Annotated in this window: 37 protein-coding genes and 1 tRNA gene; 31 read left to right on the top strand and 7 right to left on the bottom strand. The window is 46.2% G+C overall.

The window, feature by feature from the left end; translation table 11 throughout:
• The first annotated feature begins 279 nt into the window (after positions 1 to 279).
• From ACHAL6_RS12985 to ACHAL6_RS12910, 16 genes are all read left to right on the top strand, one after another.
• Entirely contained in the window at positions 280 to 900 is a 621-nt protein-coding gene (locus ACHAL6_RS12985; protein ID WP_395271102.1) for a DUF4004 family protein, read from the top strand.
• Positions 901 to 914: 14 nt separating this feature from the next.
• Positions 915 to 1,634, top strand: coding sequence for a polymer-forming cytoskeletal protein (locus ACHAL6_RS12980; RefSeq protein ID WP_395271101.1), 720 nt, complete (start codon positions 915 to 917; stop codon positions 1,632 to 1,634).
• Between the two features lie 9 nt (positions 1,635 to 1,643).
• The gene (locus tag ACHAL6_RS12975) at positions 1,644 to 1,835 is read left to right on the top strand and encodes a hypothetical protein (protein ID WP_395271100.1); all 192 of its coding nucleotides are present in this window, start codon (positions 1,644 to 1,646) and stop codon (positions 1,833 to 1,835) included.
• Positions 1,836 to 1,890: 55 nt separating this feature from the next.
• Complete coding sequence (locus ACHAL6_RS12970) at positions 1,891 to 2,082, top strand: hypothetical protein (RefSeq protein WP_395271100.1); 192 nt, start codon at positions 1,891 to 1,893, stop codon at positions 2,080 to 2,082.
• 56 nt (positions 2,083 to 2,138) lie between these two features.
• Positions 2,139 to 2,330: a hypothetical protein gene (locus ACHAL6_RS12965; RefSeq protein ID WP_395271099.1), complete on the top strand. Its 192-nt coding sequence runs from the start codon at positions 2,139 to 2,141 to the stop codon at positions 2,328 to 2,330.
• 55 nt (positions 2,331 to 2,385) lie between these two features.
• Positions 2,386 to 2,577 carry a hypothetical protein gene (locus tag ACHAL6_RS12960; protein ID WP_395271098.1) on the top strand — a complete coding sequence of 64 codons (192 nt, stop codon included), beginning with the start codon at positions 2,386 to 2,388 and terminating at the stop codon, positions 2,575 to 2,577.
• 83 nt (positions 2,578 to 2,660) lie between these two features.
• Positions 2,661 to 3,380: a hypothetical protein gene (locus ACHAL6_RS12955; protein WP_395271097.1), complete on the top strand. Its 720-nt coding sequence runs from the start codon at positions 2,661 to 2,663 to the stop codon at positions 3,378 to 3,380.
• A gap of 235 nt (positions 3,381 to 3,615) precedes the next feature.
• Positions 3,616 to 4,497, top strand: coding sequence for an AIM24 family protein (locus ACHAL6_RS12950; RefSeq protein ID WP_395271096.1), 882 nt, complete (start codon positions 3,616 to 3,618; stop codon positions 4,495 to 4,497).
• Between the two features lie 124 nt (positions 4,498 to 4,621).
• Entirely contained in the window at positions 4,622 to 5,965 is a 1,344-nt protein-coding gene (gene glmM / locus ACHAL6_RS12945) for a phosphoglucosamine mutase (protein WP_395271095.1), read from the top strand.
• Between the two features lie 160 nt (positions 5,966 to 6,125).
• Positions 6,126 to 6,665: a hypothetical protein gene (locus ACHAL6_RS12940; RefSeq protein WP_395271094.1), complete on the top strand. Its 540-nt coding sequence runs from the start codon at positions 6,126 to 6,128 to the stop codon at positions 6,663 to 6,665.
• 105 nt (positions 6,666 to 6,770) lie between these two features.
• The gene (locus tag ACHAL6_RS12935; protein WP_395271093.1) at positions 6,771 to 7,244 is read left to right on the top strand and encodes a GNAT family N-acetyltransferase; all 474 of its coding nucleotides are present in this window, start codon (positions 6,771 to 6,773) and stop codon (positions 7,242 to 7,244) included.
• A 154-nt stretch (positions 7,245 to 7,398) separates the two neighbouring features.
• Complete coding sequence (locus ACHAL6_RS12930; protein WP_395271092.1) at positions 7,399 to 7,818, top strand: SRPBCC family protein; 420 nt, start codon at positions 7,399 to 7,401, stop codon at positions 7,816 to 7,818.
• A 322-nt stretch (positions 7,819 to 8,140) separates the two neighbouring features.
• Entirely contained in the window at positions 8,141 to 9,286 is a 1,146-nt protein-coding gene (locus ACHAL6_RS12925; protein ID WP_395271091.1) for an exonuclease SbcCD subunit D, read from the top strand.
• Positions 9,276 to 12,374 (top strand): AAA family ATPase, encoded by a 3,099-nt coding sequence (locus ACHAL6_RS12920; protein ID WP_395271090.1) that lies wholly within the window; start codon positions 9,276 to 9,278, stop codon positions 12,372 to 12,374. Before ACHAL6_RS12925 ends, ACHAL6_RS12920 begins: the two co-directional genes overlap by 11 nt.
• Positions 12,375 to 12,420: 46 nt before the next feature.
• Entirely contained in the window at positions 12,421 to 13,335 is a 915-nt protein-coding gene (locus ACHAL6_RS12915; RefSeq protein WP_395271089.1) for an aldo/keto reductase, read from the top strand.
• Between the two features lie 87 nt (positions 13,336 to 13,422).
• Positions 13,423 to 13,513 (top strand) — tRNA-Ser (locus tag ACHAL6_RS12910).
• A gap of 118 nt (positions 13,514 to 13,631) precedes the next feature.
• Here ACHAL6_RS12910 and ACHAL6_RS12905 read toward each other — a convergent pair.
• Positions 13,632 to 14,327, bottom strand: coding sequence for a Crp/Fnr family transcriptional regulator (locus tag ACHAL6_RS12905; protein ID WP_395271088.1), 696 nt, complete (start codon positions 14,325 to 14,327; stop codon positions 13,632 to 13,634).
• 168 nt (positions 14,328 to 14,495) lie between these two features.
• Here ACHAL6_RS12905 and ACHAL6_RS12900 point away from each other — a divergent pair, with 168 nt between their 5' ends.
• The 3 genes from ACHAL6_RS12900 (at position 14,496) to ACHAL6_RS12890 (ending at position 17,611) form a co-directional block, all read left to right on the top strand.
• Positions 14,496 to 15,908 (top strand): YfcC family protein, encoded by a 1,413-nt coding sequence (locus tag ACHAL6_RS12900; protein ID WP_395271087.1) that lies wholly within the window; start codon positions 14,496 to 14,498, stop codon positions 15,906 to 15,908.
• A gap of 11 nt (positions 15,909 to 15,919) precedes the next feature.
• A complete protein-coding gene (locus tag ACHAL6_RS12895) occupies positions 15,920 to 17,098 on the top strand; it encodes a M20 family metallopeptidase (protein ID WP_395271086.1) in 1,179 nt (392 codons plus the stop codon).
• Positions 17,099 to 17,329: 231 nt separating this feature from the next.
• Positions 17,330 to 17,611 carry a hypothetical protein gene (locus ACHAL6_RS12890; RefSeq protein WP_395271085.1) on the top strand — a complete coding sequence of 94 codons (282 nt, stop codon included), beginning with the start codon at positions 17,330 to 17,332 and terminating at the stop codon, positions 17,609 to 17,611.
• Positions 17,612 to 17,837: 226 nt separating this feature from the next.
• On the opposite strand, the gene ACHAL6_RS12885 is transcribed toward ACHAL6_RS12890, so the two are convergent.
• The 3 genes from ACHAL6_RS12885 to ACHAL6_RS12875 form a co-directional block, all read right to left on the bottom strand.
• Positions 17,838 to 19,211 carry an MATE family efflux transporter gene (locus ACHAL6_RS12885; RefSeq protein ID WP_395271084.1) on the bottom strand — a complete coding sequence of 458 codons (1,374 nt, stop codon included), beginning with the start codon at positions 19,209 to 19,211 and terminating at the stop codon, positions 17,838 to 17,840.
• Positions 19,212 to 19,661: 450 nt separating this feature from the next.
• A complete protein-coding gene (locus tag ACHAL6_RS12880) occupies positions 19,662 to 22,457 on the bottom strand; it encodes an immunoglobulin-like domain-containing protein (protein ID WP_395271083.1) in 2,796 nt (931 codons plus the stop codon).
• A 544-nt stretch (positions 22,458 to 23,001) separates the two neighbouring features.
• Positions 23,002 to 23,877: an aldo/keto reductase gene (locus ACHAL6_RS12875; RefSeq protein WP_395271082.1), complete on the bottom strand. Its 876-nt coding sequence runs from the start codon at positions 23,875 to 23,877 to the stop codon at positions 23,002 to 23,004.
• Between the two features lie 338 nt (positions 23,878 to 24,215).
• On the opposite strand from ACHAL6_RS12875, the gene ACHAL6_RS12870 reads away from it, so the two are divergent.
• The 9 genes from ACHAL6_RS12870 (at position 24,216) to ACHAL6_RS12830 (ending at position 33,098) form a co-directional block, all read left to right on the top strand.
• On the top strand, positions 24,216 to 25,409 hold the full coding sequence (locus tag ACHAL6_RS12870; RefSeq protein WP_395271081.1) for a glycine betaine/L-proline ABC transporter ATP-binding protein: 1,194 nt from the start codon (positions 24,216 to 24,218) through the stop codon (positions 25,407 to 25,409).
• Positions 25,402 to 26,241: an ABC transporter permease gene (locus ACHAL6_RS12865; RefSeq protein ID WP_395271080.1), complete on the top strand. Its 840-nt coding sequence runs from the start codon at positions 25,402 to 25,404 to the stop codon at positions 26,239 to 26,241. Before ACHAL6_RS12870 ends, ACHAL6_RS12865 begins: the two co-directional genes overlap by 8 nt.
• Before the next feature lie 57 nt (positions 26,242 to 26,298).
• Positions 26,299 to 27,204, top strand: a complete 906-nt coding sequence (locus ACHAL6_RS12860; protein WP_395271079.1) for a glycine betaine ABC transporter substrate-binding protein — start codon at positions 26,299 to 26,301, stop codon at positions 27,202 to 27,204.
• A 249-nt stretch (positions 27,205 to 27,453) separates the two neighbouring features.
• Entirely contained in the window at positions 27,454 to 28,245 is a 792-nt protein-coding gene (locus ACHAL6_RS12855; RefSeq protein WP_395271078.1) for a DUF4412 domain-containing protein, read from the top strand.
• 290 nt (positions 28,246 to 28,535) lie between these two features.
• Entirely contained in the window at positions 28,536 to 29,408 is an 873-nt protein-coding gene (locus tag ACHAL6_RS12850; RefSeq protein ID WP_395271077.1) for an ROK family protein, read from the top strand.
• A gap of 153 nt (positions 29,409 to 29,561) precedes the next feature.
• Entirely contained in the window at positions 29,562 to 30,530 is a 969-nt protein-coding gene (locus ACHAL6_RS12845; RefSeq protein WP_395271076.1) for a hypothetical protein, read from the top strand.
• Between the two features lie 12 nt (positions 30,531 to 30,542).
• Complete coding sequence (locus ACHAL6_RS12840; protein WP_395271075.1) at positions 30,543 to 30,779, top strand: helix-turn-helix domain-containing protein; 237 nt, start codon at positions 30,543 to 30,545, stop codon at positions 30,777 to 30,779.
• A complete protein-coding gene (locus ACHAL6_RS12835) occupies positions 30,766 to 31,710 on the top strand; it encodes a hypothetical protein (protein ID WP_395271074.1) in 945 nt (314 codons plus the stop codon). The genes ACHAL6_RS12840 and ACHAL6_RS12835 overlap by 14 nt, the downstream gene beginning before the upstream one ends.
• A gap of 494 nt (positions 31,711 to 32,204) precedes the next feature.
• On the top strand, positions 32,205 to 33,098 hold the full coding sequence (locus tag ACHAL6_RS12830) for an SGNH/GDSL hydrolase family protein (RefSeq protein ID WP_395271073.1): 894 nt from the start codon (positions 32,205 to 32,207) through the stop codon (positions 33,096 to 33,098).
• 505 nt (positions 33,099 to 33,603) lie between these two features.
• Here the strand turns inward: ACHAL6_RS12830 and ACHAL6_RS12825 are convergent.
• Complete coding sequence (locus tag ACHAL6_RS12825) at positions 33,604 to 34,458, bottom strand: SDR family NAD(P)-dependent oxidoreductase (RefSeq protein WP_395271072.1); 855 nt, start codon at positions 34,456 to 34,458, stop codon at positions 33,604 to 33,606.
• Positions 34,459 to 34,476: 18 nt separating this feature from the next.
• On the bottom strand, positions 34,477 to 36,420 hold the full coding sequence (locus tag ACHAL6_RS12820) for an FAD-dependent oxidoreductase (RefSeq protein ID WP_395271071.1): 1,944 nt from the start codon (positions 36,418 to 36,420) through the stop codon (positions 34,477 to 34,479).
• A gap of 279 nt (positions 36,421 to 36,699) precedes the next feature.
• Between ACHAL6_RS12820 and ACHAL6_RS12815 the strand changes: the two genes are divergently transcribed.
• Entirely contained in the window at positions 36,700 to 38,289 is a 1,590-nt protein-coding gene (locus ACHAL6_RS12815) for a PucR family transcriptional regulator (protein WP_395271070.1), read from the top strand.
• 72 nt (positions 38,290 to 38,361) lie between these two features.
• Here the strand turns inward: ACHAL6_RS12815 and ACHAL6_RS12810 are convergent, their stop codons facing one another.
• Positions 38,362 to 39,570: an MFS transporter gene (locus tag ACHAL6_RS12810; protein ID WP_395271069.1), complete on the bottom strand. Its 1,209-nt coding sequence runs from the start codon at positions 39,568 to 39,570 to the stop codon at positions 38,362 to 38,364.
• A gap of 246 nt (positions 39,571 to 39,816) precedes the next feature.
• Between ACHAL6_RS12810 and ACHAL6_RS12805 the strand changes: the two genes are divergently transcribed.
• Both ACHAL6_RS12805 and ACHAL6_RS12800 read left to right on the top strand, forming a co-directional pair.
• Positions 39,817 to 40,575, top strand: a complete 759-nt coding sequence (locus ACHAL6_RS12805) for a 3-oxoacyl-ACP reductase (protein WP_395271068.1) — start codon at positions 39,817 to 39,819, stop codon at positions 40,573 to 40,575.
• A 143-nt stretch (positions 40,576 to 40,718) separates the two neighbouring features.
• Complete coding sequence (locus ACHAL6_RS12800; RefSeq protein ID WP_395271103.1) at positions 40,719 to 41,195, top strand: YbaK/EbsC family protein; 477 nt, start codon at positions 40,719 to 40,721, stop codon at positions 41,193 to 41,195.
• Positions 41,196 to 41,268 lie beyond the last annotated feature (73 nt).

The following is a 41,268-nucleotide window of genomic DNA, read 5'->3' as shown; positions in this document are numbered from 1 at the left end:
TTGACCTCAATCAAAAAGAGAGCAGATGCAGGTTTTATGATGAGGTCTGTTACGCTGCATCTTTTCAGGAAGAATCAGCACAGGAGAAGAATAGGGGTTTGTTACGTTGATGATTTTAAAGTTAAATGAGCTAAAACATCAAATATAATCAGCTGATACGCCTTGATACCGTGTGATATTTGTGATCTGATAATAATTCATGAAAATTCCAGTTTATTTCATGTACCCTCTTTACAACGTAACAATGTTATGTTACACTCTCATCAAGAGGTGAGCAATATGGAAGAACTAATTTCCAAGAAAGATTTACTGGTTGAAATGAATATATCCTACGGACAGCTCTATAGATGGAAAAGAAAGAAACTGATCCCAGAAGAGTGGTTCATGAAGAAATCAACCTACACGGGACAGGAAACCTTCTTTCCCAGAGAAAAGATCAAGGACCGGATCCATCAGATTCTCAACATGAAAGACGGAGCTTCCCTGGATGATCTGGCAGACAAGTTTTCATCAGACATTCCGGAATCCATGGTGAGAAGACGAGAAGAGCTTCTGAGCCTTCAGATTCTGAATAAAGAGATCATCAATCTGTATGAGGAAATCTTTAAGGGAAAGGAAGAGTACAGTTTCGAAGATATCCTGTACATGTATATCTCCGAAGATCTGCTTAACCAGGGACATCTGAGTATCGAAGATATGTCGAGGATCCTCAGGATGCTCAGCGACAATTATGAGACCATCAAGGATAAGGATCCCAGCCTTTCTGTATACCGCAAATTCGGCGTAAGCGTTTCCCTGTTGCATAAGAATGGGGAAATCTTCTATTCCGACCAGACACCGATTGTAGACAACTACAGCATCAGAAGTGCTGTAGAGAAGCTGAAACTGAAAATCATCTAATTTGGAGGAGAATCATGGAAAAAAGAGATCTGAAAATATCAGGAGCATCTGTATCCACAGGTGGAGAGTATAGAGACGTAAGAGTATCCGGTGCAAGTAAAATCACATCAGACATCATCTGTGAGACCATGAGCATCTCAGGAGCCATCACAGTAGATGGAAGCGTGAAAGCAGGAAGCTGCAAAGTATCCGGCGCATGCAAGATCAACGGAAACGTTGAGGCGGACACGATAAAGATTTCAGGCGGGTCCACCATCAAGGGTTCCCTCACCGGTAAGGAAATATCCCTTTCCGGAGGAATCAAGGTAGGGGAATCCATCAGAAGCACAAACCTGAAGCTTGCTGGTGAAATCAAAGTGGACGGAGATATGGAGTGCGAGGATTTCAGACTGGATGGCGGCATCACATCAGGCGGAGTCGTGAACTGCGAAACCTGTGAACTGAATCTGGCGACTCGTTCTGAGGTAAGTGAGCTGGTTGGTGCGAAGATTACAGTAAGAGAAGGAAACAGTTACACCGGAGGACTTATAAAGACCATTTTCGGAAAGGGAAAAGGTACCCTGAAAGTGAATGTCATCGAAGGCGATGAGATTTATCTTGAAAACACCACCTGCGAAAGAGTAAGCGGACAGCGCGTAATTCTGGGACCCGGATGCCGAATCGGAACTGTGGAATACAGTGAGGAGCTCAGCATAGACCCGGATTCCACCGTGAAAGAGAAAATCGAAAGATAAGGAGTAGAAATGAAAAAATACAATATCCATTTCATCAATCATAAGGGACATCTCATCCACATGGATGAAACAGAAGGCATTTCCTGGAAGATGAAGAACCTTCTGAATGGAAGAGACTATAACCTGGATTATGCTTCTGACAATATCTGTAAAGTCCAGCAGGATGCCATGAGAGAATGGATCATGAAAATGAGATGGTAATCCATTCCATCTGAATACTGCTGAAGATCTGGAAATCGAAAGGTAAGGAGTAAAAATGAAAAAATACAATATCCATTTCATCAATCACAAGGGACATCTCATCCACATGGATGAAACAGAAGGCATTTCCTGGAAAATGAAGAACCTTCTGAACGGAAGAGACTATAACCTGGATTATGCTTCTGACAATATCTGTAAAGTTCAGCAGGATGCCATGAGAGAATGGATCATGAAAATGAGATGGTAAGTCCAGTCCATGGGGGTACTGCTGAAGGATAAAACCTGAAAGCAAGGAGAAGAAGAATGAAAAAATATAACATGTTTTACATCAATGATCGTGGACAGCTGGTGCATCCGGAAGAGGCTTTACGAAAATCCTGGAAGATGAAACCGCTGCCCGAAGAAAAAGAGTACAGGATGGACGAGGACACCGGAGACTTCTACAGGAAACAGAGAAGAGCACTGAGCATATGGGCTATGAAAATGAAGTGGTGAAGACCCGGAATGTTACCTTCTGCGAAGTGATGAAATCACTTGAAAGGAAGAAATAATGAAAAAATACAATATGCATCATATCAACGACAAAGGACAGGTTGTGCATCCGGAAGAGACAGAAGGCATCTCCTGGAAGATGAAAAATCTTCTGAACGGCAGAAATGGCGATCTGGATTATGCTTCTGATAATATCTACAAAGCGCAGCAGGATGCCATGAGGGAATGGATGATAAAAATGAGATGGTGATCTCTTTAAAGATCCGCTGAAACAGAATAAATCTAAGGGGGCTATCAGAAAAGATAGCCCTACAGCTCGAAGGGAGTGGAATCATGAATAAGAATAATATCAAGAGTGTAGGAGACATCCATCTGGAGGCAGGAGACTATGGAGATATTTCCTGCGCGGGTGATCTCAGGTTCAGTGGCAGCGTTTCTGCAGAGAACGTGAAAGCTGCAGGGGATCTCGTTGCAGAGAAGGATGTCAGAGCCGTGAAGATTTCCGTCTATGGAGATGGAAAGTTCAAGGGGAATCTCGAAGCGGATGAAATCAGCGTCTACGGAGACGGGAATTTTCTTCAACGTGTGAAGGGCAGGGAAATCAAGATCTACGGTTCCATGAAGGGCACCGTGGTGGAGGGTGAGGAAATCACCATCAACGGAGAACTGGAGAAGGTCGATGAAATCAGCGCGGAAGAGCTCACCTTAAATGGAGAATTTCATGTGACAACCTCCATGAATCTGGGCTACGGGAAATTCAATCTTGGCGGGAAATCCGAGGCCAAAGAGATTTTCTGTGAGAAGCTGGAAGTCCATAATGGGATGGAATCCTTCCATGGAATCTTATCCGGACTGATTTCCAAAGGAAAAGGCGGTACACTGAAGGTGGGGGTCATCGAAGGGGATGAGATCCATCTGGAAAATACAGCAGCGGATGTGGTCAGAGGAAAAATCGTCAAGATCGGCAAAGGATCGAGAATCGGAAAAGTGGAGTACAGTGATACCCTGGAAATCTTCGATGATGGCGTTGTGGACCTGAAAGAAGAGTTCTAGTCCTGCACCCCATGCTCCATGGCATAAGAACAGTCCATGGATTGTCATTCTTACAAGGATGCGCTTTGCGCATCCTTCTTCCTTTTGCGGCGTATTGGAAAATATCTGTAGATAGCTTCAGAATATCGGTAAGTGAAAAGAGCGGTTTTTCTGACAGCATAAAGCCCTTGATGGTATAATGATACATAGAATTGGAACATTGAAAAGCTAAAAAAATGAAGGTGGTGAATCCCTGTTGAAAACCAATATCAGTATGAACAACACCCTGACAAAACTCAGTGAATTCAAGAATGTATCCACGTTTCAGGTGCTGGAGTATGATGATCTGAAAGGCGGTACCGATGTGAAGACAGCCTTCATGCTGTCCTACATGCGAGAAGCCAATATCAAGCTGAGACAGCTGAGAATCGTCTTAAGTGGCGGTGGCGTGTACACGGAGGCCAATGCCCTGAGTTTCATGAGAGGACCCATTGAAGTATCCACCAATACAGGCGGACTCTTCAGTCTGTCCAAGAAGTTCGTATCCTCCAAGATCTCAGGGGAACCTGTGATCAAGCCCCACTTCAAAGGGGTGGGAGAGATTCTTCTGGAACCTTCCTTCGGTCATTATGCCCTTCTGGAGCTGGAAGAGGAGGAGATCATCATCGACGATTCCCTGTTTTTTGCAGCAGAAGACGGCATCGAAATCGGCGTCAGCTCCATGAAGACCGTCAGCAGTGCGCTCTTCGGAACAGAAGGTCTCTTTCAGACGAAGCTGAAAGGGTCCGGTATAGTGGTCCTTGAAATTCCCGTGCCGGAAACGGAAATCTTCAAGTATTCCCTGGTGGATGATGTGCTGAAGATTGACGGGAACTTCTCGGTTCTTCGAACAGCAGGCATCCAGTTCACTGTGGAGAAGACCACGAAGACCCTCATCGGTTCCGGGTTCAGCGGAGAAGGACTGCTCAATGTCTTCCGGGGAACTGGAGAAGTATGGCTCATGCCTACCAGGGTGGTCTACGACAGGATACTGAGCGAAGGACTGAGCTTTGGCGTCGGCGGTATGGACAACATGATGGGAGACACCTGGAAGAAGCATCCGAAAGAAAAAGACCCGGAAAAGAAGGACGAGAAATGAGTACGGATATCCTATTTCACGATGAATTAACAGAAGTGATTTGGTATATCCGGCCATGTGTTATATAATATTATCGTTATGCGAATGAATTGAAGAAATGAGTAAATAGTAAGGATGGTAAATTATGAGTAGAATGTTCGGAACAGATGGAGTGAGAGGAATCGCAAACAGCGAACTGACTCCTGAACTGGCTTTTCAGCTTGGGAAAGCGGGAGCGCTGGTATTAACAAAGGGAACCCATAAGCCTAAAATCCTGGTGGCGAAGGACACCAGAATCTCCGGAGACCTTCTGGAGAGCGCCATGGTTTCCGGTATGCTCAGCGTAGGCGCTGAAGCGGTGCTTCTGGGCGTCGTGCCTACACCGGCTGTGGCGTATCTTGTGCGTGAATATGGAGCGGATGCGGGGGTCATGATTTCAGCCTCCCACAATCCCGTTGAATTCAACGGAATCAAGTTCTTCAACAGAGAGGGATTCAAGCTCAGCGATGCACTGGAAGATGAAATTCAGAAGATCATCGAAGAGGATTTTGACGGCATTCCCGTTCTCATAGGTGGAGACATCGGCCATGTGAGTCATGCGGAAAATGCTACAAGAGACTATGTGGAGTTTGCGGCAAAGACCCTGGAAGGGGATCTTACGGGCATGAAAATCGCCCTGGACTGTGCCAATGGCGCAAGCTATAAGTCCGCTGTGGATACCTTCGAGAAGCTGGGTGCAGAGGTTCATGTCATTCATAATGAGCCCAACGGAATCAACATCAATGAACACTGCGGGTCCACCCATCCCGAGGACCTCATGAAGTTTGTGGTGGAGAACCAGTGCGATCTGGGTCTGGCCTTTGATGGGGATTCAGACAGATGTCTGGCTGTGGATGAGAAGGGAAATCTTGTCAACGGGGATTTCATCATCCTTGTGGCAGGGCTGCATCTCAAGGAAATGGGAAAACTGAAGGATGACACCATTGTGGTCACCGTCATGAGTAACCTGGGACTGATGCTGGCAGCCAAGGAGCTGGGACTCAATGTTGCCATCACCGCTGTGGGAGACCGTTATGTGCTGGAGAACATCATGGAGAATGACTACTCCATCGGAGGAGAACAGTCCGGTCATGTGATCTTCAAGGATTTCAACACCACAGGGGATGGAATCGTAACAGGGGTTCAGCTGGCAGGGATTGTGAAAAGCAGAGGAAAGAGCCTCAGCGAGCTGGCGTCCATCATGAAGGAGCTGCCACAGGTTCTTGTGAATGTGAAGATTCCCAATGAGATGAAGAAGATCCACGAAACCGACGAGGAAGTGAAGAGCCTCATCCGTTCAGTAGAAGAGAAACTGGAAGGCAAGGGCAGAGTGCTCATCAGACCATCGGGTACCGAGCCGCTGGTGAGAATCATGCTTGAAGGGGAAGACCTGGAGGAAATCACCGAAGCTGCCGAAAACATCGCAGATCTCATCAAGAGCAGATTATAGACAAAGACAAGTATGGATGGAGAACGACATCATCTTTTCATGGTGTGGTTCTCCTTTCCTGAGCAATGATTTATTTTTTTATACCGAAATGTTATTTTTTCGCAATCTCTTAAAGGGTTGTATATGTTTAAATTAAGTAAGAAAACAAGGAGGTGAAGCCATGAAGAAAATCGCATTGATACTCTTATCTCTCTTTCTTCTGACTGCCTGTGCAAAAGAAGAATCAGCGGGTGATGCCGTCATGCTGGAGAGGGCAAGAACGCCGGTTACGGCTGAGGCGCCTATGGAAGCGCCCATGACCGAAATCATGAATTTCAGAACCTCAGACGGTCTGGACATGATCAGTGAGAATCGCATCATCCGGACCTATGAGGAGTTCAGAAAATATGACGCGGATTATACGATTCTGGAGAATCCCTTCTTCATTGATGAACTGAGTCTGACCAAGCTTCAGAAAGTGGATGAAGCCTATTTTGAAAGACAGGGATTTGTGGCTGTGATCCTCGTTGAGAGCTCCGGTTCCAACAGCGTGGTGGGAGAAAATCTTGTGATCAAGGACAACATGGCGGAAGCGTTCATCAACAGAACGGAAGCGGAAATCGGCACCATGGATATCGCCACAAGACATGTCCTCTTCACTGTGAGTCAGGAAGAGCTGAAAAATGTGGATGAGGTCAAAGTGACCAGCAGTCTGAAATAGGAAACAGGTGAAAGACGCTGCAGAGGATCGCATGAATCTTCTGCAGTTTTTTCGTATACGGATATGGGAAAATGCTATGATGAAGAGAAAAGAGGGGGATTTGACATGGAACTTAGAAAAGTGGATGAGAAAAACATCTGGAAAATCGTTGGCCTCAGTGTGAGAGAGGACCAGAAGAACTTCGTGGCCACCAATACGCAGAGTATTCTACAGGCCTACACCACCATCACCAGCGGCGGGGTGGCGCTGCCGTTCGGCATCTATGAGGAGGACGAACTGGTGGGCTTTGTCATGTTCGGCTTTGACGGATACGAGGAAGGGGACCCGGATTACATCAAAGGAAGCTACGGCATCTGGCGCTTCATGATTGATGAACATTTTCAGGGAAAAGGATATGGCAGAAAGGCGCTGGAGATTTCCCTGAACTATCTGAGAAGCTTTCCCTGCGGGGAAGCGAAGCACTGCTGGCTTTCCTACGAACCGGAAAATACCGTGGCAAAGAAGCTATACACTTCCGCAGGATTTAAAGAGACCGGCGATGTCATCGGAGGAGAAGTCATTTCCCTGCTGACACTGTAAGTACTGAAACCGGTGGGGAAAATATCAGGTCATCGGACCGAGTCTTGTTCCTTCAAATTTCTGCTTTCACATAATGTTTTCACTCAGCTCATTATATTGACAAAAAACAGCAATATAATTGGGGGAGTATAGAACCTGAAAGGAGGAGCAGAGCATGGAACAAACAAACGTAAAAATTCAGACAGCTGTAGGGGTGCCGATAGAGAAGGTGTGGACCTACTGGACCAGCCCGGAACATATTGTGAAGTGGAACAGCGCATCGGATGACTGGCACAGTCCCCGGGCAGAGAACGATCTGAGAGAAAAGGGAAAATTCTCGTACCGCATGGAATCCAAAGACGGTAAGGAAGGCTTCGACTTCACCGGAACCTATGATGAGGTCGTACCTTTTGAGCGCATCGCCTATACGCTGGATGATGGCAGAAAGGTTCTCACCACCTTCACGGAGAAAGAGGGCAAAACGGAGATCGTCAGTGTATTTGAAGCGGAGAACACATTTCCCGTGGAGATGCAGAAGGCTGGATGGCAGGCGATTCTGGACCGCTTCAAGGCCTATGCGGAGAGCCTCGGATAAGTTGTCTCAGAAGGAGATTCCGGAAAGAATTTGATAAAGGAGAAAGAAGTGAGCGATGCCCGCAGGCAGCCCTTAAGGCAGAAGCACTTCAGCAGATGATGCAGCCTCTATGCATGAGGCTGTTTTTTTGTGGGTTATAAATACAGTATGAGGATCAGGGAAGTACAGTGCCTTCACAAAGAGAAATCTGAAACATAAGTTCTCATTTTATGGGGTTTTGGTTTATAATGGAAGGGAAAGAGAAATTCTGTCCATAAAACGGGATAGTGAATATGAAATAATGGTAATCAATAAGTCTATAAAAAGAGGAGGATTCAGCCGGATGAATGAAATCAGACTGATGCATGTGGCGGATGTGCACCTGGGGTCAGAGGTTGCCACGGTGCCAGAAAAACAGGAAGCCAGAAAGAAAGAGCTTCTGAGAACCTTTCGTAGAATCACGCAGCTGTGCAAAGAAGAAAAGATGGATCTGCTGCTGATTGCAGGAGATCTTTTTGAAGGAGCCAATGTGGATCCTCAGATCGTGGCGTCGGTGAAAACCTATCTGGCAGAAGTGCCTGCAAGGGTCTTCATCTCTCCGGGGAATCATGACTATGTGGCCATGGATTCCCCTTATGCAGAAGAAGACTGGCCGGACAATGTGACGATTTTCAGAGGAAAGATGGAGAGAGTGGTTCTTCCAGATCTGAAGACTGCAGTCTATGGGGCGGGATTTGAAAGCACCTATGTAAGAAAGTCCCTTTTCGATAAAGCGTTGCCTGTAGATAAGGAATACCTGAATCTCTGCGTTGTCCATGGAGATCTGGTGTCGGAGAACCAGGGAAGCGACTACCACGGCATAACGCCTTCTGTCTTATCGGGAAGCGGCATGGATTATGTGGCGCTGGGGCATATTCATCTGAGATCCCCCATAGAGAAGGCAGGAAGCACCTGGTATGCCTATCCGGGATGTCCCGAAGGCAGAGGATTCGATGAACTGGGAGAAAAGGGCGTCTATATGGGCACTATAAGCAGGGAGAAGATGGACCTTCAATTCAGACCGCTCAGCCAGAGAATGTATCTCATGGAGGAGATGGACCTTTCCGAGGTTCAGAATGAAATCGAGGCGGAGAAGAAGATTCTCGCGCTACTGAAGGATCGCTACGGAGAGTCCTACGAGAAGCACTTCTATCGAATCAGGGTGAAAGGCACCATGAATAGAGACCAGAAGATTCCCTGGAAGAATGTGGAGCTGGCGCTGAAAGAGGAGCTCTACTTCGTAAAGCTTGTGGATGAAACAAGAATGGCTGTGGACTATGAGGAGATGGCCCGGGAAAAATCCCTCAGGGGATATTTCGTGCAGGAGCTTCTCCTGCAGAGAAAAGAGGCAGAGAAAAGCGGGGATGAAAAGGCCAGAGCAAGGATCGACAAAGCACTGGACTATGGCATGAAAGCATTTGAAGGGCAGGTGGGACTTGGTGATTATTAAGAGCGTAAAACTTGACAATTTCGGAAAATTCGAAGGCTACGAACTGGAACTGGGACCCCAGCTGAACGTGATCTATGGCGATAACGAGGACGGAAAAAGCACCATCATGGCGTTCATCCTCATGATGTTCTATGGTCATGGAGGAAGATCCACGGATCTTACGAAAAATCCCAGGAGAAAATACAGACCCTGGAACGGAAAAGAAATGAGAGGCAGGATCTTCTTTGAACATGAGGGGAAGAACTACCGTCTGGAAAGAACCTTTGGCAGCAGTAATACCACCGATGAGGTGACATTATGGAACGAGGATACTTCCGAAAAGGTGAAGCTTTCCTCCAAATCGGGTCCCGGAGAAGACTTTTTCGGTGTGGGAGAAGAGGCTTTTTCAAGAAGCGTCTTCATCGGACAGGGCGGAACGCTTCTAGGCACTTCCACAAAGAAGGATGAGATTACGGAGAAGCTTTTAAACCTTGTGACCACAGGCAGTGAAGAAGTGAATTATGAGGAAGCGAAGAATCTTCTCCAGAGTCAGGAGGAGACCCTGGTTTCGAAAAGCAGGAAGAACGGACTTCTTGTAAGAGCCGGGCAGCTTCTGGAAGATCTTTCCGAAGAGAAGCGCCAGGCCAGAATCGATGAAGAAGATAAGGCATCTTATCAGAAGAAGGTGGAGGAGAAGGAGGCCCAGTTTCAGAAAGAGGTGGACAAGAAAAAGTCTCTTGATGCGCGCTATGAAGGCTTTTCCCTCTTCGCCAACCTGAAAGAATATCAGGACGCCATAAGCAGGGAGAAGAGAAGAGCTGCGCTTATGGAGGCCCTGGAAGAAACAAAGGAGAAGCTGACCACACCCTTCGGGGACATCGATGGAGCGTTTGTCGTGAAGGGGGAGGAGAAGCGAAAAGCCTATGAGGGACTTCTCTCCGAGGGCAGATATCTGAAAGAGGAGCTTCAGGAATCCGAAGAGCTTCTTGCAAAGCTGACGGAGACTGTGCCTCTGGCGGTATCGGATGAAACCTTCAGGAATGCCTTCCGCATCGATAAGGAAAAAAGAATTGTAAGTGGCGTTCTTTCCGAAAACAGAGACCTTCTGCGCCAGCGCAGAGATGTCTATGAAAAAGAGAAGGAGAGAAAAACCCTCCGGAAAGAGTTTAACGAAGCGAAAAGAAACTTCCAGCTGGAAGATCTGGAACTGTCGAATCTCCAAAAGGATTACGATGCGATTGAGGAAGATTTTGCGGATAAGCGGGAAGCCATGGAGGAACTCACGAAGGAGAAATCAGGTCTAACCAGTAAGGTGGAGAACAAGTCTTCTCATCTGCTGGAGAAGGAAGAGGATCTCCGTACGCTTCAGAAGGAACAGGAAGAGAGAATAAGAGATGCGAGAGAGCAGCTGGAGAAGGCCAGAAAACCGCAGATCTATACAGAAGAGATTCCTGGCGGCAGAGAACTGAGAAAACCTGTGCTTGGCGCTACCATCCTTCTTACAGTCCTTGTGGTCCTTCTTGGGATCCTGGTGGATGAGCTGATCTTTACCGGGCTTCTTGTATCAGCAGTCCTCTTCGTTCTTTCCTTCAAGAAGACGGAGAAGAGAATCGTTCAGAGGGAAAGCATCAATGAGGTGCTCATAAAAGACAGCGAAGAGAGACTGGAGAAAGCCAAAGGAGAATCCATCAGAAAATATGCGGCAGAAGAGGCTGATATCAGGAAACTGAAATCGGAGCTGGAGGAAACAGGCAGAGAGATCAGCCGCCTGGAGGAAAGACTGGCTGCCCTGCAGCCAGGATTCGAGGAAGTGAAGAAGACGCGCACGGAGCTGCGTGAAAAGCTGGACGAGAAGAAGACCCAGGTCACGAGACTCTTTGGCCTCATGGAAGCCTCGGAGACAGCGCTCAAGAGAGCTTCAGCTCTTCTGAAGGACGATGAGGAGCAGGTGAGTGAAGAGGAAATCATGGAGCTGGAAAGAAAGATCAGCCAGCAGGAGGAAAAGCTTCAGGCCCTGAAGAAGGAGCTGGAGGCAATTCTTGAGGCTCACAGCTGTGAGGATCTGGATGCTTTTTCCGGAAAGTATTATGCTTACAAGAACCATCGTGAGCGTCTGGAAAGAAAATCCGAGGAAGTGGAAAACAGCAAAAGAGGCTTCGGGGAATATCTGGAAAAACGCAATGACTCCGAAGAGGAGATCCGGAAACATTTCAGAATCTACAAGGAGCTGGAGACTGTGGAGGAAGCGGATGACATCCTGCGCGCCCTGAGTGAAGTGCTGGCGGAGAAGGAGAGACTGACCCTTCAGCTGGAATCAGCCGAGGAGCATCGAAAGGACATGGAGAGAAGATCCAGCATCCATGAACTGGAAGAGAAGCTCTCTGCAGAGAAGGAGAAGGTGGATGCGCTTTCTCTGGCGGAAGAAACAGACTTCACCGATGAAGAGGAGAAGTCGAGAATCAGAAAGGCGTTGGAGGAACAAGAAGGTATCATCCAGGAGATCCGTGAGGAGATCATCTTCCTGCAGTCCGAAGTGCGGGAAAAATACAGGAGGAAGAAAAACATCAGTCAGATCGAGAATGAGATGGAAGAAGCACGCGCGGAATATGAGGAGATGGAAAGTGACCATGAAGCGCTGAAACTTGCCAGAGAAACCCTCATGGCTTCCTTCAGCAGAATGCAGAGCTCCTTTGGTCCCAGGGTCAATGAAAAGACCCAGAAGATCTTCCAGAGACTCACCGGCGGGAAGTATGAGGAGGTCATGGTGTCTAGGGATCTTGCCATCTCTTTCCAGGACCAGGATTCGAAGAAGATGTATGACTGGGCTTTCCTAAGCGGGGGAACCATCGATCAGGCCTATCTTTCTTTGAGACTCGCCATATCGGATCTGATCATTCAGGAAGAGAAGAGAAGACCCTTATTCCTGGACGATGTGTTCACCCAGTATGATGACAAGAGGGCCAGAGAAGGCCTTCAGTTTCTCCATGAATTCAGCGGAGACCGGGAGGTGCCGGTCCAGAGCGTTCTTTTCACCTGCCATGAGCGAATCCTCAGCTGGGCAGAGAAGCTTCCGGATACGACCATCACAAAGCTGAGCGCTTTTGACTGAAGCTATGGTAAAATAGAAAGAAAAGAAGGAAATGAGGGATGAGAGAATGAGTGATATCTACAACGATTTTCAGCTGAACCCGGTGGGGCTTGGCACCAATGCGGTGGGCAATCCCGGATACAATCCCATCAGCGATGAGGAATCCCATAATATGATTCTGACGGCGCTGGACCTGGGAGTGAACTTTTTCGATACAGCCTATTACTATGGCATGGGTGGTTCCGAGGAAGTCATCGGTGATGTGCTGAAGAAATGCAATGCAAGAAACAAGATCCTTCTTGCAACAAAAGGTGCGCATAGAATGGAAAAGGGAGAGATTGTGGTGGACAACCATCCGGACTTTCTGGTGGATGAGGTCTATAAGTCTCTGAAACGGCTCAAGACCGATTATATCGACATCTACTACATCCACTTCCCTGATGAGAAGACACCGAAGTACGAGGCTGTAGGAGCGCTCCAGAAGCTGAGGGAAAAAGGCATCATCCGTGAAATCGGCGTGTCCAATTTCTCTCTGGAACAGATCGAGGAAGCCAACAGAGACGGATACATCGATGTGGTTCAGGATGAGTACAATCTTCTGGTCAGAGACAAGGAAGAGAAGTTCATTCCGTATCTGAGAAAAAACAACATCGCTTTTATCCCGTATTTTCCTCTTGCTGCAGGCCTTCTGACAGGAAAATACACCCTGGAAACGGAGATTCCGGAAAGAAGAAGAAAGAATCCGAATTTCTCCACCAAATACGAGGAGAACCTGAGAAAGATCGATCTCCTGAGGAGAATGGCAAAAGAAAAGGACTGTGAAGTCTATCAGCTGGTACTGGCCTGGTATCTGGAAACGGACTTCATTGATGCAGTGATTCCAGGAGCGAAGCATGCGGATCAGATCAGAGCCAATCAGAAGACAAGAAAGGTGAAGATCTCAGAGACGGAATTCCAAGAAATCAGTACTATTTTCAGATAGACACAAAAAAGTGCAGTCTTATGTCTGGTAAGATTGCACTTCTCTCTTGTCAAAATACCCTAAAAAAAGGTATACTAGTTCTGTTGTGGAGAGATGTCCGAGAGGTCGAAGGTGAAAGTCTCGAAAACTTTTGTACGCTAACCGCGTACCGAGGGTTCGAATCCCTCTCTCTCCGCCAGAAATGAAAAGCAGCTTCCCTTGTGATGAGGGGAGCTGCTTTTCTTCATGCTGAGCATGAAAATATTTGCCTATCTGAGGTTCGGATTAACTATAAAGATAAGATTACTGGTAAAGTCCTATAAAAGCTTATGATTAATCTGGATTTTCTGATTTAGTACACGCAGTTCGCCAGTCTTGCACAAAGCAGTAATTACTTTACTCACGGTAACCCTATTCATGCCAAGAATAGAAGCCATGTCCTGATGAGAATATTTATGCTTTAGATTGTGCCATTGAGAATCCATCTTGTCAGGATTTTTCTGAGAGGATGCAATGAGAAGCTGAAGTATACGATCGCGTGCAGACATGAAAGTCATATTATTGATTTCATTCACCAAAACACTTCTTTTAATGGTACAACTCTTGATCAGAGATTGAAGAAAGTCAGTTTCTTTGGATAAGATCTCATATGCAGGCCGATCAATCAAATAAACAATGCATTCCTCTTCAGCATACGTAGTATTTTTTGCAGTGGATGTCAGTCTGTTATTGATGAAAAGACCTTCCCGCAAAAACCATCCATTGCTTAAAATGTATAATACTTTTTCGTATCCGAAAGAATCATTCATAACAACTTTGATTTTTCCTGAATAGAGAAATTTAATGGAGTCTATCTGGTCACCTGGAGTGGTGATTATAGTGCCTTTTTTATAGCTCTGCTTTTTGCCATGCTTCATAATAGAATCAATAATTTCCGGATTATCACATGCAGGATAATCCATTATTAATGATTTGCAATTTGAATCCAAATCGTACTTGCCATTATTATTCATCTAAGTTTATCCTCCATGCTTGCTTAATTATATATTATTCTATCACTATTTATGATAAATTGAAGATTATATTTTCATATTTTGTAGTTTTAACTACAATGAAATCAAATTAACTGATAGAAAAGGGGAAATAGTGAGAAAATAAAGAAAAATAAAGGGGGGCCCAATATGCAGAAAACATTCAAATCATTGAGAGGGAAGTTCAAGTTCCCACATACTCTTGTTGTCATTGCAATTATCATTTTTTTCGCAGCACTTCTTACCTGGATTATTCCTGCAGGAGAATATGCCAGGATCACTGATGAGGTGACAGGGAAAACCGTCGTAGATCCCAGTACATACACTAATGTTGAATCGACTCCTGTCAATATTTTTCTGATTCCTTTTTACCTTGTACAAGGACTGATAACCAGAGCAGAGCTGATAGCAACAATCCTTCTATCTGGAGGTGCTTTTCATATTCTGACGAAGAGTGGCGCGATTCATTCCTCTATAGCGAAAGTAGCAAGAAAATTTTCTAATAAGAAAGGGATATTCGTATTTATACTGACGCTGGTCTTTGCACTCATCACTACCGTGAAGAGCGTTAACACATTCATAGCATTTGCACCCATAACGGTTATGATTGCACTTGCTATGGGACTAGATTCCATAGTAGGGGTTGGGGTCATTCTGATTGGTGGTGCAGTAGGATTTTCCACTGGCACACTCAATGTCAGCACAACTTTATTGGCTCAGGAACTGGGTGGATTGCCTCTATATTCGGGTATTGAATATAGAGCCATATCTCTGGTAGTTTTCTTCATCGTTTCTGTCATATATCTGATCCGATATTCCAACAAGATACAGGCGAATCCTGAGCTCAGTCCTATGTATGATTTGGACAAGGAAAGAGAAGAAGGCGTTGCAGATTTGGATTCATTCGGCGAAATGAATACAAGAAAGTGGCTGGTATTGTTAACACTTCTGGGAACACTGGTGGTTATAGTTTACGGTGGTATTAATCTAGGGTGGAAAATCAGTCATAATGGAGCAGCATTCATTTGGTTAGGACTCATATCAGGAATGATTATGGGATATTCTCCGAGTACAATAGCGAAATATTTTGTTGAAGGTGCAAAAAAAATGATTGGTGCAGCCCTAATACTGGGTACAGCAACAGCTGTTTCTCAGGTTATGGGAGATGGAAAGATTCTAGATCCGATTGTTTATGGACTGAACAGTATTCTGGTGACGGTACCAGCATTTCTTCAAGGTTCCTTTATGTATGTTTCTAATATTGTAATCAATGCCCTGATCACATCAGGAAGCGGACAGGCCGCAGTTGTTATGCCGATATTACTTCCAGTTGCGGATATGATTGGAATGACCAGGCAAACAGCAATACTGGCATTTAACTTTGGTGACGGATTCTGTAATTATATTCTACCAACTTCTACAGCGCTGATGGGCATTTTAGGTGTTGCGAATATTCCATATGATAGATGGATGAAATTTATGTGGAAACTGTTTCTTATATGGGTTGTAGTGGGAAGTGTTTTAGTTACAATAGCTCAATACATCAAATTAGGACCATTTTAACGGAGGAATTTATGAAAGAAAAATTATACGACTACATTGACAGTATAGAGAAAGATCTTAATGGAATGGCAGAATTTATTTTTAATCATCCTGAACTTTCCTTTAATGAAATTCAATCCGCAAACTATATCTGTGATTTTCTGGAGGATAACGGTTTTCAGGTAGAACGTGGTGTAGGCGGCCTTGAAACATCATTTCGAGCAGTATACAAAAATCTGGATGGTGGTCCATCAATCGGACTATTAACAGAATATGATGCATTAGAAGGGATCGGCCATGCATGCGGACATCATTTGCAACCATCCTCAATAATTGGAGCTGCGTTAGCAGTGAAGAATTTATATACTGATAAGCCATTCAGGCTTATAGTTTATGGAACACCAGCGGAAGAAGGTGGTGGAGGAAAAATCATAATGCTTAAGAACGGAGCATTTAAAGATATCGATGTTGCAATAATGATGCATGGGGGACCGGAGACAACAACAGATGTCAAATCTCTGGCTTCAACAAACTTTGAAGTGACTTTTCATGGTAAAAGTGCCCATGCTGCATTAAAACCAGAGCAGGGCAGAAGCTCTCTTGATGCTGTACTGCTCATGTTTAACGGGATTGAATTTATGCGAGAGCATGTACCCGACGATGTCAGAATGCACTACACAATAAAAGAAGTGGGTGGCCCCGCAAATGTGGTACCTAAAAAATCAGTGGCAACTGTGAGTCTAAGATCATATAATCGCACACAACTTGATGATGTGATTTTACGTGCTGAAAATATATTCAAGGGAGCAGCACTCATGACTGGAACAAACTGCGAGTATAAAATTGTAAGAGCATACAATAACAAGATTCCGGTTCTGTCACTAAATGAACTGTTGCTTCAAAATGCAGAAGCAATCAATGCACCCAATATTACACCTCCCAGACAGAAGACAGGTTCTACAGATTTTGGAAATGTTATGTTTGAATTACCTGGGTCATGCATAAGAGTAGCTTTTGTTCCCCCTGGAACATCATCTCATTCCCAGACATTCATTGATTATGCGTTATCTGAAGAAGCCTATGCTGCAATAAAATATGGTGCGAAAATCATAGCAGGATCAGTGGTAGACATGATTGAGAATGAAGAGATTCTAAAGAATATTCAGAATGAGTTCAAAGAAAATAAGGAAAAAGCAAAATCACTAGTTTAAAATATCCAGATTTTAGTATGACGGAGGAGATAGATGCTATTGCATGATGTCTCCTCTTTTTTGCGATTTTTAAAGTCAGTCGGACAATCTATTGCAGGTCAGAGCGAGAGTCACTTGCAGTAATCTTTTTATTTAGATTCCTAGGTAACTTCCCCAATAATATAGTGATATAATATAGTCATAATTCAAAATGAATCGGTTGCCTAGAATATTATAAAAAGGAAGTGCAATATGAATAGAAATGGTCGAATCATGCTTAGTGGAGCTCTCGTTCTGATTGCCATGGCTTTGTATATCATAGGAATCATAATACTGCCAGAGACTATTGGTCTCCAGATTCAGATGGATGGGTCCATGGGAAACAACGCCAGTAAATATGTGGGGCTTCTGATTCCCTTTGCTCTGACTGCCGGAGGCGCTATCTATTACTACATGAAAGAAGAAGGGAAGTCACTCTTTGTTTCTTTCATTGGTATTGCTGTTTTTGGTGTCACATTTATCATGAATCTCTAGCATATAAATATCAGAGGAACATTCTATCAGGTAGTTTCATCCACATCCTAAAAAGGGGAAAAAGCAGTATTTTCTGAGAAAAATGCTGCTTTTTCAATTGCATCAAAATATTGTATTTTCGATTCATATGAGGTTTCTGAGACTCAGGCGGCAGGTCACTCGTTTGCTCTTTTTCTTCCGTATTATGGCAGTGATTGTGAATACATAGCTGAGGTAACACAAAGCATCATAACACGCCTGCCTCGGACGATTGCTCTGTTGCGTCATCCACCAGAGAATTCACCCATTTATCGCTTCTGGTTCGAGACAGACCAAAGAAGATACGAAGGATTTCATGGGCTCCTGCGGAGAAATAGATCACTGGGAAGGGGGCGGAGATTGACAGCAGGTAGAACGTGATCGGAATACTGAAAGCCCATACAGTCAGCGTATCCAGCCAGAGTACATAGGTGGTATCTCCGCCCACTCGAAGGATGCCGACATTGTTGACATAGTTCTGGTGCTTGAAGGCGGAGAGCCCGGCAAAGATGAAGAGAAGGGTCCTTGCAAGCTCTTCCACCTCCGGAGTGATGTTGTACAGCATAAGCAGTCTCGGGCTGAAGAGCAGAATGAGTGAAGCGGTCAAAGCCGAGAGCTTCAGCGTAAGAAGCAGGAATTTCCCTGCATATTCCTTTGCCTTCTCAAAGGATTTCTTCCCCAGCTCATGACCGATCATCACAGAGGAAGCGTCACTGATGCCCGTATAGACGCAGACAAAGATGAACACAAGTGGGTCAACGAGGGCAACAGCTGCAGTTTCATTGGTGCCCACCTGAGTGAAGATATAGAAGAAGGTGATGTCGCCTAGGGTCCAGGTGAGATGATTGAAAATGGAGGGCAGGGTAAGCGCAAAGTATTTTCGGGAGAACCCGAATTTCTTCTCTACCCCGTAGGTTTTTCTTCCGACGAGCTTTTCCTTGTAGAGGAGCTGAAGAAGAAGAAGGGTCTGAATCAGCCGCGCGAAAAGAGTGGCATAGGCTGCGCCCTTTATACCAAGCTCCGGAAACCCCAGTGCTCCATAGATGAGCACCCAGTTGAAAAATGTGTTCACGATGAGTGCTGTGATGCTGTAGGCAGTGGGTTTATGCACAATCCCCATGGTTTTCAGGATCACACCGAAAAGCATGCTCCACCCTGTCAGAAGATAGGTGAAAGCGATGATTCTCACATAGGAGACAGCGGAATCGATGACGATGGGATCGCTGGAGAAGATGCCCAGAATCTCCTTAGTGAAGAAAAGTGTCACTGCGCCGAAGAAAAGCGAGAACAGCGTCACATAGATAAAGACCAGGTCAAGAGTCCTCTTCACGCCATCTTTGTCCTTTCTGCCGAAATACTGGGCAGAGAAGATGGACGCCCCACTGACAAAGCCTGCGAGGGTAATGATGAGAAACTGAGAGTACTTATTGGCGATGCCCACTGCGGCAATGGCAGTGACACCAAGCCCGCCCACCATAAGAGAATCCACCATGTTGAGTCCTGAGGTGATGAGCAGCTGCAGGGTGACGGGCAGGGCGAAGTAGAGCATTTTTTTATAGAAGGAAGTGTTGCTATCTTTCATGAAGACCTCCAGAATTTAGTCAAATTTCATTTTTGGGAAACCGGTTGATATGTATCGTCCTGACGATACAGACGATCTGGTCATGGGCGATTCCGAGTAGATCCTATCGCCTAAAAATGATCCGGTGTTCTTCATTCATTGTAGCAAAAATGCAGGAGAAAATCTCCTATAAAGCAGAAATAAGAGCGCATAAGCTCATTCATGACCGGAACAGGAAATCTTCCTGCTGAGCGGATATGGCTGAGTGAAGTAGAGATATTCATACAGTCGTGTAAGAAAAAGCAGCATCCCTGAATCATTATCAGAGATGCTGCAATTTTTTGGATTATGACAGAAATCGAAACCGGTTTACTCCCTTAATGGTTACGGATCTATGGTTTGCTCAGTATTAGCGTACTGAAAAGATCCGCGGGTGTCACCTGATCAGGATGTTCGAGACTTCTGATCTGTTCATGGGTCAGAAGCAGGTTCATTGGAGCTTTTATCACCCAGGGATATCGTTTCCTGAAAGGTGGGATCCTCGATGGTAAGGGGAGTATGGTTTTCTTCTGGATTCAAAGGAAGCTCCTTTAGCTCCTTTTCCTCTTTCTTATCCTGTCCTTTATTCAGCTTGGTCTCAGTAAGAACCAGATCTTTCAGAACAGGCTCTTCATGGTTTTTCTTGACCTTCTTCAGTTCAGGATCATTTGAGGAGGGCTCTTCCAGAGCAGATGACTCCTTCTTCTCCTGGTCTTTCTCGGATTCAGGTTCTTCCAGGGTCTCTTTCTGCAGTGAGGGCTCCTCTATCTTCTGCTGATCCTTGTGAAGGATATCAGGCTTCTCATGGTGTGGTTCTGTTGAAACTGCTTCTTCTTCCATCTTCATAGTGTCCTTCTGATCTTCAGAAGATGAGAGAATCGGTTCCTCCGCGATGTCTTTCGGTTTCTCCGGTTTCGGCTTATTCATATTTGGCCCGCTTGGCGTCTTTGGAAGCTCAACAGCCAGAACATTGGACAGACCCAGTTCTGGATTCTCCATCATGATATACACAATCTGTGTTTTCCCAGGGTCCAGATCATTAAGAGTGATGCTGTTTCGTCCTGCAACACCGGTTAGTATATTCTCAGTAGATGAGAGATCAGGTGGCGCAGCCTCCGCATCCTGTACCACGTAGTGGATAGAACCTTCCACTGTGGATTTGAACTGCACTTCTCCCTTTTGGGCAGTGTATCGGAAGCCTGTACCATTGTAAATGTATGGAAGTATCGTTGTGAAGAGCTGATTCTCTTCATTCATAGAGATGGCATAGGTGAATCCTGGCAGAATGTCACTGGATGTGATAATCCCCATGATCTCAAATACGGGTTCTCCATCAGCGTATATGCCGATGCCTACTTCTGCACCTGCTGGAATCATTACGGGTGAAGTAAGGAAAGCCATCTGACCACTTTCATCTGTATCGATCTGAATGAGACTGCCTTCATAGATCAGATTGAAGGACATGACAGGTTCCTTCATGACTTCAACACTGGCGGTATTTGTGGTGGTTTTTCCCTGAGAATTTGTAACACTGTAGGTGACGAAATAGGTGCCGATCTTTCTTATTTTGACTGTGTTTTTCACAACCTCGATTTGTCCGGTGAGGTCACCGTCTAACTGGTCCCATGCATAGACGTAGTCCAGAGGATTGTAATCTGAATTCAGATAGGCGATATGATCGTATACTTCCAGCTCTGGGTAGGACCTGTCGATGACGGTGGCATAGCAGAGTGCTTCGGCATAGTTTCCATCGGAATCATAGACCATAAGGGTGACGGGATAGGTTCCAGCTGTGGAGACATCCACAGCACTGATGTCCCAGGTGACTGCCCCTGAAAGATCTCCATCTTCCAGATCATAGGCTTCAAAATGGATCCATTCCAGGTTCAGTTCACTGTTGAGATCCACGGAAAAGTCATAAGCTTTGAGAACAGGATCAGAGGTGTCCAGAACGTAGATCATCACCTGGGCCCAGGCTGTAATGCCCAGGGAGTTTGTGACGCTGTACTCCACGTAGTATTCTCCGGGGATGGAAGTATCCAGATAAAGCTGTTCTATGACAATCTGGTCCGTCAGATCGCCGTCTTTAGCATCGGAGGCGGTGACGCCCAGCTTCGGGTCGAATTCGGCGTTTAGGGGAAGATAATAGACTCTGCTGTCAAGTTGGAAACTTGGATAGTTCTCATAGGACCAGTCCACCTGGACCTTCATAGTTCCTTCTGCTGTATTTCCGTCAGAATCGGTGACATTAAAAGTCACTACATACGAACCGGCAGTGGAGGTGTCCACTGGATTATCCACCACTTCAATCCGGTCCGTGATGTTGCCCTCTTCCACATCATAAGCGAAGGCGTAGTCAAGAGGATCAAATTCATATCCGGTTTCAAGATAGGCATCCTGGGTGACGATGACTGGAGAGGAGCTCATATCGACAACGATGATCCGCCTGTCACCATATCCATCCAGACCCAGTGAGTTCTGCACCCGGTATTGTGCCCAGTAGATACCGATTGTATTGGGATCCAGTTCAGAGTATTCGAGGATGATGCTTCCCGTCAGGTCTCCGTCCGTCAGATCCGTGGCGGTCACACCTTCCATCAGGTCATACTCTTCGCCAAGGGGGATGAATAGATCTTCTGCAGTGATGACAGGATAATACTCTCTTGGCCAGAACACGTACACCTCTCTCGTGGCTTCAGCGATGTTTCCATCGGTGTCTGTGACACGAAGATCCACGGTGTAGTTTCCAGCCATGGAAGTGTCCACATTGCTGGATACGACTTCAATCTCATCGGTGAGCAGTCCATCCTTCAGATCATAGGCGGAGACATTTCCGAGAGGGTCAAATGGCTGTCCCAGCTCCACTTCGCCAAAAGGTGCATAGATCATAGGTGTTTCCACATCCAGGACGATGAGCGGCCGAACAAGGTAAGCGACATTGTGGTCCGAATCTTCCACATAGTAGTAGATTTCATAGGCACCGGATACGGTGGTGTCGAATGTGCCGTAATATTCCAATCGCTGAAAAAGTGCCGCTTCTGAATCCACATCATCGGTGATGGTGATACCCTCCAGAGGATCGTATGTTCCTCCCACAGGAATCACTATGGCCTCCCCGGATAGAACAGGGCCGGTTCCCACCTGTGCAAGAACCGGTGTGAACGCACCAAAGCTGAAGATGAATGTCACAAAGAATAGAATCGGATAAAGATACTTTCGATGGTTCATAGTATTCATTCCTTTCAGAAACAAATATGCAGCATGATTCAGTACTTTAATGAAAAAGCACTGTTCTGTTTCAGAACACCAACTGCAGAGAGGAACGCGTATTGCATCTTTACTAGATTGTCTGAACTGATTCTATGAACTGAATGACATGATCGCCTCCATTCCTGTGGATATTTCCATGCATACCTGAGCGCTTCGGTGAGGTTTCATCTTGCTTTCTGCCACAGGAGCTTTCAGAGTATGCTTCTGATTCCATTGAAGCACCAATTTCATAAAATACCATGGTTTTCTGATGCCAGAATGGTTAATTATCTATTAACAAAGGGAGGTGGACCGACAGAATAAAGGAGCCTTCCTTCTCTGAGGAAAGCTCCTTTTCAATGGATCGATGCATATCCTTTTACCTGAACGGATTTTTCTCCATCTGTAGAGGTGATGCTTCTACCTGAGCACTGCCTGGACCAATGAACCGGTCTGGTGCGATGCATACGATAAAAGTCAATGATGAGCTGCTGATTATTTCATCAATCCTCTAATACGGGAATCACAGGTTATCATCCAGCTCATCCAGCTTCTGAGGGGGACGTTCATTCACGTTATCTCTTGGCGAGAAATCCGGATGAGACCAGGATTTCAGGTAGTTCATCTCTTTTTCGGTGAGAGAAAAATCAAGAACATCGATGTTTTCCAGCATTCTGGATCTGTGGACGGTTTTCGTCAGAGGAAGGGCACCCAGCTCCAGTACGAATCGAAGCAGCACCTGCGCAGGCGTCTTCCCATGGTTTCTCAAGATTTCTCTGAAGGTCTCCTCTTCGCCTAGTGCATGCAAGGGGGAAAGGGGGGAGTATCCTTCCAGAAGAATCCCGTTTTCTCTGCAGAAGGCCATATCTTCTTCAAGCAGCACGCCAGGGTGAATGAGAATCTGATTCACCATGGGCTTTATTTTCGCGTTTTCCAGGAGATTCTCAAGATGCTCTCTGGAGAAGTTGCTGACGCCTATGGCTTTCAGTTTTCCTTCTTCATAGAGCTTTTCGAAAGCTCTCCAGGTATCCAGGTTATCGTCTTTCCAGTCGCTTTTATGCCCTTTCACCACCGGCCAGTGGATGAGATACAGGTCCAGATAATCGGTGCCCAGATCTTTCAGGGTCGTTTCCACTTCTTTCAAGACATTGTCGTATCCGTGGGCAGCGTTTCTCAGTTTGCTGGTGAGAAAGATCTCTTCCCGAGGGACTCCGCTTTCTCTGATTCCCTTTCCTACCAGAGCTTCATTGGCGTAGGCTCTGGCACAGTCTATGTGCCTGAATCCAACGTCTAAGGCATCCTTCACACCATTTATGCATTCATTGGGATCTTCATTCTGCCAGGTGCCGTATCCGATCACTGGAATTTCAAAACCATTGGATAGATTATATGTATTCATTCTGAAACCTCCCTTTTCATCTGATTATAGCATAACCTGTAATGCAATTTCCTTCTGCAGAGGGTTCTTTACCTAACTGTAAGTGACAACTTCATAAAATATTGAGATTTGCCGCATAAATGAGAATAGAGGCGTATAGGGGAGCATATATGATATGGTTTAGTCTGAGAAAGTATCACCAATCTATGAAATGGTATACATTATTTGACGAAACAAGATTAGTATTATATAATTAATAACTGGAATATTGTTATATTATATAAGTTTAGAGCTTTATATATCATTAAGGCTCTTTTTTATTTCACTGTAATAAGTATCGAAAAAAGGTAGGTGGTCAAATGAAGAAAATTGAAGTAAGAGATCTGACAAAGATCTTCGGCAAACACCCCAAGCAGGGCGTTCGTCTGCTGAAGGAAGGAAAGTCCAAAGATGAAATTCTGAAAGATACCGGCATGACCGTCGGGGTCAATAGAGTATCCTTTGATGTGGAAGCGGGAGAAGTCTTCGTCATCATGGGACTGTCAGGAAGTGGTAAATCTACGCTGATCCGTCTGGTGAACAGACTCATCGAGCCTAGTAACGGTACCATTCTCATCGACGGGGAGGATATCTCCAAGATGGACAAGAAACAGCTCATGGAAACAAGAAGAAAGAAACTGGGCATGGTGTTCCAGAATTTCGGACTCTTTCCCCACAGAACCATACAGGAAAACACCGGGTATGGACTGGAAGTCCAGAAGAAGGACAAAAGCGTCATTGCGGAGAAATCCAGACAGGCGCTGGAACTGGTTGGCCTGAAGGGCTATGAAGACCAGTATCCCAATCAGCTCTCCGGTGGTATGCAGCAGAGAGTCGGCCTTGCAAGAGCATTGGCCAACGACCCGGATATCCTTCTCATGGATGAGGCGTTTTCCGCACTGGATCCTCTTATCCGAAAAGGAATGCAGGATGAACTTCTGGACCTGCAGCAGAAAATGCAGAAGACCATCCTTTTCATCACCCATGATCTGGATGAAGCACTGAAGATCGGAGACCGGATTGCCCTCATGAAAGATGGGGTCATCGTTCAGATCGGAACGCCCGAGGAAATCATGACAAATCCGGCAGATGACTATGTGGAGAAGTTCGTGGAAGACGTGGACAGATCCAAGGTATTCACAGCAGGAAACGTCATGATCCGTCCCGAAACCATCCAGCTTGGCAAAGCAGGACCCAGAGTTGCGCTGCAGAGAATGAAGCAGGCAGGCATCTCCAGTGTCTACGTGACAAAAAATACCAATGAGCTCTATGGCATCGTCACAGCGGAAGCTGCAGCGGAGGCCATCAAAAACGGAGTGAAGGATCTGAATGAGATTGTAGATACGAATGTACCTACCGTTTCAGAGGATGTGGCTCTCATCGATCTGTTCGATAAGATCCACAATACACAGATCCCCATGGCTGTCACAGAGGATGGAGTCCTTAAGGGAATCATCGTCAGAGGCGCAGTTCTAGCAGCATTATCCAGAAACGAGGTGAAATCAGATGAATAACATACCACAGATTCCATTAGTGGAATGGACCGATACCATGGTCAGTTACCTGAGGCAGAATGCCCAGTGGATCTTTGAACCCATCAGTGAGTTTCTGGATACCTTCGTGGGTTATATCAGCGATGCACTGCTGTTTCTCCCACCATGGGTACTGATTCTTGTTCTGGTTGGCCTCACGGTCTATTTCACGAAGAAGATATGGGGACTGCCCGTATTTATTCTTTTCGGACTGCTTCTCATCTGGAACCTGGATTTCTGGGAAGGCACCATGATGACCCTGTCTCTGATTCTGGCGGCAAGTCTTGTGGCCATTGTCATCGGGATTCCTGTTGGCATCTGGATGGCGAAGAATTCCACCGTGGAAAGCATCGTGAAGCCGATTCTTGACTTCATGCAGACCATGCCGGCCTTTGTCTATCTGATTCCGGCCGTGTCGTTCTTCGGTATCGGAATGGTCCCAGGCATCATCGCCTCGGTGATCTTCGCCATGCCACCGGTGGTCAGGCTCACAAACCTGGGCATCCGGGAAGTGTCCAAAGAGCTCATTGAAGCAGCGGACGCCTTCGGTTCCACCGGAGCCCAGAAGCTCTTCAAGGTGCAGATTCCACTGGCCAAGAACACCATCATGCAGGGCGTGAACCAGACCATCATGCTGGCACTGTCCATGGTGGTCATCGCTTCCATGATCGGAGCGGAGGGTCTTGGAACAGAAGTCTACAGAGCCATCGGTAGAAACCAGGCAGGAATGGGCTTTGCGTCCGGACTTGCCATCGTTATCCTAGCGATCATTCTGGATCGACTGATCCAGGCCATGAACCGCACGAAGCACTAGGTTAGAAGTAACCTGTCATCAGGCAGGTTTTCACATACACAAGGAGGAATACAACATATGTTAAACAAGAAGTACAAGAAACTCATCACCGCATCCATAGCAGCCATGGCGATTTTCGTCGCAGGGTGTTCAGGAGCAGCAGAAGGGGAAGACCCTGCATCAGGAGAGACTTCTCTTGGCGAGCAGCTGGACTACACCATCACAGGAATCGATGCCGGTGCCGGTGTCGTAAGGTCTGCTGAAGAAGCTGTGGAAGCCTACGGCCTTGAGTACACGGTTCAGACCAGTTCGGGAGCAGCCATGACACAGGCACTTTCTGATGCCATTGCTAATGAAGAACCGATCATCGTGACCGGATGGAATCCGCACTGGAAATTCTCCAAGTATGATCTGAAGTATCTGGAAGATCCTAAGGGTGTCTTCGGAGAAGCAGAAAACATCAACACCATCGCAAGACTGGGACTGGAAGCGGATATGCCAGAAGCCTATCAGGTGCTGGACAACTTCTACTGGGAAGGCTCTGACATGGAAGATGTCATGGTGCAGATCAACGAAGGTGGAGAACCTGAAGAAGTTGCAAGAGAATGGGTGGACAACAATCAGGATAAGGTTTCCGTATGGACAGAAGGCGTAGAAGCTGTAGATGGACAGGAAATCAATCTGGCCTATGTGGCCTGGGACACTGAAATCGCGTCCACCAATGTCATCGGAACTGTTTTAGGAGACCTTGGTTATGATGTGACACTGACTCAGGTGGAAAACGGACCTATGTGGGAAGCGGTAGCTTCAGCGAAGACAGATGCCATCGTGGCAGCATGGCTTCCTGGAACTCATGGAGATCACTATGAGAAGTTTGAAGCGGAAATCGATGACCTGGGACCAAACCTTGAAGGTGCGGCCATCGGCCTCATCGTACCAGCGTATATGGACATTGATTCCATAGAAGATCTCATCGAAGACTAATAGAATCAGACTGCTGTGGAGGCGTTCCCTTGAAGGGGACGCCTCTTTGTGCACAGAAAAAAAGGAAGCGCAGATGCTGAAAAGCCATGGGCTTTAACAGTTATTTCATTTTTCATCCTCATGATGGTGGTATAATAGGCATAACCATAGAGCGATAGGATTTCGTGACTCGCGCATTGCAAAGACCAGCAGCCTCATTCTCTTTACTTGCCATTACAAGAACTTTCGATCTGATTTGGAGTGATGAAGATGATCAAAACTGGAAGAAGAAAGAACAAGTGGATTCTCATCGGTGTACTGCTTCTGATGGGCGCATTCCTGTTCTGGGGATGCGGAGGAAATGGTGATGCGGAAGAGCCCCAGGGAGAGCAGCCTTCTCAGGGAGAAGAAGTGACACCTGAGCCAGAAGAAGAGACGCCTGTAGAGGAGCCGGAAGAAGCCGAGGAGCCGGAAGCGGAGAATGAAATCAGTGAGGAGGAACTCGCAGATCTATTCACCGGTGGAAGGGAAATGGATGAGTTCTATTATGAGATGAAAGTCACCGGCATGGGAGAAGAAGACTATACCACGAAGATGTACATGAAAAGCGGACTCATGCGTATGGAAAGTGAAATCATGGGGCAGAGCGCTATGATGATCTATACGGAGGATGCATTCTATACTCTGGACCCTCAGTCAAAGACAGCCATCAAAATGCCGATGGAAATGGATGAAGAGGAAGAAAGAGATGTCCCCACCCTGGAGGATTTCACGGATGATGTGGATGAGAGCAGCATGAATTATCTGGGCAAGGAGACCATATACGGCATAACCTGCCATGTGGTGGAGAGCAGAGAGATCGGTTCGGACTACCAGGTGAAGATGTGGCTTCATGAAGAGTACGGGTTCCCCATAAGAGTGGAAACCAGGATGGGAAATGATGAAGTGTATGTGTCAGAAGTCACGGATTTCAAGGTAGGCGGTCTATCCGACGACCTCTTTGAAGTACCGGAAGGATACCAGATTGTGGATCTCGACAGTATGATGCCTACGGCACCTTAGGCTGGAGTTCCATTGAAAGATCAAGACCATAAAAGAGTTGTCCTGAGCACGAAAGGGGATTGCACCTTCAGGGCGGCTCTTTTTCATATGCGGAGCTGGCAGGAAGATGGAGTAGAAGGTAGTCTGCAGGCAAGGGATGAAGGGGGAGATCAGCTAAATCATCATTGTGTGAAGAGGTCAATATCGGTATACTGAAATGAAAGATCCTGGAGACCCGCTGTAAGGTTTCCATGGCCACGGAGAAATTGCAGGGAAGAATGCAGAAGAATAGGAGAAGGTAGGGAAATAATATGAGACTGACAGTATTTGATATCGGGGGATCCAGTGTGAAGCATGCCTTATGGGATGGAGAACATCTGGTAAGAAAGAGTGCTTTTCCCACCCCGAAAACCTGGGAAGCCATGAAAGCGGAAATGGAGAAGGTCAAAGAGATCCATGATCAGGGAGGGGTCGTTGAGGGCATCGCTATGAGCTGCCCGGGGGCAGTGAACAGGGAGACGGGTATCATCGGAGGTCTCAGCGCAGTATCCTACATCCATGGTTTTCCGATTCGTGAAGAACTGGAAGGGCTTTTTCACCTGCCCGTCAGCATGGAGAATGATGCCAACTGCGCTGCCCTTGCCGAGCTTCATGAGGGGGTCGCGAAAGATGTGGACCATGCGCTTTTTCTTATCATCGGTTCCGGTATTGGGGGCACGGTGATTCAGGGAAGAAAAATTCACAGAGGGAAGAATCTATTCGGAGGGGAGTTCGGCTACATGCTGCTGGATGAGAGCCATACGTTAAGCGCTCTGGGCAGTCCCGTGAAAGCAGCGGAGCGTTACAGGATAGAAATGGGGCTGGATGTTGCAGATGGCACCCTTCTTTTCAGGGAAGCGGACCGAGGGGAACCCACAGCGATGAAGCATGTGGAAAGCCTCGTGGATGCACTGGCCAGGGGCATCTACAATCTTTCTGTGGCATTTAATCCGGACCTTGTGATTCTAGGGGGAGGGATTTCCGACCGGGAAGACCTCATAGAGCGCATTTCAGGGAAAGTGGTGCAGCATCTGAAGGACCGGGGCGCAGAGGCTCTTGACGTGTCCATTGTTCCCTGCACCTTCAGAAATGACGCCAATCTCCTTGGAGCCGTATTGAATTTCCTTGAGCCGGATCAGAAATGAAGCAGCATGATGAAACGTGTGGTAAAAGCAGAGCGAAGAGCCTGCTTTTTTTCATTTCACGGATTATTTTTACAAAATTATTGTAAAACAATAATTTATGGCGTATACTACAGGTATTAAATTATCGTAAGACAATAATTCATGGAGGATGGTATGAAACAGAATATCTTTAAGAAAATACTCGTAGTCGAAGGGGTTCTCCTAGTGGCGTTTTTCCTTCTGAAAGCAAGCCTGCCTGAAGTCTTCAGTTCCCTCATGGCCTTTCCTTTTGAACAGATCGGAAAGCTTTTGAGAGAACTGTCCCTCTCTGGAAATCCAGGCAATATCCTGGCGCTGGTTCTTTATCTTCTTCTGAGCTTTATCCCTGCAGTGTTTTTTCTGGACAGATTCAGAAAGAAGAAGGTGGAGAAGGAAGAGTATCTGCTGCTGCTCTTAAGTGGAGTACTGCTTCTTGTTCTGTACTACATGATCAATCCAGGTAGAATGGGCATGGTATTTGGAAGTGCGGCAGGTGCACCTGTGGGGAAAGCTTTCCTTGGAGGAAGTGTCTACTCGGTTCTGATCGCTTATATCGTTATGAAGGCTCTACGGATTTTTCTTGGCGCGGAGAAGCGTGAGATATCGAAGTATCTGGCGTGGCTCCTTGGTTTTCTGAACATCCTTTTCGTGTTCAACGTATTCGGATTGTCTTTTGGAGGCTATCTGGAAGCGAGGAAGAGCTTTCTTGCAGGAAACACGGATCCCAGCCAGAATCTGTTCCTCAGCGAGGTGTTTCTCCTTCTTCAGCACCTTGTAAGGGCTCTGCCCTATTTTCTGAGCATCTTCCTTGTGAACCATCTCATGGGGCTCTTTGATGAGATCAGAAAAGACAGATTCTCGGAGAAGACGATGAAGAAAGCCCAAGCACTCACAAGACTTTCCGTGAAAGTCATGGGCGCCATTGTGTTATCGGGCATGGGGATCCATATCCTGCAGCTGATCTTCATGAAGGAGATTCTGTCTATTCACGGAACCCTTGTGATTCCGGTGATGCCCATGATCTTTGTTCTAGGGGTGCTTCTCGCTACGCAGTTCGTCAGTGAGAACAAGAGACTGAAGGAAGACAATGATCTGTTTATTTAGGAGGTGTGGATATTGGCGATTACAGTGCATCTGGAAGAGGTGCTGAAAGATCGGGGGATGACCTCCAAGGAGCTTTGCCAGAAGGTAGGCATCACAGAGGCGAATCTGTCCATTCTCCGAAGCGGAAAAGCCAAGGGCATCCGTTTCGGCACCGTGAACAGAATCTGCTACTTTCTCAGCTGTGACGTGGGAGACATCCTGAAATTCGATGGAAATCTGGAGGAGAATGATGAAAATGAAAAAGAGTAGGAAGACTGGAATTGTGACTCTCTTCCTGTCCATGATGATGATTCTGGCAGGATGTCAGCTGGCTGTGGAGGAAGGTAGTGAAACTTCTGTGGAGGACAGGCTCATCGGAGCGCTGATCACTACAGACTCCATGAGTTCCTTGTGGGGAGAGCAGGAGCTGACTCCGGAGATGTTTGAGGACATGGAAGATGGAGCACTGATTCTGGAGGAATATGAAAACAGGAGTGAGGGCGTTCATTATGCCATTCCTTCCTATGAAGGTAAGAAATACGTGTTTGAAGGGATCGACGGATATTCCATGTTTGTGGCGGTGATGCATATGGAAGAGGAGAATGAGACCTACAGCACTTCTGTGGCTGATCCTGAAATCAGCGATCTGAGCACCCATATCACTGCAGGAGATGTGGAGAAAATCGAGCTCACAGGAACCATCTATTTCTCGGAAAACAGAGCAGAACGTCCCTGGCATATGAATCCTGTCTATCAGAAGGAAAACGGTGTGGTCTATGCTATGCCGGGGGGCATGGGCTTCTCCATGGGAGGAGAAACAGGAGAAGGCACATCAGGCTCCACCCGGACGGATCAGGCCCTGAGCTATACGGAAAACGGCGAGACAAAGTCTTTTGAATCTCATATCGAGATCAACTATACATTCATGTATGCGCCAAGCAGAATCACAGTGGTGGAGATGAATGCAGACAACCAGGTGCTGATCCGAAGAGAGTATGAACCCGGAAAGCTGCCGGAGGAGATGGGAACCAATGAGGAAGCGGAGTATCTCATCATCGAGACGGAAAAGACCGGGGAAGACGGAAAGACTTTCGTGGAAAGAGAAATCGTCAACCAGGGTGAGGAATCCTTTGCCAGCTTCTACGAAATGGAAGACGGCATCATCAGTAAGATGATGACCATCATTCTCTGGAGAGGATAAGCTCACAAGGGTAGTGTAGGACAGAAGAATCAGATCGGCAACAGAACAATATAGGTAATCGACTCTCTCATAGCATGAAAGAGGGAGGATGAACTCTTCCAGAAAGACGCTGGGGATTACTGGGAAACAGAAAGAAATGCAGATGAATCACACCAATTCGGTGGAGTGAACCATGTAAGATTTCTTCAGAAGACTGTGACCATAAGGGGACTGAAAAGTCTTCGTATGGTCACTTTTTATGCTGTTTTCGCGAAGCGCCCAATGAATTACAGAAATATGTTTTCATTTTTTTCATCAAAAATTCTTGTGTTGAGTATATACTGGGATTGAAATTATGTGAAAGATAAGTCAATCAGTGGTTAACAGTGCAGTTGCATCAATCTGTCACGTGGGAGATCAGCTTCTTGTTTATTTTATGGTTGTGCCTTTGAAAATTTGCTTCAGCAGTTTTTTCATTATCAAGTTGCTCTACGATCTGAAGGAGGGTCTATATCATGTCCATTAAGCGAAGAAGATTCATGGCGATTTTTACCGCTGCGGTACTTCTTTTTGCATCCTCTGGTATCAGCGCACCAGCTTCAGTCCATGCAGATACCAGGGAGCTTGTCTATGTTGCCCTTGGCGACTCGGTCTCCTATGGGATGAGTGCTACGCCCGGCAATGGATACACGGAACTTTTCAAAACCTATCTCGATGGCAACCCCAAATATTCCATGGTGAACGATCTCAATCTGAGCGTGCCTGGATTTACTGCAGAAGACCTGTATAGGCAGGTCAAAGACCGAAATTATGCTGAGCTTATTCACGGTGCGGATATCATCACTGTGAACATCGGAGGAAACAACATTCTAGGAGCGGTCGTAGGACTTGTGAAGCAGCTTTATCCCGAAGCGCCGGATACACTGGAAGGACTGAATCAGGCTGTGAATGCGGATCCCTCTCGTATTGCTGCCATTCTGGAAAAGCTGAATGACCCCACATCACCTGAGAGCATGGCCCTGACCCTGGCTCTGGCATCGGATGTCACGAGTTTTAAACTGTATTATCCGCTTCTCCTGAAAGAGATAAGAGCCCTTGCACCAGATGCTGAAATCTATGTGAGTACGCTGTACAGTCCCGTGGAGTCGGATTCAGACATAGCCATGCTTCTGAATCCATATATTCACAGCATCAACCTCTCCATCAGAGCATACCAGTTCAGATACAGATACAATGTGGTGGATGTATACAGTGCCATTAGAATAACAGCGAAAAAGGTAGTGGAGTTCAATATCACAGACGATTCGTTTAATGTGGATATCCATCCCAATGATGAGGGGCATGGCGTGATTTTCAGGACGCTGAAACTGAGACTGTGGAGTGCACACTCCAGATATTATTACAGTTGAAGTAATCAGGATTTCTTGACTTGATATCAAAATTCATGCGCTACAGACAATTCCAAGCGCTTTTTCTGGACGCATCAATGAAACCAAAGATAAGCTGTGGCTAGGATGAATAACTCGGCGAAAAACAGGTAAATCCCTCATGGACGGTATCTGTTTTTTTGCTTGTTGAGAAGAAAACACCTTCGTGGTATGTGTAGCTATAGACAGGGTCCTAGATGATGAAAGATAGATAAGATTGAATAATCCATAGCAACTGAAAAAGAGGAGCACATTGTATCTATAGCATAGTTTCAGAGTGAACAGCTCTCTTCTTGAACGTCTTCTGGGTTTGGAACCAGGCTGCATTTTATAGGGGATCGCTTCATTTCTTTCGTCTAGATTTCTGTCTGTGAGCATGACAAGTGATATGCCCAGTCGGAAATGGAAAAGACCGCTGCATTGCTCTATTTCATAGCGCTGCAACGGCATACTGCTTTTTGTCTTTTCCTTTTCTCTGCTTTTTCAGCTAGCCTCTCAGTACACTCAGATCTGGTCCTCTTCCCTCCAGCATATCTTTCACTCTTCTTCCGATGAGTGTGCTGTAGATCGGATGGGTAAGAATGTAGAACTGATCTTCTTCAATGCCGTTGAGCACACTCATGCCGATGCTGTCAATGGGCATGCCGGTTCTGATGACAAATTCCGCTTTCTTCTGACCACTGTAATAATCCGGGCTGCTATAGTATGGATCGCTTTTATCCATGAATCTTTCGGGACGATGTCTTTCATAATTGTGCAGGTCTGTCTGGACGAAGCCCGGACAGAATACGGACATTCTGATATTGGCGCCGATGGCCTGCAGGTCATAGCTGGTGCTCTCCGTCAGTGCAACACTGGCATGCTTTGTGGTGTGGTATGCAGGCATACCGTTGGAAGTGATGAGCCCTGCCACGGATGCCACATTAAGAATGTGACATTCTGTTTTCTGCTTCAGCATAATGGGAATGACTCTTCTCATGGCATATACTTGACTCATGAGGTTCGCACCGATGATCCAGTCCCAGTCCTGAAGAGGAAGTTTCCATACCGGACCTGAAATGGCCACGCCTGCATTGTTGACCAGAAAATCTATGCTCCCGTAGGTATCAAGCGCGACATCCACCATCTTCTGGACTTCAGCATCAAGAGTCACATCGCAGTGTACGCCTGTGACTTCTGCGCCTTTCTCTTTAAGAAAGGAAACCGCCGCTTTAAGGTCGTTCTCATCAATATCCGCTAGGACAAGTTTCATCTGTCTTTCTGCACATTCTTTTGCGATTTCGAAGCCGAATCCGTTGCCGGCACCGGTGATCAGTGCAACTTTATTTTTAAATTCTTTCATATTCAAAGACTCCTTTCTCTAATAGGTAGTAAAGGCGAATGCCTGAGTGTATCCATCCTTGATGGCCTCTTGTATACGGCCTGCCTGGTCAGCATCACCAATGACTCTGATGTTTTCGAAGGATTCACTGAAAGCCTGGACCATTTCTCTTCTAGGCGTCACGCCAAGGGCAAGTACAACGGTGTCGGCTTCCACCATAGATAGCTGGGATGTCATCTGATTCATGAGAGTGATGCTGTCCTCAGAGATGGACATCAGCCTGTGATTGGACAGTATGGTCGGATCATGTTTGCCAAATCGTATCATGAGATCAGCAAGAATGGTTCTATTGACGCCAGGACCGATGGTCTTCTGCATCTCCACCAGTGTCACAGCATGTCCTCGATCAGCCAGAAGCTCCGCAGTTTCCAGTCCGGTCAGTCCTGAACCGATGACAGCCACTTTTCCCTGAGGTGTGGATTTTCCCGTGAGTACATCCTCCGCTTTCATGACGTTTGCACCATCAATACCTGGAATAGGAGGGATGGTAGGCGAGGCGCCTACAGCCACAAACACACCTGCAGGATCAAGACTTCTGACCAGTTCCACTGTGGCTTTCGTATTCCTTCTCACTTCCACACCGCTTTCCTCAATTTCACGGATGAGTCCATTGGTCATGAGATGTACTTTTTCTTTGATGGGCGCTTTATCTGCAACATTCAGGGTGCCACCGAGTTTTTCTCTCTCGTCGAATAAAATGGTATGGAAACCCTTCTGATCAAGTACCAGAGCTGCCTGCATACCAGCAGGTCCACCGCCAACCACTGCAACGGTCTTACCATGACCATTCTTCTCCAGTGAGGAAAATTCAAGTTCTCTGCCAAGAGCTCCATTTACACTGCATTTGATGTGTCTGCCTTGATTCAGTTCAGCAAAGCAGTTCAGGCAACCGATGCATTTTCTGATTTCATCACTTCTGCCTTCTTTCGCTTTCTTCACCCAGTAAGGATCTGCCAGATGCCCTCTTGCTACGCCCACAAAATCACATACACCTGATTCAAGAAGTTTTTCAGCGGTTTCCGGATCTTTGATGTTGTTTACGGCAATGACTGGAATCCTCACATTTTTTCGGACTTCTTCTGCCAGATGTTTTTTCCAGCCCTGGGGATAGGATCCAGGCTCGATGATCGTTGTTGCACTTTCATAGGTTCCGCTGCTGACATTGATGGCATCAATGCCATAGCTTTCCAGTGTGCGCGCGATCTTCACTGAGTCATCCAGCTTGAGCCCACCATCCACATACTCGTCTGCACTGATTCTGACAGAAATAGGGAAGTCCGCTCCGCACATGTATTTGATGCCTGTGATGATTTCTGATACGATACGCAGTCTGTTGGTGAAGCTGCCACCGTATTTGTCTGTTCGTTTGTTGCTGTAAGGAGATACAAACTGATTGAGCAGATACCCGTGAGCAACGTGAAGCTCAACCCCATCCGCTCCTGCTGTCTTGGCGATGACGGCGCCTTTAATGAATTTTCTGACGAGACCTTCACATTCCTCTGTGGTCAGTGCTCTTGGCATTTCCTGAGTCACCTGACACATGATGGCTGATGGTGCAACAATCTGCTTTCCGCCTAGCAGATGGCTTTTGGTTTCTCGTCCCGGGTGATGCAGCTGAATGAAGACTTTTGTACCGTATTTCTGGATGGTTTCGATCATCCTCTCCAGATGAGGAATATGTCTGCCTTCAGTGACAGAAAGCTGATTCGGTGTGCCGACCCCAAACTCGTCATCGATTCTGGCGATTTCTGTTATGATGAGACCCACGCCTCCCTTAGCACGTTCTTCATAGTATTTCGTGATGACCTCATTGGCTTCTCCCATGGAGTTCGCCAGATTCACACCCATAGCGGTCATGACCACACGGTTTTTCAGATGGACGTTGCCGATTGATCCTCTTTCAAATAACTTTTCGTAATTCATAATACACTCCTTATAGTAGGTTTTCTGATTAGTTCAGGCATTCTGAACAATAACTGTTAGTGTTGCGGGGATGGCAGAAGGAAAGTGCAGATGCAATATCCGTTTCGGAATGCGCATCTGTTATTAAACAGTAAAGCGCTGACTGACAATTCATGAATAGTCTGTTATAATAATAACAAAGGGTGCGATATAGGGATAGATGAATGATGCAAGAATAAATGCAAAGCTTTTGTGCTATTTGCACAAAGGCTACCGGTACGGAAAGGAGCCTGAGGATATATGAGATTCAGTCAGCTTAAGAATCGTCTGGAAAATGACTACGGTCTGGTATTTCTGGACGCACGGATCCGAGAGGAAGATGAGATTGAAGAAATAGCACTTCTGGAAGCAGGGGCAGAAGCTCGAGAAAAGGTGCTTTATGTTGCACCTTCGGATACTTTTTTCTCCTGGCAGAAAAGCAGAGAAGGAAAATTGCCAGAGAAAAGGAATTTGCTTCTCGGGCTGAAAAAGGGAAGAGAAGATGAGGATGACCTCTCACCATGCAGAGGTGAGATTCAAAGTACAGGGAACATTGAAAGCTATGCAGCCGTCAGTGAAATGGAGATTCTGAAAACTCTTCAGGCCGCAAATAACATTCTGCATGAGGAAAAAAGAACCGGAACGGAAATGGCTGAGCTCATGGCACTGACCATGAAAGCCAATGATCTGAAGGAGATGATTGCTTCTGTTTCGGTGAAACTGGAAAATCCAATTATCCTTATTGATTCAGGATTCAAGATTCTGGATGTGTCTTCAGCGGATTCCATTGATGATCCCATCTGGAAGAAGAATCTGGAAAGAGGATACTGTTCCTATGAATTTATAAGAGAAGTGCAGAAACTAGAGGAAAAGGGACCCTTTCCCAGCAATTCCACCGCCTTTGAAGTGATCTGCCGGTTTTCTCTCTACCGGAAATTGTGCAGTAAGATTTTCTGGAAAAATCATCTGGTAGGATATGTGATTCTGCTGGAAAAGAACAAAGCGAAAGAAGCCCTGGCAGAAGCGTTTCTTCCCTATCTTGGCAGTGCTGTCTGTGAAATGCTCCAACGCTCGGAAAAGCACAGAGGGATTTTTGGTTCTCAGAGAGAAAACCTGCTCTATGAACTTCTTCATGGTGGAGAGGAGGAGCTGATTCGTATACGCATGAAAAACAGCAGGATGGATTTTCCGGAAAAGGTGGCGTGCCTTGTGGTTCGACCCAATGAATACCTAAACAGTATTCATGCAGCTGAATTCCTCAAGGAACAGATCCTGCGGATACTGCCAGATTCATCCTATCTGAAAGAGAAGAATCAGATGGTATTTATTGTGCGCATCCAGAAAGATGGAAAGTTGAAAGCAGAAGAGGAGAAGAGGCTTCTTTCCTTATTTCATAAGGGTGTGGAGCATATAGGAATCAGTAGACCCTGTGAGAATATCATGAACCTGAAGGAGGTCTACAGGCAATGCATAAAGCTCTACAGAATCAGAGAGAGACTGCGTGTAGAGGATGAAATCATGTATTTTGAAAAGTACAGCTTCTATGTCATGATCAGTGAAATGAAAGAAAGAGAGCTCTTTCAGTTTTCTCATCCTGCATTAAGAACGCTTAGAGAGCATGATCAGGCACATAACAGTGAACTTTATGAGACGCTTTGCGTATTCACACGATGCCGTGGCCATATGATCAAAGCGGCAGAAATACTCTCTATTCACAGAAACAGTCTTTCATACAGAATCAGTCGGATTCTTGATCTCACCGGCCTTGATCTTCAGGATGATGAAGAGATCTTCCGGCTCATCTGCGGATTCAAACTGGAACAGTATCTCCGGGTTTCAGGGTCAGTATAATGAAATCTCAAAGCACAATAAAACCCACTCATGACGAGTGGGTTTTTATTAATATGAGTTTAGCTATGGGAGCTATGCACTCATGGGGAGCGATTTTTCTTTCATCCTCTCTCTGAAGAGAAGATAGAACAGGAGTGTACCCATCAGGTAGAAGACGATGGTCAAGGCATAGGGAGCATTGTAGCTGATGCGCTCCATCATGCCGCCACCTACGTAGATGCCTAAGGCACGGGCGATGTTGTTGACCATGACGCGCATGGCGCTCATGAAGGGCCTCTGCTGTTCTTCCACTATATCCATGGCGATGTTTCTTATGAGCGGCTGTCCCATGTTCATGAGAGAGCTTCGAAGAAAGAAGGCGATGGCCACAATGACGATTCCCTGGGGGAACCCGATGGCGATGAGCAGTGGAATGCTTAAGATCTGTGTCATGACGATGGTTTTATAGTTACCGATCTTTCTGCTTAAGTAAGGGACACTGAGTCCACCGAAAACGGTGCCCAGCTGCGCAAAGCTCAGAATCAGTCCCACAAGGCTTTCCGTGGTTTCCAGCATGTACTTCAGGTAGACGCCGAAGAAGGGAACCACAAGTCCGGCACCAAGGCCTATGAGGCCTGTGTATGTAAGAAAGATGATATTCTGCTTCGTGAAGAAGGAATGAATCTCTTTCAGATTCAGCTGCTTGTCTCTTTTCACCGGTTTCGGTTTCAGGAGACTTAAGGGAATGATGGCCACAAGGCTCAGGATGCTGACGGCAATGAGCGCATAGCGTATGGCGATGGCATCCGTGGCGACTCTGGTCGCAAAGATGTCAGCCAGAAATCCTGTGAGAAGGGAACCGGACATGAATGCCGCGTTTCTTGTGGCAAAGGTGAGGCTGAAGGCATGGACTCTTTCTTCCCCGCTGGTCTGATTGAAGATGAAAGGAGACTCCACAGTCAGCATGGCTGCCTGACCGAATCCGAAAAGCACCGAGATGACTTCCATGAGTCGGATGTTTTCCACCATGACGATGAGAATGCTTGTGATGCCTACAGTGAAAAGGCCGAGGATCAGCGTTCTTTTATGACCGAGCTTGCCTGCAATGAAAGCGATCAAAAAGGTGAAGATCCCTACAGATAATCTCCTCAGAGACAGGATGCTGCCCACGACGCTTTCAGGATAACCGATTTCCTTGATGTAGATCCCAAAGAATCCGTTGAAGGATGCAGAGGTCAGTCCATAAAGAAAGACGATCAGTATAAATTTTTTAATAACCGGATTTAATTTTCGATAACTCATATACCTATTGTAAAGCTTACAATCCCTGTTTACAATTTCATGCAATACAACAATTTTGAAAATCAATACAAAATCTGCTTGACGACCGGTTTATCCGGGAAAGAATTTCTGAAGTGCGTGAACAGGATATTAATGAATCATAAAGTTATTTAGAGATTGTATATAGTATGTTATCTTTGTGTCTTGATATTTGATGATAGAATAGTAGTATAGTATTAAAATTAAATCTGAGAGGAGAATATACTGATGAAAAGACTTGAAAACAAAGTCGCGCTGATTACTGGTGCAGGTTCCGGAATGGGGAAAGCCCAGGCCATCCTATTTGCCGAAGAAGGTGCGAAAATCATTGCAGCTGACATCAATAAGGATGGATTGAACAAAACCGTGGAAGAAATCGAGAAAAACGGTGGCAGCGCCTTTGCTGTTGAAATCGACGTATCGGATAAAAGCAGCGTGGAGGAAGGCGTCAGGAAGGGACTGGAGAAATATGGAAAGATAGACATTTTAAGCAATACAGCAGGAATTCTTGATGACTACAAACCAACACTGGATACGCCGGAGAAGCTCTGGGACAAGATCATGTCCGTGAATCTGAAAGGTGTATACTTCATGACCAATGCAGTGCTTCCACAGATGATTGAAAGAGAAGAAGGAACCATCGTGAACATCGCTTCCATTGCAGCCTTTGTGGCAGGTGGAGGAGGAGCAGCCTATACTTCGGCCAAGCATGCCATAGCGGGATATACGAAGCAGCTGTCCTTTGACTACGGCAAGAAAGGAATCAGGGTCAATGCCATCGCACCTGGTGCGGTGGAAACAGGTATGACCAAAGAAATCTTTGAAGAAGGATCAGCTGATGTCATGGAAGCGGTGAAATCCGTGCCTGCAGGAAGATATGGACAGCCTGAAGAAATTGCCAGTGTCGCACTGTTTCTTGCGAGCGAGGAATCCTCCTTCATGCATGGAGCCATCGTTCCGGTAGATGGTGGATGGATCGTGAAATAAGAGAAGTTAGAAGCGGATAGAGTCTGATTGGAGAAATGAGAAGAACGGTGTATGCTGTTCTTCTTTTTTATGCCGCTTTTTTTGATAGAATAGAAGAAGAAAAGAAGAAAAGAAGAAAAGAAGATATGAGGTGTGAAGAATACATGGCGATAGAAGAAGTGAAGGCGTATTTCAGAAAGCTGGGCATGGAGGAGAAGGTCATGGAGTTTGCCGTGTCCAGTGCCACCGTGGAGCTGGCAGCGGAAGCTGCAGGTGTCATTCCAGGAAGAATCGCAAAAACCCTGTCCTTTTACGGGGAAGAGGGAGCCATTCTTGTGGTCACGGCAGGAGATGCCAAGGTGGACAGCAGGAAATTCAAGGCAAGATTTGAAAGAAAAGCGAAAATGGTCAGAGCAGAAGATGTGGAGAAGCTCACAGGCCATGCGGTGGGCGGGGTTTGTCCTTTTGCAGTGCCAGAGGATGCTTTGGTCTTTCTGGATCTGTCTCTGAAAAGATATGATAGTGTATTTCCTGCCTGCGGCAGTGCCAACAGTGCCATTGAGCTTGCTCCGGAGGAACTTTTCAGATATGCAGGTGCGCTGGAATGGGTGGATGTATGTAAAGAGTGGGAGGAAAGATAGTCTATTGCACTCCTTTTTCATGTAATATCCATGTTATTTTAGAAAACGGTGTGGGGCAACGGAAGATTCTACT

The organism is Proteiniclasticum sp. C24MP, from assembly GCF_043951855.1.
GTDB lineage: Bacteria > Bacillota > Clostridia > Clostridiales > Clostridiaceae > Proteiniclasticum.
The sequence above is the reverse complement of the archived record's forward strand: the minus strand, read 5'-3'. Positions and strand labels throughout refer to the sequence as shown.

Excerpts from the sequence above, each read along its gene's own strand:
- ACHAL6_RS12985 (WP_395271102.1), top strand. The coding sequence starts at position 280 with ATGGAAGAACTAATTTCCAAGAAAGATTTACTGGTTGAAATGAATATA.
- ACHAL6_RS12980 (WP_395271101.1), top strand. The coding sequence starts at position 915 with ATGGAAAAAAGAGATCTGAAAATATCAGGAGCATCTGTATCCACAGGT.
- ACHAL6_RS12975 (WP_395271100.1), top strand. The coding sequence starts at position 1,644 with ATGAAAAAATACAATATCCATTTCATCAATCATAAGGGACATCTCATC.
- ACHAL6_RS12970 (WP_395271100.1), top strand. The coding sequence starts at position 1,891 with ATGAAAAAATACAATATCCATTTCATCAATCACAAGGGACATCTCATC.
- ACHAL6_RS12965 (WP_395271099.1), top strand. The coding sequence starts at position 2,139 with ATGAAAAAATATAACATGTTTTACATCAATGATCGTGGACAGCTGGTG.
- ACHAL6_RS12960 (WP_395271098.1), top strand. The coding sequence starts at position 2,386 with ATGAAAAAATACAATATGCATCATATCAACGACAAAGGACAGGTTGTG.
- ACHAL6_RS12955 (WP_395271097.1), top strand. The coding sequence starts at position 2,661 with ATGAATAAGAATAATATCAAGAGTGTAGGAGACATCCATCTGGAGGCA.
- glmM (WP_395271095.1), top strand. The coding sequence starts at position 4,622 with ATGAGTAGAATGTTCGGAACAGATGGAGTGAGAGGAATCGCAAACAGC.
- ACHAL6_RS12940 (WP_395271094.1), top strand. The coding sequence starts at position 6,126 with ATGAAGAAAATCGCATTGATACTCTTATCTCTCTTTCTTCTGACTGCC.
- ACHAL6_RS12935 (WP_395271093.1), top strand. The coding sequence starts at position 6,771 with ATGGAACTTAGAAAAGTGGATGAGAAAAACATCTGGAAAATCGTTGGC.
- ACHAL6_RS12930 (WP_395271092.1), top strand. The coding sequence starts at position 7,399 with ATGGAACAAACAAACGTAAAAATTCAGACAGCTGTAGGGGTGCCGATA.
- ACHAL6_RS12925 (WP_395271091.1), top strand. The coding sequence starts at position 8,141 with ATGAATGAAATCAGACTGATGCATGTGGCGGATGTGCACCTGGGGTCA.
- ACHAL6_RS12915 (WP_395271089.1), top strand. The coding sequence starts at position 12,421 with ATGAGTGATATCTACAACGATTTTCAGCTGAACCCGGTGGGGCTTGGC.
- ACHAL6_RS12905 (WP_395271088.1), bottom strand. The coding sequence starts at position 14,327 with ATGAATAATAATGGCAAGTACGATTTGGATTCAAATTGCAAATCATTA.
- ACHAL6_RS12900 (WP_395271087.1), top strand. The coding sequence starts at position 14,496 with ATGCAGAAAACATTCAAATCATTGAGAGGGAAGTTCAAGTTCCCACAT.
- ACHAL6_RS12895 (WP_395271086.1), top strand. The coding sequence starts at position 15,920 with ATGAAAGAAAAATTATACGACTACATTGACAGTATAGAGAAAGATCTT.
- ACHAL6_RS12890 (WP_395271085.1), top strand. The coding sequence starts at position 17,330 with ATGAATAGAAATGGTCGAATCATGCTTAGTGGAGCTCTCGTTCTGATT.
- ACHAL6_RS12885 (WP_395271084.1), bottom strand. The coding sequence starts at position 19,211 with ATGAAAGATAGCAACACTTCCTTCTATAAAAAAATGCTCTACTTCGCC.
- ACHAL6_RS12880 (WP_395271083.1), bottom strand. The coding sequence starts at position 22,457 with ATGAACCATCGAAAGTATCTTTATCCGATTCTATTCTTTGTGACATTC.
- ACHAL6_RS12875 (WP_395271082.1), bottom strand. The coding sequence starts at position 23,877 with ATGAATACATATAATCTATCCAATGGTTTTGAAATTCCAGTGATCGGA.
- ACHAL6_RS12870 (WP_395271081.1), top strand. The coding sequence starts at position 24,216 with ATGAAGAAAATTGAAGTAAGAGATCTGACAAAGATCTTCGGCAAACAC.
- ACHAL6_RS12865 (WP_395271080.1), top strand. The coding sequence starts at position 25,402 with ATGAATAACATACCACAGATTCCATTAGTGGAATGGACCGATACCATG.
- ACHAL6_RS12860 (WP_395271079.1), top strand. The coding sequence starts at position 26,299 with ATGTTAAACAAGAAGTACAAGAAACTCATCACCGCATCCATAGCAGCC.
- ACHAL6_RS12855 (WP_395271078.1), top strand. The coding sequence starts at position 27,454 with ATGATCAAAACTGGAAGAAGAAAGAACAAGTGGATTCTCATCGGTGTA.
- ACHAL6_RS12850 (WP_395271077.1), top strand. The coding sequence starts at position 28,536 with ATGAGACTGACAGTATTTGATATCGGGGGATCCAGTGTGAAGCATGCC.
- ACHAL6_RS12845 (WP_395271076.1), top strand. The coding sequence starts at position 29,562 with ATGAAACAGAATATCTTTAAGAAAATACTCGTAGTCGAAGGGGTTCTC.
- ACHAL6_RS12835 (WP_395271074.1), top strand. The coding sequence starts at position 30,766 with ATGAAAAAGAGTAGGAAGACTGGAATTGTGACTCTCTTCCTGTCCATG.
- ACHAL6_RS12830 (WP_395271073.1), top strand. The coding sequence starts at position 32,205 with ATGTCCATTAAGCGAAGAAGATTCATGGCGATTTTTACCGCTGCGGTA.
- ACHAL6_RS12825 (WP_395271072.1), bottom strand. The coding sequence starts at position 34,458 with ATGAAAGAATTTAAAAATAAAGTTGCACTGATCACCGGTGCCGGCAAC.
- ACHAL6_RS12820 (WP_395271071.1), bottom strand. The coding sequence starts at position 36,420 with ATGAATTACGAAAAGTTATTTGAAAGAGGATCAATCGGCAACGTCCAT.
- ACHAL6_RS12815 (WP_395271070.1), top strand. The coding sequence starts at position 36,700 with ATGAGATTCAGTCAGCTTAAGAATCGTCTGGAAAATGACTACGGTCTG.
- ACHAL6_RS12810 (WP_395271069.1), bottom strand. The coding sequence starts at position 39,570 with ATGAGTTATCGAAAATTAAATCCGGTTATTAAAAAATTTATACTGATC.
- ACHAL6_RS12805 (WP_395271068.1), top strand. The coding sequence starts at position 39,817 with ATGAAAAGACTTGAAAACAAAGTCGCGCTGATTACTGGTGCAGGTTCC.
- ACHAL6_RS12800 (WP_395271103.1), top strand. The coding sequence starts at position 40,719 with ATGGCGATAGAAGAAGTGAAGGCGTATTTCAGAAAGCTGGGCATGGAG.